Genomic DNA, 55508 nt, shown 5'->3' with positions numbered 1-55508 from the left:
GCGGGTTGGCGATTTCAAGGAAAAAATTGTGCAGCGCACAAAAATATTCGAAGCGCCGCCCCGAAGCTTGTGTAAAGCTCCGATATTACCGTTGTTTGACGTAGCGGCCGGGGGCGTCCTCGATCGCCTTTCTGCCGCCTTTTCCGGGAATGCGCGCGCCCTTCGCCGGGGTTTTTGCGCCGTCCTGCTCCGCGACCCAGCCGATCCAGTGCGGCCACCAGCTTCCCCTGGTCTCGGTCGCGCTCGCGACGAACTCGTCGAGCGTCGCGGCGTCATTGTCGCCGGTCCAATACTGATATTTGCCCGCTGCAGGCGGATTGACCACGCCCGCGATATGGCCCGAGCCCGCGAGCAGGAAGGTCTTCGGCCCCGCCAGATGGTCCATCAGCCGCCAGACGCTGGCGAGCGGCGCGATATGATCCTCGCGCCCGGCCTGGATATAGGCGGGGGTCTTGATCTTCTTGAGGTCGATCGGGGTGCCCATCACCGACAGGCTGTTCGGGATCACCAGGCGGTTATCGCGATAGAGATCGATCAGATACTGCCGGTGCCATTTCGCAGGCAGGTTGGTGACGTCGCCGTTCCAGTAGAGCAGATCGAAGGGCGGATAGTCTTTTCCGAGCAGATAATTGCCGACGACATAATTCCAGATGAGGTCGCGCCCGCGCAGGCTGTTGAAGGTCGCGGCCATATAGCGCCCGTCGAGGAAGCCGCCCGCTGAAAGCTGCTGGAGCAGCGCGAGATACTGGTCATCGACGAACATCTTGAGGTCGCCCGCCAGTTCGAAATCGACCTGTGCGGTGAAGAAGGTCACTGACTTCACCTTGTCCGCCTCGCCGCGCGCCGCGAGCATCGCGAGCGTCGCGGCCAGCGTCGTTCCCGCGACGCAATAGCCGATCGTGTGGACCGCGGGGACGTCCAGCAGCTCGCGCACCGTGTCGATCGCGTCGACCTGCGCCGCGATATAATCGTCCCAGACGATTTCGCTCATCGAGGCGTCGGCCGACTTCCACGACACCATGAACACGGTCAGCCCCTGTTCGACCGCCCAGGCGACGAAGCTCTTCGCGGGGTTGAGGTCGAGGATGTAGAAGCGGTTGATCCACGGCGGGAAGATGAGGAGCGGGACGGTGAAGACGTCCTTCGTCGTCGGTGCGTACTGGATGAGCTGGTAGAGATCGGTCTCGTGGATTACCTTGCCCGGCGTCGTCGCGATATTGCGCCCGACCTCGAACGCATCGGGATCGACATGGCTGAGCTGTCCGCGCGCGAGGTCGGTCAGCATATGCTTCAGACCCTTGAGCAGGCTTTCGCCGCGCGTTTCGACCGCGCGCTTGATCACCTCGGGATTGGTGATCGCGAGATTCGAGGGCGACAGCGCTTCGGTCATGCTCTTTGCCGCGAACTCCATCTTCGCGCGCGCTTGCTCGTCGAGCCCGGTCATCTGGCGCGTCGTCGTCAGTAACTGGTCGGCGAGCAGGCCGTAGGTCTGGCGGATCAGGGCGAAGACGGGATTCGCGGTCCAGTCGGGGTCGGCAAAGCGCTTGTCCTTCGGCGCGTCGTCTTCGGCAGCGGGCGCGAACGGCGGCTTCAATGCGGTGAGCGAGGTCCAGAAGGCGGCGCCCTGTTCCCACATCTTCGCCGATTGTTCGGCCCACGCCTGCGTCGTCGGGTTCTGCAGCCAGCTTGCGGGGTCGAACAGGCTGGCAGCGGCGGTGTTGCCGGGGTTCGCCTGCGCCATCGCATAATCAAGCATCATCTGCTGCGCACGGCCCGCGACGCTGGTCCAATGCTGCAGATCTTCGGGCGACGGCATGAAGGAATTTGGCGTGTGGGCCGTGTCGTCCGTGCCGGTGTCGCTCATGCTCGTTCCTGCTGGTCAGTGCGGATATAATGCCTATAACAGGCCGCGGCGCGGCTCGCGTCAACCGGTAATTACGAAAAGGAGTTGTTCTAGTTTCCCATGTCCGAGGATGAATTCTACCGCATCAAGCGCCTGCCGCCCTATGTCATCGCCGAAGTGAATGCGATGCGAGCGGCCGCGCGTGCCGCGGGCGAGGACATCATCGATCTGGGGATGGGCAATCCCGACCTGCCGCCGCCCGCGCATGTGATCGAAAAGCTCTGCGAAGTGGCGATGAAGCCCGATGCGCACGGCTATTCGCAGTCGAAGGGCATTCCGGGACTCCGCCGCGCGCAGGCCAATTATTACGGCCGCCGCTTCAACGTCGAACTCGACCCCGAGACCGAGGTCGTCGTGACGATGGGGTCGAAGGAAGGGCTCGCCAGCCTCGCGACCGCGATCACCGGCCCCGGCGATGTCGTGCTCGCGCCGAACCCCAGCTATCCGATCCACACCTTCGGCTTCATCATCGCCGGTGCGACGATCCGCAGCGTGCCGACGACACCCGACGAGAATTACTGGCGCGCGCTCGACCGCGCGATGGCTTTCACCGTGCCGCGCCCGTCGATCCTGGTCGTCAATTACCCGTCGAACCCGACCGCCGAGGCGGTCGATCTCGCCTTCTACGAACGGCTCGTCGCGTGGGCGAAGGAAAACAAGGTCTGGGTCCTCAGCGACCTTGCCTATTCGGAGCTTTATTACGACGGCAATCCGACCCCTTCGATCCTGCAGGTGCCGGGCGCGAAGGATGTCGCGATCGAATTCACCTCGATGTCGAAGACCTATTCGATGGCGGGCTGGCGCATGGGCTTCGCGGTCGGCAACAAACGGCTGATCGCGGCGATGACGCGCGTCAAATCCTATCTCGATTATGGCGCCTTCACGCCGATTCAGGCCGCGGCCTGCGCCGCGCTCAACGGCCCGCAGGACATCGTCGCGAAGAACCGCGAGCTTTATCAGAAGCGCCGCGACGTGATGGTCGAAAGCTTCGGCCGCGCCGGCTGGGACATTCCGAGCCCGCCCGCGTCGATGTTCGCCTGGGCGCCGCTGCCTCCGGCGCTCAAGGAGATGGGTAGCCTCGAATTCTCGAAGCAGCTCCTGACCCATGCCAAGGTCGCCGTCGCGCCGGGCGTCGGCTATGGCGAAGACGGCGAGGGCTATGTCCGCATCGCGATGGTCGAGAATGAGCAGCGCATCCGCCAGGCCGCGCGCAACATCCGCAAATTCCTGGCGATGCACGGCGTGAACACCCCGTCGGTCGCCGCCGGCGGCTGACGGCGCGCGGCCGGCGATGCCGATGGCCGTGCGCCGCATCGGACTGATCCTCGCCGCGCATCTGTCGGCAGCGGCGGGGACGGTGGCGGCTGCCGAGGCCGCGCCGACCGTCGTTATCACCTCGGTGGCGCCGGGCGAGGAAGCGATTGATCGCGATGCGTTCGGCGGCAATCCGCTGGCGTCGGCCTTGGTCGCCGTCGCCGGCGACCGCCGGACCGCATTTCGCGATGCGCTCCCGCGATTGCTCGACCTCACCACGGCCTATGGCAACGAACACCACCATCCGGTTGCCGGCGCGCTCGCCGATGACAGCTGGCGGCTGGGAACGGCCGCGCCCGGCGAACGCCGCGTCGCGCTGGTCGCGGTCTTTGCCGAATATCGGCTGGATAGCCAGTTGCCCTCATTGCCGGGCGCCGCGTTCGATGCGGTGCGGATTTCGCGGGCGCTGCGCTCGGCCGGCTTCGCCACCGAGATGGTGGTGGCGCTCGACGCCGCCGAACTGCGCGCCGCGCTGGCTCGCCACTCCCGGCAGGCCGCCGATGCCGACACCTCGCTGATCTACGTGACCGGGCACGGCGTCGAGCATGACGGCCGCATTGCCCTGCTGCCCGGCGATTACCCCGCTCGCAGCGGCGCTGCGGCGCTGCCGACGCGTGCGATCATGCTCGACGAGATCGCGGGCGCGGGCCGCGCGCTGCGGCGCAACCTCTTGTTCTACGGCGGATGCCGCAACGATCCTTTTGCCGCGAAAGCCGGCTCCGCCCCGGCAGGGAAGCACTGATGACCCCCGATGCCGGAGCGATTGCCCAGACGATCCAGCTGTCGGTCACGCCGGTGTTTCTGCTGGTCGCGACCGGCAGCCTGCTTAACGTGATCGCCGGTCGCCTCGCGCGCGTCGTCGACCGGTCGCGCACCCTGATGGCGCGCTGGCCGGAGACCGAGGGGATCGAGCACGACCGCATCGTCGCCGAACTGCGCATCGCCGACCGCAGGATGCGGATTATCAACAATTCGATCCTTTCCGCGGTGGCGTGCGGGATCGTCGTCTGCCTGCTGGTCGCGCTGCTGTTCACGCAGGCCTTTACCGGCATCAACCTCGGGATCGCAGCGTCCTGGGCCTTTGCGGCCGCCATGCTGCTGCTGCTCGTGTCGCTGATCCTGTTTCTCGTCGAGGTCCGGCTCGCGGTCCGCGCGATTCACGTGCCGATGGAATTGCTCGAACTCGAAGAAAAAGAGTCCGGCGCTAGGGCGCGATCGCGGCACGATAGGTCGGCGTGACGCGCTTGCGGCTCGCCTGCTCATAGGGATAGCCCGCAACCGCCGGCAATCTCGGGCAGCGGCGGCAAGGGAAATTTTCGCCCCGGCAGCCGTAGCGGCAATTGCGACCACCCCGTTCCAGAGCAGCGTGCAGGCGTTGACAGGGCAGATGTTCGCCTGCACCCTTGCCGTCCGGGAGAGAAAAAATGACGGATAAACCAGCCCTTGCCGCCGGCATCGGGTCGCCGCCATCGGACAGCGCCGCGGCGCACACGCGGACGATGCTGTGGCTGTTGCTGATCGTCTATATCTTCAATTTCCTCGACCGGCAGATCGTCAATATTCTCGCCGAACCGATCAAGGGTGCCCTCGGGCTCAGCGATACCGAACTCGGCCTGCTCGCGGGTCCGGCCTTCGCGGTCTTCTACGCGCTGCTCGGCATCCCAATCGCGCGCTACGCCGACAAGCCGGGAACGAACCGCGTCCACCTGATTGCCCTCGCGCTGGCGATCTGGTCGGCGATGACCGCGGTGTGCGGGCTTGTGCAGAATTTCGCGCAGATGCTCTTCGCGCGCATCGGCGTCGGCATCGGCGAAGCGGGCTGTACCCCCGCGGCGCATTCGCTGATCTCCGACAGCGTCGCGCCCGAAAAGCGCTCGTCGGCAATCGCTTTCTATGGTCTCGGCGTGCCGATCGGCTCGCTTTTGGGTCTGATCATCGGCGGGATCGTCAACGACCTCTATGGCTGGCGAGTGGCGCTGATGCTCGTTGGCGCACCGGGGCTGTTGCTCGCGCTCGTCGTGCTGTTCGTCATGCGCGAGCCGCGGCATGGCCGCGCCGCCGAAGCCGTAGCTGCCGTGACGCCGCTCTCGACCCGCGAAGCGATGCGCGAAATCTTCGCCTCGCGCGCCTTCGTCTATATTCTCATCGCCGCGTCGGTGACCGCCTTCCTCGGCTATGGCAAGAGCCTGTGGACGATCAGCTTCTTTATCCGCAGCCACGGGCTTTCGACGACCGAAGCGGGGCTGTCGATGGCGGTGGTGCTGGGGCTGGCGGCGGCATTCGGCACATGGCTCGGCGGCCGGATCGCCGACACATACGGCACGCGCGACAAGCGGCATATCCTGACCTTTCCCGCCTATGGCATGGCGATCGTCGCGCCGATCCTGTTCCTCGGCTATCATATGGAGCATTGGCTGGTCGCGATGGCGCTGCTGGTCGTGCCGAGCGTCGTCAACAATGCCTATTACGGCCCTGCTTATGGATGCGTGCAGGGGCTCGTGCGGCCACAGGCGCGCGCGGTGGCGGCGTCGATCATGCTGTTCGGCCAGAATCTGATCGGTCTCGGGCTCGGCCCTTTCCTGTTCGGTGTGCTGTCCGACCAGCTCGCGCCGACCTATGGTCAGGAAAGCGTGCGCTACGTCCTCTATGGCGCGGCATGGCTCGGGCTTGTCCCGGCCTTCTTCTTCTGGCGGGCAAGCCTGCGGCTGAAGGCCGAGCTCAAGTCGGGCTAGAAGGGCGGCGCCTGCTCTTCGCGCTGCTTGCGCGCGGCGTCGATCCACCAGCAAAGATCGTCGGCGAAGCGCGGAAAGGCCTTTTCGAGCCGCCCGCCGTCCTCGCCCGCCGGTCGGCCGTCAGCGTCGAAGGCGCCACCGATCCGTGCGAGGCTGAGCGGGGTCGAGGTCACAACCATGCCCATCGCGCCGAGCGTGGTCCGCCATGCGGTCGCCGACCGGATGCCGGCGAACGGACCCGCCGAATAGGAGGCGATCGCGGCCGGGCGCCAATAATATTGCGCGAGGAAGTGATCGACGAGATTCTTGAGCCCCGGCTGCAGCCCGCCATTATATTCGCCGGTCACGAAGACGAAGCCGTCGGCGGCTGCGATCCGCTCGGCGAGTTCGGTCATCGCGGGCGGGGCTTCGCCTGCCGCATAGTCGCTGAACCGGCGGTCGAGCATCGGCAGATCGACGACCTTGGCGTCGATCAACTCGGCTTCGTCGCCGCGCGCTTGCAACGCCTCGACGATCCAGCGCGCAAGCTCGATGCCCTGCCGGTCGCGGCGATAGCTGCCATAGAAGACGAGGATGTCGCGGGCCATATTTGCTCCTTCAGGGACGGATGGTGATCGGAGTGCCGTCGGGAACCACGTCCCACAGCTGCTTTATCTCGGCATTCGACAGCGCGATGCAGCCGTCGGTCCAGTCGCGCGCGATTGGCGGACCCGCCCAGGCGTTCGGCTGGCCGTGGATGAAGATGTCGCCTCCCGCCTGGCGCCCGCGCGCCTTGGCATAGGCGCGGTCGGCGGCGTTCGGATAGGAGATGCGGAGCGAGAGGTGATAGCGGCTGCCGGGGTTGCGGCCGCTGATGCGATAATCGCCCTCGGGCGTCTTCTCGTCGCCTTCGAACCTTTTGTGCCCCACGGGTGCGTCGCCGAGGCGAATATTCTTATAGCGAATGACCTCGCGGCCCTTCGCATAGCCGATCAGCACGCGCTCGCTCTTGTCGACGAGCAACCGGTCGATCGTCGTCCCGGAGGGTAGCGGCTGCGCGTCCGCGCTTCCGCAGCCAGTGAGCAGCAACAGGAAGGGAAGGGCGGCGCCTCGCATCCTCGCACCTTACCCCATCGTCGCGCATGGACAAGCGGGGCTTGCGCGCTAATCTGCCCGCGGGAAGAGGGGGGGGGCAGGATGCGGATTTATCGCACGCCGGACGCGCGTTTCGCGGGGCTGCCCGGCTGGCCCTATGCGCCGAATTATGTCGAGGTCGAGGGCGGCCTCCGCGTCCATTATATCGACGAGGGCGCGGCCGATGCGCAGCCGGTGCTGATGCTGCACGGCGAGCCGACCTGGTCCTATCTCTATCGCCACATGATCGGCCCCGCGACGGACGCCGGTTTTCGCGTCGTCGCACCCGACCTCATCGGCTTCGGACGCTCGGACAAGCCGCTCGATCGCGCCGACTACAGCTATGCCGCGCAGGTTGGCTGGATGCGGCAATGGATCGAGGCGCTCGATCTTCGGAACATGATCCTCGCCTGTCAGGATTGGGGGTCGCTGATCGGTCTGCGGCTCGTTGCCGAAATGCCGGAGCGCTTCGCCGGCGTCGCCCTCTCGAACGGCGGGCTTCCCGAAGGTCAGCCGGCGCCGCGCGCCTTTGCGATCTGGCGCGCCTTCTCGCGTTACAGCCCGGTCTTTCCAATCGGCAAAATCGTCAAGGCGGGCACGAAGCGCGAACTGGGCGCGGCCGAAATCGCCGCCTATGACGCGCCTTTTCCGACAAAGGCCTCGAAAGTCGCGGCGCGCGTCTATCCTTCGTTCGTCCCGCTCGGCGACGATGTCGCGATACCCGACCAGAAGCGCGCCTGGGCAGCGCTCGAACGCTTCGACAAGCCGTTCCTCTGCTGCTTCTCCGATGGCGATCCGATCACGCGTGGCGGCGATGCGCTGTTCCTCGACCGCGTGCCCGGAACCGCGGGCATGGAGCATCGCACGCTGAACGGCGGGCATTTCGTCCAGGAGGACGACCCCGAAGGGTTCGTCGCTGCGATCCGCGCGGTCGCGGCGGGCAGGCGCTAGGCAGGGAGCCGCCGCCGCGCCGCGGCGAAGCGCAGCGTGGCGGAGCCAACGAGCAGAAGCGCTGGCGGCAGGTAAAAAGCGTCGTTTGCCGCCCGCCCGCCATAGCTGACCATGAAGATCAGCCAGATATACCAGACTCCCATCCAATGGAGCCGATGCCAATTCTGCGTGCCGAGCGCCCGGACCGCACCGTTCCATGACGTCGCCGCCAGCAGCAGGATGAAGACATAGGCGATGCCGCCGCCGATGATCGTCCGCATCGGCGGTGCGGGCGTCTGACCGCCATAAGCGCCGAACAGCCACAGGATCGCGATCAGATGGAGCAAGTGCGAAAAGGCGAAGCCGAGGCCGAGCCAGCGCCGGTTGCGGATCATCCAGCGCGTCGTTGGCGCTGGCCGCAGCCGCACGAGCGAACTGGCGGTAAAGGCGGCGAGGAAGAGCAGCAGCGAACTGCGCGCGGTCGCGCGGATCAGCATGCGCGTGCCGTCGATGCCGGTTCCGGCAACCGCGACGATGATCGCGCTCATCGCGAGCAGCGCGGCGATCAGCACGAAGAGCAGGCGTTCGTCTTCGGCCCAGCCGCCGGTTCTTTTGGTCGTCATCGGCCCCTCCCACGAAGCTGCTATAGCGCGGGAAGGGGGGAGCCGCCTAGTCGCTGAACGGATCGCGGATCAGGATCGTGTCCTCGCGCTCGGGACTCGTCGAGACGAGCGCGATCGGGGTCTCGATCAGTTCCTGCACGCGCTGGATATATTTGATCGCCTGCGCGGGCAGGTCGGCATAGCTGCGCGCGCCCGCGGTCGATTCGCTCCAGCCGTCCATCTCCTCGTAGATCGGCTCGACCTCGGCCTGATCGGCGGCGTGGCTCGGGAAATAGTCGAGGATCTTGCCGCGCAGGCGATAGCCCGTACAGATGCGCACCTTCTCGAACCCGTCGAGCACGTCGAGCTTGGTGAGCGCGATCCCGGTGACGCCCGACACCGCGCAGCTCTGGCGGACCAGCACCGCATCGAACCAGCCGCAGCGGCGCTTGCGCCCGGTGACAGTGCCGAACTCGTGTCCGCGTTCGCCGAGGCGCTGGCCGGTCGCGTCCTCGAGCTCGGTCGGGAAGGGGCCGCTGCCGACGCGGGTCGTGTACGCCTTGGCGATACCGAGCACGAAGCCGACCGCCGAGGGGCCAAGGCCCGAACCGCTCGCAGCAGTGCCGCTGACGGTGTTCGAGCTGGTGACGAAGGGATAGGTGCCGTGATCGACGTCGAGCAGCACGCCCTGCGCGCCCTCGAACAGGATGCGGGCGCCAGCCTTGCGGACCTTCTTCAGGCGCTTCCACACGGGCTGGGCATATTCGAGCACGAAATCCGCGATTTCGGCGAGGTCGGCCTTCAGCCGCTCGCGGTCGATCGGCGGTTCGCCGAAACCGGCGCGCAGCGCGTCGTGATGCGCGGTCAGGCGGTCGATCTGCGGATCGAGCTTGTCGAGATGCGCAAGGTCGCAGACGCGGATCGCGCGGCGGCCGACCTTGTCTTCATAAGCCGGGCCGATGCCGCGCCCGGTCGTGCCGATCTTGCCCGCGCCCGCCGCGGTTTCGCGCAGCGCGTCGAGGTCGCGGTGGAACGGCAGGATCAGCGGGCAATTGTCGGCGATCGCGAAATTCTCGGCGTTGATCTCGACCCCTTGGCCGCGCAGCTTCGCCATTTCATCGCGGAGCGCCCACGGGTCGAGCACGACGCCATTGCCGATGATCGACAGCGTGCCGGTGACGATGCCCGAGGGAAGCAGCGACAGCTTGTACACCTGTTCGCCGACGACGAGCGTATGGCCGGCGTTGTGACCGCCCTGGAAGCGGACGACCGCGTCGGCGCGGCTTGCGAGCCAGTCGACGATCTTGCCCTTGCCCTCGTCGCCCCATTGCGACCCGATGACGGTGACATTTGCCATGATGCTGTCCTGCTGAGTGCGGCCGTTCCGGCCCGGCGCGGCCTTAGCGGATTTGTCCGGAGAGGCAACCCAGAGCGGGATGATTTTGCGACATTTGCGGGCAAGACCGGCGAAGCTTGATGCCAGGGAGAGGATCGATGGGAAAAAGACGCTGGATCGGTTTGATGGCGGTGAGCGCGCTGATCGCAGGCGGGGTCGCGCCGGGCAATGCCCGCGAGGCGATGCGCGACCGGCTGCGTGAGCGCCTTGCCGAACGCGAAGCGAGGCCGAAGGCGCCGGGCGGCGAGACGATTTCCTATGGCAGCGATGCGTTGCAGACGCTCGACATCTGGCGCGCGCAGAACGCAAAGGGGCCAGCGCCGCTGATCGTCTTCGTCCACGGCGGCGGATGGAAGCGGGGCAGCAAGGACAATGCGTCCGGCTCGTTCAAGCCGCGGCATTATCCGGCCGAGGGCTATGCCTTCGCGTCGATCGACTATCGCCTCGTTCCGGGCGCGACCGTCGAGCAGCAGGCGGCCGATGTCGCCGCGGCGGTGAAGGCGCTGGTCGATCGCGCGTCCGGCCTCGGTATCGACCGGCGGCGGATCGTGCTGATGGGGCATAGCGCGGGCGCGCATCTCGTCGCGCTGGTCGGGACCGACGAGCGCTATCTGCGCGGTGCCGGGCTGTCCTTCGCCGATATCGCGGGGGTGATTCCTATTGATGGTGCCGCCTATGACGTGCCGGCGCAGATGAAGGACGGGCCGGCGATCATGCAGGCGACCTATGCGCAGGCGTTTGGGACGGACCCGGTGCGGCAGAAGGCGTTGTCGCCGACCTTGCAGGCCGCGGCGCCCAACGCACCGCAGTTCCTGCTCCTCCACGTCCAGCGGCCCGATGGCGTGCGTCAGGCCGAAGCGCTGGGCAAGGCGCTACAGGCGGCCGGGGCCAAGGCCGAGATCGAGAGCTTCCCGGGCACGGGCCTGCAGGGTCATGCCGAGATCAACCGGCGGCTCGGCGACCCGGCCTATGCCGCGACAGCGACCGTCGATGCTTGGCTGAAGCGCGTCCTTGGGTGAAGACGGTGGTGGCTATGAAGTATGGAACGGCCATTTTTTCTCCTCTCCCGCTTGCGGAAGGGGGAATCAGGCCCACTCCCGTCGTCAGCGGACGATCGCGCCGCCCTTCATCACATGGTCGATCGCTTCGAGCGCCCTGATGTCCGTTAGCGGGTCGGCTTTCACCGCGACCATATCCGCATAGCGCCCCGGCACGATCGCGCCGATGTCGCTGCGGCCCATTTCTTCGGACGCGCGGCCGGTGGCCGCCTGGATGGCCTGCATCGCCGTCATGCCGTAGCGGACCATATAGGCGAATTGCCGCGCATTGAGACCGTGCGGATAGACGCCCGCGTCGGTCGCGAAGCCGATCCTCACGCCGAGTTCGACCGCGCGCTTGAAGGCCGCGCGCTGCGTCGCGGTCGTTTCGCGATTCTTGCGGAGATATTCCTCGGGCCAGCCTTCCTTCGTCCCGATATCGTCGATGTAATCGCCGTTGTAGATGTCCATCGCGAGCCAGGTGCCGTGCGCCTTCGCCATCTGCAGCGCTTCCTCGTCGGCGAGGCTCGCATGTTCGATGCTGTCGATCCCGGCGCGGATCGCATTCTTGATGCCGACCGCGCCATGGGCATGCGCGGTTACGCGCTTGCCCCGGGCGTGGGCGACCGTCACGATCGCGCGAAGCTGATCCTCGGTGAGTTCGGGCGCGCCGGGTTCGGTGCCGATCGCGAGCACCGCGCCGGTCGCGATCGTCTTGATGAAATCGGCGCCATGGTCGAGCAGGAAGGTGGTCTTTTGCGCCGCCTCTTCGGGGGTCGCGGCGACGCCGAGGCGCATGTCGGGCGGGAGCTGGTCGTTCGGGACGACGCCGTTCACTTCGCCGCCGCCGCCCGGAATCGTCAGATAGGCTCCTGCGACCCACATGCGCGGCCCCGGCACATCGCCGCGATCGATCGCATTGCGCAGCGCAACGTCGGTCAGCCCGCGATAGGTGCCGACGTCGCGGACGCTGGTGAAGCCGGCGTTCAGCGTCACCCGCGCGTTGCGCGCGCCGACGAGCGCGGTCTCGGCGGGCGAGGCCTTGATCGGCGCCGCGACGTCGGCGCTCTGCCCGACGTCGGCGAGATGGGTGTGCAAATCGATCAGCCCCGGCAGCACCGTGTAGGCTGACCAGTCGAGCGTCGTTGCTCCGGCGGGCGCCTTGCCGCACGGCCCGACCGCGGTAATATGCTCCTTCTCGATCGTCACGCACTGGCCGGTGCGTACCTCGTTCGAGACGCCGTCGATCAGCCGCCCGGTCTGGACGTAAAGCGTTTCGGCGGCAGCGGGGGCGGCGGCGAGCGCCGCCGCCGCGATCAGAGCGACGTATTGAAAGTGTCGCACTGCTTCGGATCCCCCGTTTCGAGGCCGCGGCGCAGCCAGGTCATGCGTTGCTCGCTCGTCCCGTGCGTAAAGCTTTCGGGGACCGGGCGCTGGCCCGCCGAGCGCATCAGCGTGTCGTCGCCGATCGCATTGGCTGCGCGCATCGCCTCTTCCATGTCGCCGGGCTCCATCACCGGCTGGCCGTCCTTGTTGCGCGCGCGGTTCGCCCAGACGCCGGCATAGCAGTCGGCCTGCAACTCCATGCGGACCTGATAGGCATTCCCCTCGGCCTGCGACGAGCGCTGCTGTGCGCGACGGACCTGATCTGAGATTCCGGTGATCGTCTGGATGTGGTGGCCGACCTCGTGCGCGACGACATAGGCCTGCGCGGCGTCGCCCGCTGCGCCGAACCGGCTCGCGAGTTCGCCGAAGAATTCGGTGTCGAGATAGATGCGCTGGTCGGCGGGGCAATAGAAGGGCCCCATTGCCGATTGCGCGGCGCCGCAACCTGAGGTGTTCTCCTTGGTGAAGAAGCGCAGGCCGGGTTCGCGATAGCCGTTGATCTGGCTGCTCCAGAAGCGATTGGTCGAGCTGAACACCTGGCAAGCGAAGCGTTCGGCCTGCGTGTCACACGCCGCCGCGCCAGCCTGCGCGCCGCGGCTGTCGGCGGCGGGATCGGCGGTGCTGCTGCCGGTATCGAACATGCTCATCCCCGGTCCGAGCAGGAAGAAAGCGGCGACGCCGAGCAGCAGGATCGTCCCGCAGCCCATCTTGCGGCCGAGCAGCATTGGCAGCAGCCCGAAGAGCAGGCCGCCCATGCCGCCGCCTCCGCCGCCCCCGAACCCGCCGCCTCCGCGTCCGAGGTCCTGAATATCGTCGCCGGGATCGTAATCGTCGAGGCGCATGGGGTCCCTCCCGCCGCTAAGTGTTTGCCCAGAGCCAATAGTGGCAGCAGCGCGGGGCAATTGGAAGGGGCCTTCGCGTCACCGGCATGGTCTTGCAATCGCGCCTGTTGCGGTGCACAAAAGGCACAGGGTGCCGAACGCTTGAGAAGGATCGTTTCGAGTCCATGCCCCGCCGTGCCGTCCGCGCTGCCCTTCCGCTTCCCGATCTCGTCGTCCTCGTCCTGCAGGGCGGCGGTGCGCTCGGGGCGTTTCAGGCCGGCATTTACGAGGCGCTGATCGAACTCGGGATCGAGCTCGATTGGGTGGCGGGCATTTCGATCGGCGCGGTCAATGCCGCGATCATCGCGGGCAATCCGCGCGACGAGGCCGTGGCGAAGATGCGCGAATTCTGGGAAGGCGTCTCATCGGCGCTGCCGCCGCTGCCGATCGCCGACAATGACCTGCTGCGCGAATGGACGCATCTCGGCGCGGCCGCGCAGGTCGCCGCTTTCGGCGTACCCGGCTTTTTTGTTCCGCGTATCCCGCCGCCGATATTCGCGGAGCGGCAGACGCCCGCGGCGGTCAGTTTCTACGACACCGCGCCGCTCGCGGCGACGCTCGACCGGCTCGTCGACTGGGATCGGCTGAACAACGGCAAGGTGCGGCTGTCGGTCGGCGCGGTCGCGGTCGAGACCGGCAATTTCCGCTATTTCGACACGACCACCGACATGATCGATGCGCGCCACATCATGGCGTCGGGCGCGCTGCCGCCGGGCCTGCCGCCGATCGAGATCGACGGCAACTGGTATTGGGACGGCGGACTGGTGTCGAACACCCCGCTCGAGCATGTGGTCGAAAGTGCGAACGAGGATATGCTCGTCTTTCAGGTCGATCTCTTCCCCGCGCGCGGCGAGCGCCCGCACGATCTGGAAGAGGCCTGGTCGCGCGAGAAGGACATACGCTTTTCAAGCCGCACGCGGCGCATTTCCGACGGGCTGGTGCGGCGGCGCAAGGAGCATCGGCTGATCGACAGGTTGCTCGCCAAGCTGCCGGCCGAAGTGCGCGATCTGCCGGAAGTGAAAGCGGTCGAGAAAATGGTCGATTGCAAGCCGCTCAACGTCGTCCAGCTGATCCATCAACCACCCGCGTGGCAGACCGGCGCGCGCGATTTCGAATTTTCGCGTTCGACGATGGAGGTCAATTGGGCACTCGGCCGCGCGGCGGTCGAGGCGGCGATGAAGGAGGGGCAATTGCTCGCCGAAAGCATCGCCGAGGGCCGCTCCGACAGCTTCGCCGTCCAGTCGGACATGCTGCGGCCGAAAGACGGCTGACTGCTTCCTGTTTCTCCCCTGATCCCCACCTGAAAGGACACATCATGCGACTCCAAGGAAAGACCGCTCTCGTCACCGGATCGACCTCCGGCATCGGGCTCGGCATCGCGAAGGCCTTTGCCGCCGAAGGTGCGAACATCATCATCAACGGGTTCGGCGAAGCCGACGCGATCGAGGCCGAGCGCGCGGCGCTGACCGTGCTCAACGGTGGCAAGGCCGTCTATGACGGCGCCGACCTCACCAAGCCCGACGAGATCGAGGCGATGTTCAAGCGCGCCGACAAGGATATGGGCGGGGTCGATATCCTCGTGAACAATGCCGGCATGCAGTTTGTCTCGCCGATCGAGGATTTCCCGGTCGAGAAATGGGACATGATCATCGCGCTCAACCTGACCGCGGCGTTTCATACGATCCGCCACGCCGTGCCGGGAATGCGCAAGAAGAAATGGGGCCGGATCATCGGCACCGCGTCGGCACACTCGCTCGTCGCCTCGCCGTTCAAGTCGGCGTATGTGACTGCCAAGCACGGGCTCGCGGGGCTGACCAAGACCGTCGCGCTCGAGGTTGCCGATGCTGGGATCACAGTCAATTGCATCAGCCCCGGCTATGTCTGGACGCCGCTCGTCGAGAACCAGATTCCCGACACGATGAAGGCGCGGCACATGACGCGCGAACAGGTGATCAACGACGTCCTGCTCGCGGGTCAGCCGACCAAGCAGTTCGTGACCGTCGAGCAGGTCGCGGCGCTCGCGAGCTTCCTGACGCGCGACGAAGCAGCGAACATCACCGGCGCGAACCTCAGCGTCGATGGCGGCTGGACCGCCGCCTGACGGAGGTTTTGCCGTCACGCGGTCTTGAGCATTGTCGTTTCGGCTCCTAAGGTTAACCAAAACAGGGGGTCAGGAGACAATGACAATGCGGGGTCGCATCCCAAGGATTTCGGCGCTGGGGCTGGGGCTTGCCCTCGGCGCCTGCCAGACGGTGCCGTCGATGCCGCCGTCGGCCGCCGATCCGCCGCCGGCCGCTGCGGAGGCCGCGGGAAGCTGGCGCGCGACGGCGACCGATCAGGACAAGCAGCGCATCCGCAACTGGTATTCGAGCTGGACCGCCGCGCTCGCCGACGCGCAGGCGAAAGGCTATGGCGCGAATATCGACCGCGAGGGTGTGCTGTTGCAGCCGAACGCCGCGCTTCCCAATCCGCACCTGCCGCCGGGCGACTATCGCTGCCGCACGGTCAAGGTCGGGACGCAGGGGCGCGGGACGATCGGCTATATCGCCTATGACTGGTTCCGCTGCCGCGTGGCGGCCGAGCAGGGGCTGACGAGTCTGACCAAGATCAGCGGATCGCAGCGGCCGGTCGGGCTGATCTTTCCCGACAATCTGACGCGGCAGGTGTTTCTCGGCACGCTCGTCCTCGGCGATGAGTCGATCGCGGTCAGCTATGGCAGCGACAGGATGCGCGACATGGCGGGGGTGGTCGAACGGATCGGACCCAATCGCTGGCGGCTGGCGCTGCCGGCGCCCGCCTATGAATCGCTGCTCGATGTGATCGAGCTTGTTCCGGCGAAGTGACAACAGGGGAAAGATGATGCGAAGCTTGTGGATGGGAGTGGCGGCTCTCGCGTTCGCCGCGCCGGTGGCGGCGCAGGATCTGGGCGGCGAGGTCCAGAAGCAGATGCCTTCGCTGATGACCATCTACAAGGACCTCCACGCCAATCCCGAACTCAGCTTCATGGAGGTCCGCTCCGCGGGCATTCTCGCCGCCGAGGCGCGCAAGCTGGGGTTCACGGTGACCGAGAAGGTCGGCGGCACCGGCGTCGTCGCGGTGATGAAGAATGGGCCGGGGCCGGTCGTGCTGATCCGCGCCGACATGGACGGGCTGCCGGTGACCGAGCAGACCGGATGGCCCGGCGCGTCGAAGGTGCGCGTGACCACCAAGGAAGGCGTCGAGACCGGCGTCATGCACGCCTGCGGCCACGACACCCATATGACCGCGTGGATCGGCACCGCGCGGCTGATGGCGGCGAACAAGGATAAATGGTCGGGCACGCTGGTGATGATCGGCCAGCCCGCCGAGGAGCGCGGGGCGGGGGCGCGGATGATGCTGGCGGACGGGCTCTATACGCGCTTTCCCAAGCCCGAATATGCGATCGCCTTTCACGATGCCGCGGGCTTTCCGGCCGGAATGATCGGCTACACGCCGGGCTATGCGCTCGCCAACGTCGACAGCGTCGATATTCTCGTGAAGGGGCTCGGCGGGCACGGCGCCTATCCGCAGGCGACGAAGGACCCGATCGTCCTCGCGAGCCGGATCGTGACCTCGCTTCAGACGCTGGTCTCGCGCGAGACCAGCCCGCTCGACAGCGCGGTGGTGACCGTCGGCAGCTTCCACGCCGGCGCCAAGCACAATATCATCCCCGACGAGGCGAAGCTGCAACTGACCGTGCGCAGCTATACCGACGAGGTGCGAACGAGGCTGCTCGATGGCATTGCGCGCATCGCGAAGGGCGAGGCGATCGCGGCGGGAATGCCCGAGGACAAGATGCCGGTGGTGAGCGTCGAAAAGGACGAATATACCCCGGCAACCTTCAATACGCCCGAATTCACCGGTGAGATGGCAGCCTATCTCAAGACCCGCTTTGGCGAGCGCGTCGTCCAGCTCCCCCCGGTGATGGGCGGCGAGGATTTCGGCCGCTTTTCCCGTGACGAAAACAAGGATGTGAAGAGCCTGATCATCTGGGTCGGCGGGGTGCCGCAGGCCGAGTTCGATGCTGCGAAGAAGGAAGGCCGGACGCTGCCGAGCCTTCACTCGCCCTTCTGGGCGCCAGATGCCCCGGCGGTTATTTCGACCGCGACCGAGGCACTGACGTCGATGGCGATGAAGCTGATGGCGAAGGGGTAGGGGCGGCTGACGAGGGGGTGCGGCCATCCCGATCCTCCCTGTGGCGAAGCCATGGGGAGGGGGAGTGCAGGGTTGAATTTCCCCCGGCAATTCAAGTCCAGTCCTGGGGACTGGACGACCCAGCACTCTCGCGAAGCGAGTGGTGGAGGGGCCGCGATGTCGCGCCATCGCCGCCCCTCCGTCCGCCCTGCGGGCTGCCACCTCCCCATGGCTGCGCCACAGGAAGGATCGGTTGCGTCTGCTTCCCGCCCTAAACCGCCACCAGCCAACCCAAAAAATCGCTGTCCTACACGATCATGCCATGTCAGTTTTGGCGCCGCTCTTTGAAATTCGCCGGCTTTCGCGAACCACTTCTAAAGCGACAAAAGAGACAGTTTCGGTGCTCGTATCGGTATCCTTTGTCGCTTTAAGCGCCAGCCCCAGGCAGCTCGTCTCGACGTTTCCACTCCCGAAGCCATGTTATCGCTTCAAGCGGCGGGCTTCAGCGTTGCCAGCCAGTTCAGAATCTCGCTTTCCAGCCGAATCCGCGCATCGGACCAGCTATGGTCGGTCGCGACATGGAGCGTCTTGAGTTTCGTGCCGCCACCCGCCGTGATCGCCTTCGTCAGCCCGTCGCTCATCCCGGCAAGCCCATCGTCAGAGGTCAGGACGAAAAGGTCGGTCTGCATCAGTTCGGGCGCGGCCTTCACGAAGTCGAAGCGGTCCTTGTTGGCGATGATCTCGTCGGCCATGATCTCGGGCGTCGTTCCGGCGAGCGCTTCCATGCCGTTGTCGCCCAGCACGGTCACGGCCTGATCGCGCGGCAAGCCGCCGATCAGGCCCATATTGCCCGCCGAGATCATCGCGGCGCCGAGCAGGGCCTTGTCATGTGCGGCGGTGAGGGCGGAGACCCAGCCGCCCATGCTGTGGCCGATGATGACGAGTCGCTTCGGATCGATCCGTAGCTTCGCTGCGTTGGCGGGATCGCGCGCGAAGGCGAGGACGGCGTCGGCATCCTCCAGATTCTGCGCGAAGCGATAATTGCCGGGGCTTCCCCACGAGCCGCGATAGTTGAAAGTGATCACCGTCCATCCGGCGCGGCGCATCGCCTGCGCGAGGTCGAGATTCTTCTCAAGCCCTGGCAGGCCGTGGCAGAGGACGACCGTTGGATGCGGGCCGGCGCCCGCGGCGACATAGACGACGCCGTTGATCCGGACCCCGCCGCTCGGAATATGGACGACCTCCATCGCGGCGGGATGTGCCTTGTCGGGCGTGGGGTCGGTGTAGATCGCTGCCGGAATGGCCGGCGCTTGCGCGGTGGCGGCCGAGGGCAGGGCGAGCAGCGCCGCGGCGATCCAGGTCTTCATCGTCATTCTTCTCCCTTGAAAGCGGCAAAGCTGCCGCCGCGCCCGGCCCCGTCGGTAAAGCGTTTTGCGCCGTCGGCCGCGCCTTCGCGCAGCGGCGCAACGCCAGCGTGCGCTTCATGCACCAGCGCGCCCTCGATGTCGAAATCCCATTGGCGATAGGCGCTGAGCCGGTCGCTGTTCAGGCAGATTTGCGGGAAGGCGGCGATCTGTTTCGCCAGATCGATCGCGACTGGCAGCGCATTGCCGTCCGGAACGACACAGTCGGCGAGGCCGATATAGTGCGCCTCGTCGGCCGCGACGGGCCGGCCGGTCAGGATCATGTCCATCGCGCGGCCCTGTCCGACGATCCGCGGCAGCCGTACCGTGCCGCCGTCGATCAGCGGCACGCCCCAGCGGCGGCAATAGACACCGAACACTGCGCTTTCGGCCGCGACGCGCATGTCGCACCAGAGCGCGAGCTCGAGACCGCCCGCGACGGCATGACCTTCGACCGCGGCGATGACCGGCTTTTCGAGCAGCATTCGTGTCGGTCCCATCGGGCCGGGGCCATCGGGGTTGTAGCGCGAGGAGCCGACGGCGCCGAGATCGAAGCCCGCACAGAAATGGCCCGCGCTGCCCGTGAGAATCGCAACGCGGGCATCTGCATCGTTCGCGAAAGCGGCGAACGCTTCGCGGAGCGCGAGCGCGGTGAGGGGATCGACCGCATTGCGCTTCGCGGGCCGGTCGATGGTGACGATCGTCACCGGGCCATCACGGTCGATCAGGACTGTCATGTTCGCTCCCCCATCGGCTAGTCCGGCCTCTTTTCGGGCTAGCACGATGGGCGGAATGGGGCAAAGCCTTGCAACCGCCCCGCAGCGACCTTAGATAAGTCTCGTGCGGGCCGGGCCCCTCTGGCGTCGGCGGAAGATTCTTCCGCCACGTGATGTCGGACCGCATCGGGTGACACCGATGCCTGGGCCTACCTCCCCCCTCAATCCCGGGCCCGGTATCGGCGTCACCTGCTTGATTTCATCGATCAGGAGGCCCTTATGAACTTCAAATCGCGCTTTTACCGGCTTACCGAGTTGCACCGCCGGCTCGACGACGCGCTGCGCCGCGAAAATCGCCGCCGCGGCGCCGATCCGTTCCGGCTGTTGCGGCTCCAGTCGCTGAAGCTCGCGGTGCGGAACCGGCTGGCGACCTTGTCGCGTCAGCCCGCGCTGGCGCTCTAATCCACCATAAGACAAAGCCAGGGACGCTGCTCGCAAGAGCGGCGCCCTTGAGCGCATGCCAGGGATAATCATCATGGAATTTCTCTTTGCCGACTGGCTGGGCACCCCGGCCTGGTTCTGGCTGGCCTTCCTCGCCCTCGTCGCCGCGCTGACCGCGTTCGACCTCGGTATCCTCAACAAGGAGAACAGGGAGATGGGGATCGGCGAGAGTCTGAAGCTCTCGCTTCTCTACATCAGTATCGCGCTGGCTTTCGGCGCGTGGATCTGGATCGAAAAAGGCGGCGAGGCGGGCCTGCAATATTATACCGGCTTCTTCATCGAGAAGGCGCTGTCGATCGACAATATCTTCGTCATCTCGCTGATCTTTGCGACCTTCGCGATTCCGCCGCGTTACCAGTACCGCGCTTTGCTGTGGGGCATCGTCGCGGTGATCGTGCTGCGCGGCGTCATGATCGCGGGCGGTGCGGCGCTCGTCACCGAATATGGCTGGCTGCTCTATATTTTCGCGGCCTTTCTGATCTTCACCGGGGTGAAGATGCTGTTCGCGGGCGAGAAACCGATGGACGTCGCGGGCAATCCGGTCGTCCGATGGCTGTCGCGCCGCATTCCGATCACGTCCGACCTGCACGGCGAGAAATTCTTCGTGAAGGTGCCGGACGGGAAGACCGGCAGGCTGGCGCTGGCTGCGACCCCGCTGTTCCTTGCGCTCGTCGTGATCAACCTCGCCGACCTGGTGTTCGCGGTCGACAGCGTGCCGGCGATCTTCGCGATCACGACCGACACCTTCATCGTCTATACGTCGAACATCATGGCGATTCTCGGCCTGCGCGCGCTCTACTTTGCGCTCGCGGCGATGGTGCATCGCTTCCATTATCTCAAATATGCGCTCGCGCTGGTGCTCGTCTTCATCGGGTCGAAGATATTCGTCGCCGATTTCCTGTTCGGCGGCGGCAAGTTCCCGCCGCTTATCAGCCTGGGCGTGACCGTGGCGCTGATCGCGGGCGGGGTGATCTGGTCGCTGGTGAAGACGAAGGCGGAGGAAGGCAGCGCGGCGGTATAAACCTTGCTCAGACCGCCATCAGCAGCACGTCGTCTTCCCGCGGCGCTGCTGCCTCGAACGAGGGGATCGGTTCGAACGACGTCCCCTCGAGTTCGGGGGCGCCGAGCCCGTCGAGCTTGAACTGGCCGAGGCGGGGTTCCTCGTCCTCGCGCCAGCTCTTGCCGAGATTGAGCGCGCTGACGAACAGATCGCCGTGGCGCTCGAAAAGCTGATGCGGGGCGAGCGTCATGCGGTTGCCGTTATAATCGGCGGTGACGATCATGCGGCGCGCGATGGCTTCCATCATTTTCAGGCGGGTGTCGCTCATCGGGCCTGTCCGGGGAGGGGGAGGTTATTGTGCATCGCAACAAGATGCCTCTGAGTCGGCTGGACGGCAAGGGGAAACGTTATCATTTCGCCGAAACGCCAAGAAAATGCCCGCCGGAAGCCCGAAAGACTTCCGGCGGGCAGGCTTTCCTCCCCAGGAAAGCTCGGGGGGCGCGGGGCGATTCGTGCAAGGCGTCCCGCGCCGAGAAGGTTGGCGCGAGGGGGTGCAACGGGTCCCCTCGCGCCGAACTCGTTACGCGGCGAATTGATTCATCGTATTGTCCTTGCCTGCGGCCTTGAGCGCCGCTTCGCCGGCGAAATATTCCTTGTGGTCGTCGCCGATGTCGCTGCCCGACATATTCTGGTGCTTCACGCAGGCGATACCCTGGCGGATTTCCTGACGCTGGACGCCCTTGACGTAGCCGAGCATCGCTTCATCGCCGAAATATTCCTTGGCGAGGTTGTCGGTCGACAGCGCGGCGGTGTGATAGGTCGGCAGCGTGATCAGGTGGTGGAAAATGCCCGCCCGCTTCGCGGCGTCCCGCTGGAAGGTGCGAATGCGGTTGTCGGCCTCCTCGCCCAATTCCGTCGCATCGTAATCGGCGCTCATCAGCTTGGCGCGGTCATAGGCGCTGACATCCTTGCCGTCCTTCTCCCAGCCGTCGAACACCTGCTGACGGAAGTTGAGCGTCCAGTTGAAGCTCGGCGAGTTGTTATAGGCGAGCTTCGCGTTGGGAACGACTTCGCGGATGCGGTCCACCATGCCGGCGATCTGCTCGATGTGCGGCTTTTCGGTCTCGATCCACAGCAGGTCGGCACCGTTTTGCAAGGATGCGATGCAGTCCATGACGCAGCGATCCTCGCCGGTTCCAGCGCGGAACTGATAGAGGTTCGAGGGCAGGCGCTTCGGGCGCATCAGCTTGCCGTCGCGGTTGATCAGGACGTCGCCGGGGTTGCCCGCGCCGGTGACCTCTTCGCAGTCGAGGAAGCTGTTGTAGCGGTCGCCGAGATCGCCGGGTTCCTTCGAGAAGGCGATCTGCTTGGTCAGGCCCGCGCCGAGGCTGTCGGTGCGCGTGACGATGATGCCGTCCTCGACGCCGAGTTCCATGAAGGCGTAGCGGCAGGCGCGGATCTTCGCGATGAAATCCTCGTGCGGCACGGTGACCTTGCCGTCCTGATGGCCGCACTGCTTTTCGTCCGAGACCTGATTTTCGATCTGGAGCGCGCAGGCGCCGGCCTCGATCATCTTCTTGGCGAGCAGATAGGTCGCCTCGGCATTGCCGAAGCCGGCGTCGATGTCGGCGATGATCGGCACGACGTGCGTTTCATGATTGTCGATCGCGGCCTGCACCTGCTTGGCCTTGAGCTCGTCACCCTCGGCGCGCGCGGCGTCGAGGTCGCGGAACAGCATGCCGAGTTCGCGGGCGTCGGCCTGACGCAGGAAGGTATAGATTTCCTCGATCAGCGCCGGCACGCTGGTCTTTTCGTGCATCGACTGGTCGGGCAGCGGACCGAATTCGCTGCGCAGCGCGGCGATCATCCAGCCCGAGAGATAGATGTAGCGGCCCTTGACGGTGCCGAAATGCTTCTTGATCGAGATCATCTTCTGCTGCGCGATGAAGCCGTGCCAGCAGCCGAGCGACTGGGTGTAGTTGGCGGGATCGGCGTCATAGGCGGCCATGTCGGCGCGCATGATCCGCGCGGTGTAGCGCGCGATGTCGAGGCCGGTGCGGAACTTGTTCTGGGCGCGCATGCGGGCGACGCTTTCGCCGCTGATGCCGTCCCACGTGCCGTCATAATCGCGGATGAGGCGGCCTGCCTGCGCCATGTCTTCCTGATAGCCCATCGTCTTGATCCTTGTGCGGAGGTGATGGGTGGAAGTTGGCGAAAGTGCCGCGGAAAGGGAAAAGATTTGTCAATAAAATTTGTGAAATATGCCGCATAGGTGTAAATAGGCATGTAAATTAGTAAAGAAAGTTACAGATGATGGCGGAGCGGCGGGTGTTTGCGGGGCCAGCGGTGCGCAAGGTGCGGCGCGAAGCGGCGATGACGCAGGCGGCGATGGCCGAGGCGCTCGACATTTCACCAAGCTATCTCAACCTCATCGAGCATGGACAGCGGCCGCTCAGCGCGACGGTGATCGTGCGGCTGGCCGAGCGGTTCGGGTTCGACGCGGCGAAGCTGGGGGCGGAAGAATTGCCGGGCGGGCTCGCGGGCCTCCGGCGGCGGCTTGCCGACCCGCGCTTCGCCGACCTCGGCATCGGCGCGCAGGAGGTCGAGGAATGGCTGCAGGCTGCGCCGGCGACCGCGGCGGCCTTCGCGCGGCTGTTCGATGCGGCGCCCGAAGCGCGCAGCGAAGGCGAGGGCGATGCGCCCGAAGTTGCCGCGGTGCGCCGCGCGATCGAGAAATGGCGCAACCATTTCCCCGACCTCGATGTGCGCGCCGAGGAGCTGGCGGACGAATTGCGGCTTGCGGGCGGCGATCTCTACGGTACGATTTCGGAGCGTCTGCGCGCGCGGCACCAACTCGGCATCCGCATCCTCCCCGCCGACGTTATGCCCGACCGGCTGCGCTGGCTCGACTGGCACGCGCGGCAACTGATGCTGAACGAACTGCTGCGCCCCGCATCGCGGACCTTTCAGGCGGCGGCGACGCTCGCGCAGGTCGAGGCGAAGGGCGAGATCGATGCCCTCGTCGCCGGCGCGGAGTTCGCCGAACCCGCCGCGGCGCGGCTGTTCGAGCGGCATCTGGTGCATTATTTCGCCGCCGCGCTGATGATGCCCTATGGCCGCTTTCTGCGCGCCTGCGACGCGACGGGATATGATCTGCTGCTGCTCCAGCGGCGTTTCGGCGCGGGCTATGAGCAGGTCGCGCACCGGCTGACGACGCTGCAGCGCGTCGGCGCGCGCGGCCTTCCCTTCTTCATGCTGCGCATTGACCGTGCCGGGCAGGGGAGCAAGCGCTACGCCGGGGCCAGCCAGTCGCCGCTCGTCGATGGCGATGCGCGCTGTCCGCTATGGGGCGTCCACGAAGCTTTCGCCCGCCCCGGCGAGGTGATCGCCGACCTCGTCGAGCTCGAGGACGGCTCACGCTGGTTCACCCAGTCGCGCTCGGTCGCGGCGCCCGGCGCGACGGGCAGCGGCACGCCCGCGCGCTTCGCGGTTTGCGTCGGCGTCGATGCCAAGGTCGCCGCGCCGCTGATCGCCGCGCGCGGGATCGACCTGATGCGATCGCCCGCGACGCCGATCGGGCTCGGCTGCCGCCGCTGCACGCGCAGCGGCTGCGTCCAGCGCTCGATGCCGCCGCGCGGTCGCCCGTTGCGCTTCCGCGAGGGCGAGCGCGGGGTCAGCGCCTTCGATTTCGCGGGGGATTGAACGGCACATCAGTCTCTGGCAGGCGCGCGTGAAAGCTGGCATCAGGGCAGCGCAAGCCAATGTTGGGGGCCATGTTGAACGGCATCAGTGCAGACGGTTTTCGCGCGCTCCTCGCGAATGTTCCCGATGGTTTCTTCATTCATGACGAAACGGGGCATATTCTCGACCTCAGCGAGCGCTGCTCCGCCGACCTTGGCTATACGCGCGAAGAACTGCTCCAGATGTCGATCCTCGACATTTCGGACGGCCTTGCGGGCAAGGAAAGCCCGGGCGTCTGGCGCGGCGCGTCGGCGGGTTTCACGGCGACCTATCGCGACGTCACCATCCACCGCGACGGTACGCGCCTCCCTGTCGAAGTCCGGCTGGCGTGCCAGACCGTCGATGGCTGCAAATTGTTTCTCGGCGTGGCGCTCGACATCGTCGAGCGCGAGGATATGGCGATGGATGGGGCGGACACCCTGCGCGAGGCATATGAACGGCTGTCGCTCGCGGCGGCGGGCGGCGGGCTCGGCATATGGGATTATGACATCGTTCGCGATGAAATGCGGTGCGATCCGCAATGGTATCGGATCATGGGGCTCGATCCGGCGCGGGCGATCCGGTCGATCGCAGAGTTTCGGGCGCTTATCCACCCGGAGGACGCCGAGCGCGCGACCGAGGTGTATGAGGCGGCGCGGCGAGCGGCCGACAGCGACGAAAACTATGGCCCGGTCTTCCGGATCGTGCGGCCCGATGGCGAGGTTCGCTGGATACGCTCGGCCGCATCGGTTGTGCGCGACCGGGAGGGAGCGCCGATCCGCGCGGCTGGGTTCGTCGTCGATATAACCGATGCCCATCATGCTACGGCCAGCCTGAGGCGTCAGACGCTGGAAGATCCGCTGACCGGCCTCGCCAACCGCCGTCATTTCGACGACGAGCTGCGCCGCGCCTGCCTTCATGCGACGCGGACCGGCGAGCCGCTGACGCTGGCGATGATCGATGTCGATCATTTCAAGCTCTATAATGACGAACAGGGTCATGTCCGCGGCGACGAGGCGCTGAGGTCGGTTGCGGACATCCTGAAGGCGGCGGCGCGTCGCCCCTATGATCTTGCCGCGCGCTATGGCGGCGAGGAATTTCTGCTGCTGCTCCCCGGGGCCGAGCAGCCCGCGGAGCTGGTTGGCCGGATCGTCGAGGCCGTACTGGCGCTGGGCATCCCGCACCGCGGATCGCCGGTGGTGCCGCATCTGACCGTCAGCTGTGGCTGCGTGACAGCGCTCGAACTTGCCGATCTTGATCCTCTCGACCTGATTGCCGCGTGCGACAGCGCGCTTTACCGCGCCAAGGCGGACGGGCGGAATCGGATTCACCTAACGCAGCTTTGATGTCGCGCTGGTTGCGAGGGACAGCCGCTTTGGGGTGGAAAGCGGACTCCCCCATCTTCGTCATTCCCGCGAAAGCGGGAACCCAGTGCTTGCGTCGATTGACCCCGCACTGGGTTCCCGCTTTCGCGGGAATGACGATGTTATGAGATGCGGAATGTCGCTTTTGGTCGAACGTCGTCATTGCGTCTGGATCGGTGCCGAAAGGCCGGAACGGAGTGGGGAGCGGACATAGATAATCCTCCCTGTGGCGAAGCCATGGGGAGGTGGCAGCCCGCAGGGCTGACGGAGGGGCGATGGCGCGGCGACGCGGCCCCTCCACCAACCGCTTCGCAAGCGGTCCCCCTCCCCATGGCTTCGCCACAGGGAGGATCGGGTTGGCCGCTTCCGGCCGTTGGCCGCCATCGCCTCCCCACGGCTTGACTGTCATCTGTTGCCCGATAGGAACGAAACGAGTGTAAAATTAACCGACAGTTGACGCCTCGGCGCTAGATTAGCGACCGGAAAGGGCCAGACTTTTCGATGTTCCGATTGTTCAAACATTATGTGCCGCATGCCGTGATCTGGCTGGCGCTGATCGAGTTTCTCGCGCTGCTCGGCTCGGCCGAGGCTGCTTGGCATATCTATGCGCATTTTGCGGGGTTCGATTCGGGTGATCTCTCGACGCGCTGGGCGCGGCTCGCGACCTTCGCGCTAGCCAATTCGCTCGCGATGATGGCGACCGGCATGTACAGCAGCGAGGCGCTGCGATCGATGAAATTCGCGACGGCGCGCCTGCTCGCGGCCGTCTCGCTCGGCGTGATTTTCGTGTCGGTGGTCGGCTTTCTTTTGCCCGCCGCGACCCTGTGGCGCGTGAACAGCCTCTACGCCATGACGCTCGCCATCGCCGCGCTGTTTCTGATCCGGCTCTTTTTGACGCAATCTGCGGGGGCCGAGGCGTTCAAGCGCCGCATATTGGTGCTGGGGGCGGGTAAGCGCGCGGCGCGGTTGAAGACGCTCGCCGAGGCGCCGGGCAGCGGCCTGGCCGTTGCCGGCTTCGTTGCGATGTCGGGGAGCGAGCGTGCGGTTCCAGGCGCCATACCGCGCGAGGACATCGCCAGCCTTGCCGATCATGTCGTGGCGCTCGGCGCGGGCGAGGTCGTGCTGGCGATGGAGGAACGGCGCGGTTCCTTGCCGCTGTCCGATCTTCTGCGCGTCAAGACGACGGGGGTGCATGTCAACGATATCGCGAGCTTCATCGAACGCGAGACGGGACGGGTCGATCTGGCGACGACAAATCCGAGCGCGCTGATCTTTTCGGACGGTTTTTCGGCGGGGCAACGCATCTCGCGCGTCGGCAAGCGATTGTTCGACATCGTCGCGAGCCTGCTGGTGCTGGTGATCGGCCTGCCGCTGATCCTGATCGCCGGGCTGGCGGTCAAGTGCGACAGCCGCGGTCCGGTCTTTTATCGCCAGTCGCGCATCGGCCTTTATGGCGAAGCCTATGACGTCCTGAAGATCCGCTCGATGCGCACCGATGCCGAGGCGGCGGGCAAGGCGGTGTGGGCGAGCGAGAACGATCCCCGGATCACGCGTGTCGGCCATATCATCCGCAAACTCAGGATCGACGAATTGCCGCAGCTCTGGTGCGTGCTGAAGGGTGAGATGAGCATCGTCGGTCCGCGACCCGAACGCCCGAGCTTCGTCGAGGAACTGACGCACGAACTTCCCTATTATGCCGAACGGCACATGGTGAAGCCGGGCCTCACCGGCTGGGCGCAGATCAACTATCCTTATGGCGCCTCGGTCGAGGATGCCCGGATCAAGCTCGAATATGATCTCTACTACGCCAAGAATTACTCGCCTTTCCTCGACCTGTTGATCCTGCTTCAGACCGTGCGCGTCGTGCTGTGGCCCGAGGGCGCGCGCTGAGGTGTCGCTGCTCGCGGTCCTGTCCGAAACCCTTTCGGCGCTGGCTGTCGCCGGTTTCGGCGGCGCCGCGCTGTGGCTGCTGTCGCGGCCGAGGGCGCGGATCGCCGCGCTGATGCCCGCGCCGCGCTGGCTGGTGGCCGCCGCCATCGGGTGTGCGATCTGGTGCGCCGCGCTCTATCGCTTCGGCCCCGGATCGTCGCAGGCGCTGGCGGCACAGTCGCTGCGCGACCTGACGATGCTCGGCTGGCTCGGTGCGACCTTCTGGTCCGCGCGCGCGCCGATGCCGGGGCCGGTTCGGCTGATCTTTCATATGCTCGTCGCGATCAGCACGGTGACGCTTGTCGGCGGTATCGTCGCGCATTGGGGTGGCGCGGGGGCGGATATGGTTCCGGTCCGTGCATTGGTGACGTCGGCGATGCTCGTCGCCGCGGGCGGCCTGCTCCTCATAGATGGCGCGGTCCGACGCGCGAGCGCGGGCCTCCGGATGCCGGTAACGGCGGTCGCCGGCGGCTTTGCGATGCTCTGGGCCTATGAACTCAATGTCCAGCTGATCGGTGCGCTGACCGGCAAACCTGCATCGACGCTGATCCACCTGCTGCCCGCGGTCGCGCTGCTGCTGCTGCCGACCTTCGTGCTGGCGGCGATGGACGTTGGGCGCGAGCGGATGCGCCTGTCGCGCACCGCGGCGACGCGGACGATGATCCTCATAGGTGCCGCGATCTATCTGATCCTGATCAGCCTGGCCGGTGCGGTGGCGCGGCTGGTGGGCGGTGACTACGGCGATCTCGCGCAGGGCCTGTTCCTGATCGGCGCGCTCGGCACCGGCGGCGTGCTGCTGTTGTCGGGGCGCATGCGGGCCTGGCTGTCGGTCATGGTGTCGAAGCATGTCTTCGAGCATCGCTATGATTATCGCGCCGAATGGATGCGCTTTACGGCGACTCTAGGCCAGGGTGGGGGGCAGGGCGAGGGACGGGGCGGAGCGCTGGACGACAGCGACGACCGCAATCTCCATCGCCGGGTCGCCAGGGCACTCGCCGAGCTGACGGGAAGTTCCGGCGCCTTGCTGATGCTCCCCGACGTACAGGGCATGTTTCGGGTCGCCGAGCGCTGGCATTGGCCGGCGGGAGTCGAGCAGGGCGCAGCGTTGCCGCTGCGCTCCTCTTTCATGCTTCAGGAAACGCGGCACATCGTCGATCTCGACGCCGAGCGGCGCGGGCAAGGGCAAGCCGGCGAAGACCTGGCAATTCCGGATTGGCTGCTCGCCGATCCGCGCGCCTGGGTCGTCGTGCCGGTGCTGTATTTCCAGCGCATGATCGCGGTTGCGGTGTTGCAGCGTCCGCCGGTGTCGCGTCCGCTCGACTGGGAGGATCTCGACGTGCTGCGCATCGCGGGACAGCAGGCGGCGAGCTATCTCGCCGAATCGCAGAGTCAGGCGGCACTGTCCGAAGCGAAGCGCTTTGACGAGTTCAATCGCCGTTTCGCCTTCATCATGCACGACATCAAGAATCTGGCGAGCCAGTTGTCGCTGCTGGCGCGCAACGCCGAACGCCACGCCGACAAGCCCGAATTCCGCACCGACATGGTGCAGACGCTCAAGATTTCGGCGGGCCGCCTGTCCGACCTGCTCGTCCGCCTGTCGCCGCGCGAGCGCCGTGCGGCGGATGCGGCGCGGACGCTGGTCGAGCCGCTGCTCAAGGATGTCGCGGCCGAGGTGCGGACGCGGCGCGCGCTGTTCGTCGGCTGCCAGGCCGGCCTCGCCGCGTGGGGCGATCCGGCGTCGATCCGCCAGATCGTCCAGCATCTCGTCGCCAATGCGATCGATGCGTCGCCGGCCGATACGCCGGTGCAGCTGATCGCGGTCGCCGAGCACGAGCGGGTACGGATCGACGTCATCGACCAGGGTGCGGGAATGAGCCGCGCCTTCATCCGCGAAGACCTGTTCAAACCCTTTGTTTCGACCAAGGAGGGCGGGTTCGGATTGGGCGCTTTCGAGGCGTTGCAGCTCGCGCAGGCGATGGGCGGTGCGATCGACGTCGCAAGCGAGCCGGGTCAGGGCAGCGCTTTCACGCTCTGGCTGCCGCTCGCCGACGCGCGGGTCGACGCGGGCACGGGGGAGCCGATAGGGAAAGTGGCATGAGCGAGGCGGGGACCGAACCACGGACATTGCTGGTCGTCGAGGATGACCCGGGGCTGCAGGCGCAGCTCAAATGGGCCTATGACGATTATCGCGTGCTGATCGCGGGCGACCATGACGGCGCGATCGAGTTGCTGCGCGCCGAGGAGCCGGCGGTGGTGACGCTCGACCTCGGCCTGCCGCCCGACCCCGACGGGACGCGCGAGGGGTTCCGGGTGCTGAAGGCGATCCTCGAGCACAAGCCCGATACCAAGGTGATCGTCGTGTCGGGGCACGGCGAGCGCGCGAGCGCGCTCGCCGCGATCGGACATGGCGCGTGGGATTTCTATCAGAAGCCGATCGACATCGAAGAGCTCGGCCTGATCGTTCGCCGCGCCTTTCACGTCCACGATCTCGAGGTCGAGAATGCACGGCTCGCGGGGCAGGGGGCGAGCGACAATCGCGTGCTCGGCGGGATGATCACCGGCGCGCCCGAGATGCTGAAGGTCGCGCGGACGATCGAGCGGGTCGCGAACCTCGACGTGTCGGTGATGCTGCTCGGTGCGAGCGGCACCGGCAAGGAATTGCTCGCGCGCGGGCTGCACGAGGCGAGCGGGCGGCGCGACGGCGCCTTCGTGGCGATCAATTGCGCGGCGATCCCGGAGAATCTGCTCGAAAGCGAGCTGTTCGGGCATGAGAAGGGCGCCTTCACCGGCGCGGTGAAGACGACCGAGGGCAAGATCGAGCTCGCGCACGGCGGCACGCTATTTCTCGACGAGGTCGGCGACATTCCGCTGCCGCTGCAGGTCAAGCTGCTGCGCTTTCTGCAGGAGCGGACGATCGAGCGGATCGGCGGGCGCAAGGCGATCGCGGTCGATACGCGGATCGTCTGCGCGACGCACCGCGACCTCGACGCGATGATCGCCGCGGGCAGCTTCCGTGACGATCTTTATTACCGGCTTGCCGAGATGGTGGTGAAGATTCCCGCACTCGCCGAACGGCCGGGCGATGCGGTGCTGCTCGCGCGGCATTTCCTCCATCACTATGCGCCGACGATGAACCCGGCGGTGCGCGGCTTCGCGCCCGATGCGCTGCAGGCGATCGACGAGGGACGCTGGCCGGGTAATGTCCGCGAGCTGGAAAACCGGATCAAGCGCGCGGTGATCATGGCCGACGGCAAGCTGGTGATGCGCGCCGACCTCGACCTTGCCGCCGCGGGTGACGCGGGCGGCGAGGATTATCTGAACCTGCGCGCCGCGCGCGAGGCGGCCGACCGCGTCGCGATCCGCCGCGCGATGACGCAGAGCGAGGGCAATATTTCCTCGGCGGCCAAGTTGCTCGGGATCAGCCGGCCGACGCTCTATGACCTCCTCAAGCAGTACCGGATGCAGGCCTGAATGCGGCAGGCCCGGTCCCTGCTGGCCGCGCTGATCGCGGTTACGGCCTTGGCCGGTTGCGACGGCGGCAGCCCGGCGGCGTCGCGCCAGAGTTGGCAGCAGCAGCGCGCCGCGTTGCAGCGCGCCGTCGCCGCCGACCCAACCGCCATCAGGCCGCGTGTCGAGTTGGCGCGCGCGCAGCTGCGGCTCGGCGACGGAGTTGGGGCCGAAGCCTCGGTGAAGGCGGCGCTCGCGGTGGGCGCCAACGACGATTATCTCCGCCCGCTGCTTGCGCGCGCCTATGCCTTGCAGGGCGACGGCAACCGTGCGCTCCAGACTCTCGACGCTGGACCGATTGCGCCTGCGATGATCGGCGAAGCGGCGTGGGTCGCGGCCGATGTGCATATGGAGAATGGTGACCTCGACGCGGCGCGCGATGCCTATGACCGCGCGGTGCGCGAGCGGCCGCGCGATTCGCGGCTATGGGTCGATGTCGCGCGTTTCCGCGATGCCAACGCCGACACGCTCGGCGCGCGCGATGCGGTCGATTATGCAATCGAGCTCGACGGTGCGAACGGCGCGGCGCTGGCCTACAAGGCGAACCTCGTTCGCACGCAGCAGGGGCTTTCGGCATCGCTGGCCTGGTACGACAAGGCGCTTGCCGCCGATCCTGATAATGCCGATGCGCTGATCGATCAGGCGGCCACGCTTGGCGACTTGGGCCGTTACAAGGATATGCTCGCGGCGCTGCGCCGCGCCGCCGCGCTCGCCCCGCGCGATCCGCGCCCCTATTATCTCCAGGCGGTGCTCGCGGCGCGCGCCGGCAACCATGCCCTTGCACGCAGCCTGCTCCAGCGCACGCGCGGCGAGCTCGACGATCAGCCGGGTTTCATGCTGCTGAGCGCGGTGGTCGAACTCGAACTCGGCGGTGAAGCGGTCGCGGCGAGCTGGGCCGAGCGCCTGCTTGCCGAGCAGCCGCACAATTTTACCGCGCGCCGTATTCTCGCGGCCGCGAACTGGGCCGATGGCGATGCCGATGGCGCTGCCGAGGCGCTCGCGCCGGTGGTCGATCGTCCCGATGCCGACAGCTGGTCGCTGCTGCTCGCCGCGCGGGTCGCGGCCGAACTCGGTCACCGCGGCGAGTCGGCAGATTATCTTGCCCGCGCGGCGGCATTGGCGCCCGGCGAGGCCACGCCTTTCGCGACGGACAACAGCTTCGGTCTGGTGGCCGGCGGCGCCGATGCCGATCCGCTCAATCCGGCCAAGGCCGTCCCCGCGATCTCGGCCGATATGGCCAGTCATAGCTATGCCAGCGCGATCGCGCGGGCGATGCGGCTTCGCGACGCGAACCGCGGCGTCGCCGACGCGCATATCCTGCTTGGCGATGCGGCGCTCGCCGGGGGGCGGTACGATCTGGCGGTTCAATCCTATCGCGCCGCGCGCGATCTCGACGCGGGCGAGCGGACGACGTTGCGGCTTGCCAATGCGCTGTTCCGCGCCGGCGACGCGGCGGGATCGGGGGCGGCGATCCTGACGCTGCGCGACAGTCAGCCGTCGAGCATCGCCGCCGATCGGGTCGCGGGGTATCTGGCGATGGATATCGAGCATTGGGATCAGGCGATCGCGCATTTCGAGCGCGTGCGCCGGCGGATCGGCAATCGCGACGTGGCGATCCTGCGCGACCTCGCGCGCGCCTATGCGGCGAAGGGGGAGGACGATCGGGCTCTGCCGTTCATAGCGGCCGCCTATCGGTTGCAGCCGCTGAATGCCGAGATCATGCGGCTTTATGCCGATCTTCTCGAAAAGCGCGGAGACCGGCAGGCGGCGAGCGATTTGCGCGACAAGGCCGAGCAGATCGGGCGGTAAGCCGCTATCATGGTCATCCCGGCCTTGCTCCGGGATGACGAGGAAAGGAGCGGTGGTTGTCCCTAAGGCGAACGGCCCGTCAGGCCTCGGTCAAATCCAGCAATGTCCGCGCATCGAGCCCGATGCGGCGCATCTGTTGTGCGATCGGCGGCCAGACGTTCGACAGGAAATCCTCGCGCATCAGGTCGCGCAGCCGGTCGGTCGCGCCCTCGGCGACGAACATGCCGACCCCGCGCTTGACCGTGACCAGCCCCTCGTCCTGAAAGGTCTGATAGGCCTTGGCGACGGTGAGGGGGTTGGCGCCTTCCTCGGCCGCGAGCGACCGGACCGACGGGAGCATGTCGCCGTCGCGATAGGTGCCGTCGAGGATGGCGTTCGCGATCACGTCGCGCAGCCGCTGGTACACGGGTTTGGTCTGGTCAAGCATGCCGCTTTAATGCCATAAGACAGCAGCACAGTCAAATCAGGAAATTAGCAAAAATGCCGCGTATGTTGTAATTAAATGTCCCAAGCGCGGACGACGTCGTCATATTCAGGCCGCGGCCGCTCGGACAGGTCCGCGGCCGCAGTGCCGAGGAAGAAATAGCCGACGATCGTATCGCCTTCGCCCGCCCCAAACGCCTTTGCCACGGCGGGGCTATAGGCGGCCCAGCCGGTGAGCCAGCTGCCGACGAAGCCATGCGCGTGCGCGGCATGGAGCAGGTTCATGCCGACCGCACCCGCCGACATCTGCTGTTCCCATAGCGGGATCTTGCTGTCCTTGACGGGCGTCGAGATCAGCACGAGCAGGGTGGGTGCCTGATGCGCGAACTGGTCGAGCGCCGACAGGTCCATGCCCGCGGCGCCAGGATTATCGGCGATCCAGGCGTCCTTGAGCAGCTTTGCCAGTATGTCGCGCTGATCGCCTGCGACGGTGACGATCCGCCATGGCGCAAGCTTGCCGTGATCGGGAGTCCGTAACGCGAGCGCAATGATGTCGTGAAGCTGATCGGCGTCGGGGCCGGGGGTGATCATGTCGCGCGCCTTCCCCGAACGGCGGGTGGCGAGGTGCGTGCGGAGCGAGCTTGTGTCGTTGAACATGTTGCCCATGTGGCGGCCTTGGCGGGTTGACGCAAGTGTTGCGAGCGATTCGCAATAAAAAATCCGCCGCCCCCGACTTGGTTTCACGCGCAATTAGATTCTTCCCTTGCGCAATTTTCGCGCTAGGTTGCGCGATCATGTCAAAAAGGGGGACGGGACGGCCGCGCTGCGGACCGGCGCCCCCGCACACAATATATACCGGGGAGCCCGACGAATGACGAATGAAGTGGACCAGAATGCGTCGCTGGAGCCAGGGGCGCCGCCGGCTGACGTCCGCATGATCCATCCCGGCGACCATAATGGCTGGTTCGGACATCCGCGCCAGTTGAAGCGCCTGTTCACCACCGAAATGTGGGAACGCTTCGGCTATTATGGGATGCGCGCCATCCTGACGCTGTATCTCGCCAAGCATTTTCTGTTCAGCGATACGACGACGGCGGGGATCTATGGCGGCTTCACCGCGCTCGTCTACCTCACGCCGCTGATCGGCGGGCTGATCGCCGACCGTTATCTGGGATCGAAGCGATCGGTGAAGTTCGGCGCGATCCTGATGGCGCTCGGCTATTTCACCCTCTGCTTCGGGGGCGAGACCGCCAAGCCCTTCGCGACGATCGACGCGCAGCGCTATGACGTCGCGATCGAGGCGAAGGCCGACGGCGGCGAGGCGCGCTTCGTCACCATCGACGGGCAGAAGCTCGAAATTCGCGGCAACGAGGACAAGTCGGTGTCGCTGCTCGGCGCCGACGGCCAGGAAGCGCGGCATGTCGAGCCCGCCAACTTCAAGTCCGACGCCGAGCGGTCGCCGATGTTCGTCGCGATCCTGCTCGTCGGGCTGGGGCTCGTCACGATCGGCAACGGCTTCTTCAAGCCCAATATCTCGACGATCGTCGGCACGCTCTATGCCGAAGGCGACCGCCGCCGCGATGCGGGTTTCACCATCTTCTACATGGGGATCAACCTCGGCTCGCTGATCTCGCAATTCTTCTGCCCGATCCTTGCCGAAGCGGTCGGCTGGTGGGCAGGCTTCGGCCTTGCGGCGATCGGCATGACCTGTTCGTGGCTGCTCTTCCAGTTCGATGGCGGGCGTCTTGCCGGCTATGGCGAGCGTCCCGATGGGGCCGACGCCAGCAAGGACTGGTGGATTTACGGCGGCGCGCTGCTCGCGATCCCGCTCGTCTATTTTCTCTTTTCGAACCTGATGGGCTATGTGAAACCCGAGGCCGGCACCGGGCTGATCGGTTATCTCTCGACGCTGCCGATCATGGGCAAGGTGATGTTCGGCACCTTCATTCTCGCGATCCCCGGCATCCTCGCTTGGGCGTGGTTCGCGGGCAGCCGCACCGAATTTCAGATGATGCTCGCCGCGATGGTGCTGATCGTCTTCAATGTGGTCTTCTGGACGCTGTTCGAGCAGGCGGGCTCGTCGCTGACGCTGTTCGCCGAGCGCAACACGGTGCTTGAAATCGGTTGGACCGCGCCGCTGTTCGCGATGTTCCGCGCCGCGCCCTTTACCTATTATCTGTTCTTCGCGGCCCTGTTCGGCGGGGTCGCCTGGCTCGCCTGGTGGTTCTTCTCGCGTGGAGAAGACGCCGCGGCGAAGCGCACGATGGCGATCGCCTGGGTCGTCGTTGCGGTCGCGGCGATGATCGGCATGCACATCGCACGGATGAATGGCTTCGGCAGCGAGCGCGTCTATGTCATGCCCGCGGGACAGACGCAGATCTTCAACGCGCTGTTCATCGTGCTGCTCGCGCCGTTGTTCAGCGCCTTGTGGAACGCGCTCGCGGCGCGCGGGCTCGAACCCAATATCCCGGTCAAGTTCGGCCTCGCGCTGATGGGCGTCGGCGCGGGCTTCCTGTTCCTCGTCTGGGGCGCGCAGTTCGCGAACAGCCAGTTCCAGGTCGGGCTCGTCTGGCTTGCCGGGCTCTATCTGATCCACTCGATCGCCGAGCTTTGCATCTCGCCGGTCGGCTTGTCGATGATCACCAAATTGTCGATCGCGCGCGTGGTCGGGCTGATGATGGGCGTGTGGTTCCTGTCGATCGCGACCGCGCAATATGTCGCGGGGATCGTCGCGCAATTCGCGAGTGTCGAGACGGTTGGCGGGCAGGTCACCAACCTGCGCGTCAGCCTGGAAACCTATGTCGGCGTGTTCAATACGATCGGGCTGGTGTCGATCGTCATCGGCGTCATCCTGCTGGCGCTGGCATGGCCGCTCAAATATCTGATGCACGGCGTGAAATAAGGGGTGATCGATATGCGTCTCACGATCGCGGCGCTGCCGCTGCTCGCGCTCGCGGCCTGTGCTTCCAGCGACGGGGGGGCAGCGCAGTCGGCGGGCGACAAACCCGCCGCGATGGCGGCCGCCGACAAGCCCGCGAAGTTCGACAAGGACCCCTATCCCTCGACCTACAAGCCCTATCCGTCACAGGTGACGGCGGTGCGGAACGTCACCATCTTCGACGGCGAGGGCGGGCGCATCGACAATGGCACGATCCTGCTCGCGAACGGCAAGGTCGAGGCAGTCGGTGGCGCCGATCTGCCGATTCCGGCAGACATTGCGGTCTACGACGGGACGGGCAAATATCTCACCCCCGGCGTTATCGATATCCACAGCCATCTCGGCGACTATCCTTCACCCAGCGTCGATGCCCATTCGGACGGCAACGAGGCGACGGGGCCGGTTACCGCCGAAGTGTGGAGCGAGCATAGCGTCTGGCCGCAGGACCCGGGCTTCACCCGCGCGCTCGCCAATGGCGGGATCACGACGCTCGAGATCCTGCCGGGCAGCGCGAATTTGATGGGCGGCCGCTCGGTCGTGCTCAAGAATGTGCCCGCGCGCACCGTGCAGGGGATGAAATTCCCCGGCGCGCCCTATGGCCTCAAGATGGCGTGCGGCGAGAATCCGAAGCGCGTCTATGGCAGCAAGGGCCGGATGCCCTCGACCCGCATGGGCAATATGGCGGTCGATCGTCAGACCTGGGCGAAGGCGGCGGCGTACAAGAAGAAGCTCGACGAGGGCAAGCCGGTTGACCGCGACCTTGCGATGGAAACGCTCGCGGGGGTGCTGTCGGGCGAAATCCTCGTCCAGAACCATTGCTACCGCGCCGACGAGATGGCGCAGGTCATCGATATGAGCCACGAGTTCGGTTACAAGGTCTCGGCCTTCCACCACGCGGTCGAGGCCTACAAGATTGCTGATATCTTGAAGCGCGAAGGCATTTGCGCGGCGATGTGGGCGGACTGGTGGGGCTTCAAGATGGAAGCCTATGACAGCGTGCCCGAGAATATCGCGCTGATGTACAAGGAAGGCGCTTGCACGATCGTCCATTCGGACGACGCGAACCAGATCCAGCGCCTCAACCAGGAAGCTGCCAAGGCGCTCGCGGCGGGCCGCCGGATGGGGATGCAGATCAGCGACGAGCAGGCGTGGACCTGGCTCGGGATCAATCCTGCGAAGGCGATCGGCCTCGCCGACAAGATCGGTAGCCTCAAGCCCGGCAAGATGGCCGACGTCGTGCTGTGGAACGGCAATCCGTTCAGCGTCTATACGCGGCCGGAGAAGGTCTGGATCGACGGTGCGCTGATGTTCGATGCGAACGATCCGAAACGGCGGCCGGTGACCGACTTCGAGCTGGGGCAGCCGGGTGAAGGGGATGTGAAATGATCCGCGCACTTCTTCTGTCCGCCGCTGCATTGGTCGCACTGCCCGCTGCGGCGCAGGATATCGCGATCACCAACGCAAAGCTCGTCATCGGCGACGGCAGCGCGCCGATCGAAGGCGGCACCGTCGTCGTGCGCGGCGGCAAGGTCGTCGCGGCGGGGCGCGGGATTGCGGTCCCGACCGGCGTCGACAGTGTCGACGCGCAGGGCCGGTACGTCACCCCCGGGATCGTTGCCGCATTCAGCCGCGTCGGTCTGGTCGAGGTCGACGCCGTCGATGGCACCAATGACCGTTCGGCGAACCGCTCGCGCTTTTCGGCGGGGCTCGACATCGCGCCGGCGCTCAATCCGATGGGCTCGCCGATTGCCGTCAATCGCGCCGCGGGCGTTACCCGCGCGATCGTCGCGCCGGGATCGAGCAGCAATTTGTTCGCGGGCCAGGGTGCGGTCGTCGATCTGGCCGACGACATGGATATGGTAACCAGGCCGCGCGCGCTGCAATTCGTGGCGTTCGGCGAGGACGGTTCGGCAAAGGCGGGCGGTAGCCGCGCCGCGACTTTCCTGCTGTTCCGTGAGCAATTGCTGGCGGCGCGCAGCTATGCGCGGAATCCTGCGACGCTCGCTGAATGGGGCAATGACGCGATGATCCAGCGTGCCGACGCCGAGGCGCTGGTGCGCGTCATCAACGGCACCACGCCGCTGTTCGTGCGCGTCGATCGCGCCGCCGACATACTGAACGTGCTGAAGCTGCGCGGCGAGTTTCCGGCGCTGAAACTCGTGCTCGTCGGGGCGACCGAGGGCTGGCTCGTCGCGCGCGACATCGCCGCGGCAAAAGTGCCGGTGCTCGTCTCGCCGCTCAGCGACCTGCCCGACAGTTTCGAGCGGTTGGGGGCGACGCAGTCGAACGCCGGGCGGATGAAGGCGGCGGGGATCGATGTGTCGGTCGGGGTATTCGACGACGACGATGCGCACAAGATGGGCTATACGGCGCAATATGCGGGCAACCTCGTCGGCCTGACGAAGCTTCCCGGCGCGAGCGGGCTGACCTGGGATCAGGCCTTCGCCTCGATCACCAGTGCGCCGGCGCGCGCGATCGGGATGGAGGGCGCGATCGGTTCGCTGAAACCGGGCCGCGCCGGTGACGTCGTGATCTGGGACCATGATCCGCTCGAACTCGGCAGCCGTCCGACCGCCGTTTGGATCGATGGCAAGCGCCAGTCGCTGGTGACCCGGCAGGACCGCCTGCGCGATCGCTATCTGACGCCTGAGGATGGCGCGCTGCCGAAGGCTTATGTGAGGTAAGGTCGCGCCGGATCGAAGGCGACCGACGGGGAAGAAGGCAAGGAGAAAGCTTTCATGCAACCCATGTCGCTGCTGATCGCGACGGGCGTCCTGTTCGTCGGCACCCATTTCGCGCTGTCGCATCCGTTGCGGGGCGGGCTGGTCGCGCGGCTCGGCGAGCGCGGGTTCCAGATCGTCTATTCGATCGTCGCGATCGCGACCTTCGCGATGATGGTGCAGGCGTTCCGCGGTCTGCCGCCCGAACCGCCGCTGTGGGCGGTCGACGACCCCTTGTGGATATTGGCGTCGCTGCTCGTCCTGTTCGCGAGCATCCTGTTCATGGGGTCGCTGATCGGCAATCCTGCCTTGCCCGCGCCAGGCGCGGCAGCGGCGGCGCAATCGGCCCCGCGCGGCGTCTTCGCGATCACACGCCATCCGATGATGTGGGGCTTCGCGCTCTGGGCGCTTGCGCATGTGCTGGTGATGCCGACCCCGGCGCAGATCGTGCTGTCCGCGATCATCGCCTTTCTCGCGCTCGTCGGATCGGCGGGGCAGGACGCCAAGAAAGCGCGGCTGATGGGCGATGCGTGGCGGCATTGGGCGGCGCGGACGAGTTTCGTTCCGTTCGGCAGGCAGGTTGCGGGCGTCACGCCCTGGGGCGATACCATCCCGCGCGGGCACGCCTTGTTCGGTGGCATCGTACTGTGGCTTGTCGCGACATGGGCGCATGGTGCGATCGGTTATATGGGCGCCGGCATCTGGCGCTGGGTGGGATAGCTATTCGATGAATCATGCGGAAAAGGTTTCGGACCTGTCGCTGCGCCTGCTCGGTCGCGCCTATGACCAGCTCGACGAAGGCGAACAGCGCGTTATCCGCGCGATCGCCGAACATTCTCCGACCAGTCGCGCAGCCGGCGGCGGCGGCGATGACGACGACGATGATCCGTCGCAGATGAGTTTCGGCGAACGGCTGGCGGACCGGGTTGCCGCGGTCGGTGGGTCGTGGGGGTTCATCATCGGCTTCGCGATCGTGCTGTTCGCGTGGATGCTGATCAATTCCAAAGCGTTCGAGGGTCTGGGGCTTGCCTTTGATCCCTTTCCCTTCATCTTTCTCAACCTGATGCTGTCGATGCTTGCGGCGATCCAGGCGCCGGTGATCATGATGAGCCAGAACCGGCAGGCGGCGAAGGACCGCCTGACCGAAAAGCTCGATTACGAGATCAACCTGCGGGCGGAGCTGGAGATCATGCGGTTACACGAGAAGCTCGACCAGATGCGGTTTCACGAGCTGCGCGAGAAGGTGGAGGAGTTGTGCGAGCGGTTGGATATGAGGGGGTAGCGGGGCAGCGGTTTTTGGGTGGGGAGCGGACACTCACCACTTTCGTCATTCCCGCGAAAGCGGGAACCCAGTGTGGGGTTAGCCGACGCACGCTCTGGGTTCCCGCTTTCGCGGGAATGACGAAGATAAGAGATGCTGAGCGCGATTTTCAGACTCTCGTCATCCCGACTTGATCCGGGATGACGATGCAAGTTAGGCCCGCTCCCGGTCGAAAACCGCCCTAAAGCCGCACCATCCGCATCCCCATCTCGCCGTAACGTGGGCCGCTCGTCCCGCCGACCGGCGCCGCGGCTTCGATTGCGGCGAGGTCGTCCGCGGTCAGCGTGACGTCGGCGGCGGCAACGCTGTCTTCCATCGTCGCGCGGCGCTTGGTGCCGGGAATGGGCACGATGTCGTCGCCCTGCGCGAGCAGCCAGGCGAGCGCAACCTGCGCGTTCGAGACGCCGTGCTTTGCCGCGATCCCGGCAATCGTATCGACGATCGCGAGGTTGGCGGGAAAATTCTCCTCCGAATAGCGCGGGTCGTTCCGGCGCCAGTCGTGCTCGGGCAAGTCGTCACGGCTGCGCACTGTGCCCGTCAGGAAGCCGCGGCCGAGCGGCGAATAAGGGACGAAGGCGATTCCGAGCTCGCGGCAGGCGGGCAGTATCTCGGCTTCGACCTCGCGTTCCCAGATCGAATATTCGCTCTGCAGCGCTGCGATCGGCGCAGCCCTGGCGGCGCGGCGCAGCGTCTCGGGGCCGGCTTCGGACAGCGCGATGTGGCGGACCTTGCCCTCCTTCACCAGCTCCATCATTCCGCCGACGGTTTCCTCGATCGGCACCGAGGGATCGACGCGGTGCTGATAAAAGAGGTCGATCGTGTCGATCCCCAGCCGCCGGAGCGAGCCTTCGCAGGCGCGGCGCGCATTTTCGGGCGTGCCATCGACGCCGGTGATCTGGTTGCCGTCGAATTTGAGCCCGAATTTGGTCGCGATGACGAGCCCGTCGCGCCTGCCCCTGATCGCTTCGCCGAGCAGCTCCTCATTGGCGAAGGGGCCATAGATTTCGGCGGTGTCGAAGAAGGTGACGCCCAGGTCGATCGCGCGGTGGATCGTGCGCGTCGCCTCGTCCATGTCGGCGGCCTCGCCATAAAGGATATTGCCGCCCTTGATCATGGGCATGCAGCCGATGCCAATGGCGGAGACGGTGAGACCCTGGCCGAGGGTGCGATATTTCATGGCGCTTCTCCTGCTATGTCGTCGCCCACTCCATCGGCGGCGAATTTGGTGGCGGCGACGTCGGCTATAACATTGCCGATCGTGCGGAAGAGGTCGGGAAAGGTTTCGACCGCGACGAGCAGCCCCAGCGGCGCGACGGGCACGCCCATGGCGCTCGCGATCGGGGCGATCGAGGTTACGAAGCTGATCGATCCGGGCAGGCTGACCGAACTCAGCGCCGCCGCGAGCGCGACGCCGAGGCCGACCGCCATCTCCCATGGCGTGAGCTCGACCTTGAACAGCCAGGCGACATAGACGACGACCGCGAGGTTCATCGCGGTGCTGGTGAAGCGGAACAGCGCGACCGCGAGCGGCAGGACGATATCGGCCTTCTTCGGATCGACGCCGAGTTCGGCGGTGGTGCGCAGCATCGCGGGAAGGCTGGCGAGCGAACTTTGCGTGCTGAGCGCGACCGCGAAGGTCGGCACCATCGCGCGGAAGAAGCGCATCGCGGGAATGCGGACGATGAGGATCGCGAGGAGCAGCGCGAGAAGGACCGTGCAGCTGCCGATCGCCGACAGCATCAGCACATAGTGCAGCAGCCCGCCGAACGCCGAGACACCGGCCTTCACCGCGAGCGCATAGCCGAGGGCGAAGACCCCGATCGGCGCGAGCGCGAGGACCCAGCCGATCACGACGAGCATCGCGTCGGCGAGCGCCTTGAAAAAGCCCGACAGCGTCGCGCGCTCGGCGGTGCCGATGCGCGTGATCGCGAAGGCGAAGATGGTGGTGAAGACGATCAGCGGCAGGATCGTGGTCTCGGCCGCGGCGGCGATCGGATTGGTCGGGACGAGCGACAGCATGAAATCCGCGAAACTCGGCGAGGCGGGCGCTTCGCTGCTGCCGCCGAGGCCATGGCGCAGCGCCTCTGCCGCGGCCGTAGAAAGCGGGAAGAGGTTCAGGAACAGCGGCAGGAGCAGCAAGGTCATCAGGCCGGAGAGAAGGTTGGCGCCGATGAAGGTCGCGACCGCGCGCCCCGCGAGCTTGCCTGCGCGCGCCGCGTCGGCCGTTGCGGTGATGCCGGTGATGAGCAGCGCGACGACCAGCGGCACGATCGTCATTTTAAGAGCGTTCAGCCACAAGGTGCCGATCGGCTCGACATAGCGCAGCGACGCGGCGCCGGCATCGGGCGAGATCATTTCGATCCCGATCCCGAGCAGCATGCCGGCAACGAGCGCCGAAAGAATGATCCATGCCGATTTCAAGTTCAAATCCCCCTGTGGCCGCGCAGGTCAGCTTGCCAAGCAAATATCCGTGACCTAGGGCCGTCCCGGTGACCGGGGTGGGCTCTTGTCCTGTCTGACGGATTAGGTAGCAGAGGTGCCATGCGCAAGTTTTTCGGAACCGACGGTATTCGCGGACTGACCAACAAGGTCCCGATGACCGCCGAAGTCGCGATGCGCGTCGGCATGGCCGCGGGGGCGCATTTCCTGCGCGGCGATCACAAGCATCGCGTCGTCATCGGCAAGGACACGCGCCTGTCGGGCTATATGCTCGAAAATGCGCTCGTCGCGGGGTTTACCAGTGTCGGGATGGATGTGGTGCAGGTCGGGCCGATGCCGACGCCCGCGGTCGCGATGCTGACGCGCTCGATGCGCGCCGATCTGGGCGTGATGATCTCGGCGAGCCACAATCCCTTTCTCGACAATGGTATCAAGCTGTTCGGGCCCGACGGCTACAAGCTGTCGGACGCGGATGAATTGCAGATCGAGCAGCTTCTCGATCAGGCGCCCCGGCTTGCCGATCCGGCGTTGATCGGGCGCGCCAAGCGGATCGAGGATGCGCGCGGCCGCTATATCCACGCGGTCAAGCAGAGCCTGCCCGAATCGGTGCGGCTCGACGGACTCAAGATCGTGCTCGATTGCGCCAATGGCGCGGCGTACAACAGCGCGCCGACCGTATTCTGGGAACTCGGCGCCGATGTCGTCGCGGTCGGCGTCACGCCGAACGGCACCAATATCAACGACAAATGCGGTTCGACCGCGCCGGGCCTGCTGCAGGAGACGGTCGTTGCGAGCGGCGCCGATATCGGGATCGCGCTCGACGGCGACGCCGACCGGCTGATCGTCGTCGATGAGAAAGGCGCCATCGTCGATGGCGACCAGATCATGGGGCTGATCGGCGCGAGCTGGGCGCGGCAGGGGCGGCTGAAGGGCGGCGGTGTCGTCGCGACGGTGATGTCGAACCTCGGCCTCGAACGCTTCCTCGAAGGCGAGGGGCTGCGGCTCGAGCGGACGAAGGTCGGCGACCGCTATGTACTCGAACGGATGCGGAGCGGCGGCTTTAACGTCGGCGGTGAGCAGTCGGGGCATATGATCCTGTCGGACCATGCGACGACCGGTGACGGTACGCTCGCCGCGCTGCAGGTGCTCGCCGAGTTGGTGACCGCGGGCAAGCCCGCGAGCGAATTGCTGCATCAGTTCGACCCCGTGCCGCAGCTTTTGAAGAATGTCCGCTTCGCGGGCGGCAAGCCGCTCGACGACGCGAAGGTGCAGGCGGTGATCGCCGAGGGCGAGGGCGCGCTGAACGGGCGCGGCCGTCTCGTCATCCGCGCGTCGGGCACCGAACCCGTGATCCGCGTGATGGCCGAGGGCGACGATGCGCGCCAGGTCGAACAGGTGGTCGATATGATTTGCGACGCAGTGCGCGTCGCGGCTGGAGGATAGAATAATGCTCGAAATGCGACCCGATTGCGAACGCTGCGGACGCGATTTGCCCGCCGACATCCACGGTGCCTTCATCTGCTCGTTCGAATGCACGTTCTGCGCGACCTGCGCCGACAAGCTCGACGAACGCTGCCCCAATTGCGGCGGCGACCTGCTCGACCGCCCGCTGCGCGAAGGCGCGGCGCTGCACAAATTCCCGGCCTCGACGGAGCGGAAGTATAAGGGGTGACCGCGCGCGTATTGATTATCGCCGGTTCCGACAGCGGCGGCGGTGCGGGCATCCAGGCCGACATCAAGGCGGTGACGATGCTCGGCGGTCATGCGATGACCGCGGTCACCGCGATCACCGCGCAGAATACGCTGGGCGTGCAGGGCGTCCACGCGATCCCCGCCGAGATGGTGCTGGCGCAGATCGACAGCGTCGCCTCCGACATCGGCGTCGATGCGGTGAAGATCGGGATGATCGGCAGTGCCGGGACGGCAGCGGCGGTTGCGGAGCGGCTGAGCCGGTCCGATCTCGCGCAGGCGGCGGTGGTGTTCGACCCGGTGATGATCGCGACGAGCGGATCGGTGCTTGCCGATGCGGCGACGATCGCGGCGTTTCGCGCGCTGCTCGATCGCGCGATGGTCGCGACCCCGAACCTGCCGGAGCTCGAAGCGCTCGGCGGCGAGGAGGCGGTGCTCGCGCACGGCTGCTCGCTGCTCGTCAAGGGCGGCCATGCCGAGGGCGAAACCGTAATCGACCGGCTTTTCGAGACGGGCGAGGGCGAGGTCGCGCGCTGGGAAGCGCCGCGGATCGACACGCCGCACAGCCACGGCACCGGCTGCACGCTGGCGAGCGCGATCGCGACCGGACTGGCACAGGGCATGCCGCTCGAACCCGCAATCGCGCGCGCGCGCGATTTCGTGCGGCTGTCGCTGCTCGATGCGCCGGGGCTGGGGAGCGGCCATGGCCCGATGGGGCAGCAGGCGGTGCGGAACGACGGGTTGTTCACTGGCCCCGCGCTGAACCAGATCACCCTGCCGGCGAAGGATTATGCGGTGTCGGTCGCTTTCTACAAGCAACTCGGCCTGACGCAGATCGTCGACAGTCCGGGCAATGGTTATGCGCGTTTTGAAGCCGCGAATGGCGTCACCCTGTCGATCCATGTCGGCGATGGAGTCGCGGGCGGTGCGACCGCGTATCTGGAAAGCGGCGCGCTCGACGCATGGGTCGCCTATCTCGCGCGGCGAGGGGTGCAGTTCGAGCAGATGCCGAAGGACGAGGATTGGGGTTGGCGCGAGGCGCGGCTGACCGATCCCGCCGGCAATCGCCTGTGCCTCTATCAGGCGGGCGAATACCGGAGATACCCGCCGTGGCGTATATGATCGTCGGTGTCGACGAGGCCGGTCGCGGGCCGCTCGCGGGGCCCGTTGTCGCGGCGGCGGTGCTGCTTTGCGAGGGCGGCATCGACGGGCTCGACGATTCGAAGAAGCTGACCGCCAAACGCCGCGGCGAGCTGGAGATCGAGATCAAGGCGCGCTGCCGCTGGAGCGTCGGCGAGGCGAGCGTCGCGGAAATCGACCGCATCAATATCTTGCAGGCGACCTTCCTCGCGATGACGCGCGCGGTCGAAGCGCTGGGGTTCGAGCCCGGCGAAGTGCTCGTCGACGGCAACCGCCTGCCCAAATGGCGCTACGCCGCGCGTGCGATTATCGGCGGCGACGCGCTTCACCCGTGCATTTCGGCGGCGAGCATCCTCGCCAAAGAGCATCGCGACCGCTTCATGGCCAGCGCCGCGCGCGATTATCCCGGTTTTGGCTGGGAAACCAATATGGGCTATGGCACGCGCGAGCATCTGGCGGCGCTGCGCAAGCATGGGCCGACGCCGCACCACCGGACGAGTTTCGCGCCGGTCGCGCAGTTGATGCTGATCTAGGGAGAGCGCGATGCGCAGCGGGTTCACGGCCGACGATGTCGAAACGCAGGCCGGGCGGCGCTTCCTCGTCACCGGGGCCAATGCCGGCCTCGGCTTCGAGGTCGCGAAGGTGCTGGCGGCGCGCGGCGCGCATGTCGTGCTCGCCTGCCGCGATGCCGATCGGGCAGGCGCGGCGATGCAGCGGATCGTCGATGAATTTCCCGCCGCCGACCTGTCGTTCCAGCCGCTCGACCTCGCCGATCTCGATCAGGTGCGCGATGCCGCCGATGCGGTGCTCGCGGGGCCGCGCGTCGATGTCCTCGTCAACAATGCCGGGGTGATGATCCCGCCGAAGACGCTGACGGAGCAGGGCTATGAATTGCAATTCGGGGTCAATCACCTCGGCACCTTCGCCTTCACCGGACTGGTTCACCGCCATGTCGATGACCGCATCGTCGTGACCGGCAGCATCGCCCACAAGGGCGGAACCATGGATTACAGCGACCTCGGCGCGAACCGCAGTTACCATAATTGGCAGCGCTACCAGATGAGCAAGCTCGCAAATCTGCTCTTCATGTTCGAGCTCGACCGGCGACTGAGCGCCGCAGGCCGCGCGACGCAGGCGATCGGGTGCCATCCGGGCGTCGCGCTCACCGAACTCACGCGTCACCTGCCGTTTCCGCTGCGCAGCATGACGCCGCTCGCGACCCCCTTTTTCAACAGCGCGGCGCAGGGCGCGTGGCCGACGCTGCAGGCAGCGGTGGGCGCCAATGTGCAGGGCGGCGACTATCTGGGGCCGCAGGGGCTCGGCGAAATATCCGGGCGTTCGGGCCCCGCGCGTGCGACCGGGACGGCGCGCGATCCGCAGCTCGGCCGCGAGTTGTGGCGCCGGTCGATCGAACTGACCGGGGTCGATCCGGGATTATAGGGGCGGGCGATGACGCAGCATGTGATGAGCGAGGGGCCGCTCCACGACGCGGCGGGGCATCTGATCGACCCCGGCTATGCGACGCGCGAGGTTCGGCGATACGACCGCGCGGCGATCGGCGCCGATCCGGTCCGCATCAAGGAATGGGATTATTATTGTGTGCTCGACGCTGATTTCGGGCTCGCGCTCACCGTTGCGGACAATGGCTATGTCGGCTTCCTCGGCGTGTCATGGATGGATTTGCGCAGGCGCAGCTTCGTCAATCACGGCGCGCTGGTCCCCGATCCGATGGGGCGGATGGCGCTGCCGCCGAGCGCCGACAGCGGCGACGTCGTCCAGACGCAGGACGGGCTCGAACTCGCCTTCCGGCACGAGTCCGGCGGACGGCGGCTGACCGTTCATGCGCCCGGCTTCGACGAGGGGCGCGGGCTGTCGGGTGAAATCTGGCTCGACCAGCCGCCCATGGACCGGATGGTGATCGCGACGCCCTTCGCCGATGATCCGCACGCCTTCTACTACAACCAGAAGATCAACTGCATGCCGGCGCAGGGGCGTGTAAAGATTGGGCTAGAAGCTTATGACTTCGAACCTGAAAATGCCTTTGCCGTGCTCGACTGGGGGCGTGGAGTCTGGACTTACGACAATGTCTGGTACTGGGGATCGGCATCGGGGCTGGTCGATGGGCGGCGGTTCGGCTTCAACATCGGTTATGGATTCGGCGACACCTCGGCGGCGAGCGAGAATATGCTGTTCGTCGGTGGCCGCGCGCATAAGCTCGATCAGGTGATCTTTTATATGCCCGAGGGGGCGTCTGACAGCGGTCCGTGGCGCTTTACCAGCAACGACGGGCGCTTCGAGATGGACTTCGCGCCTGCAGTCAATCGCTGGGCGAAAGTCGATGCGGGGATGGTCAAGACCGAGCAGGATCAGGTTTTCGGTTATTTCTCGGGCCGGGCGATTCTCGACGACGGCACCGCGCTCACCGTCCATGACCTGCCGGGCTTTGCCGAGAAGGTCTGGAACCGCTGGTAGGCGACTCGCCCGAAATTTTTTCGAATGTGAGTCCGCTTCGCCACACCACCAGTGGTTGAGTCCCCGAGTCGCGACGGACTCCATATGTCGTGGCAGACTCGTTTCGTTCTCATGCCGTTAACCATTTGGAGAGGCGGATTCCCTAGAATCCCGGGCTTGACGGCGGGTGTCGCCGGACTCATCAGGGCCTTCTTTCGATCAGGAACGGGGTGCAGACATGGGTGTGATGGAACGGGTCAAGGCCCCGGCGACGAAGCAGCGCGCGCCGAAAACGGCGCCGCTCGACCTGCCGCTCGACAGCATCCTGCAGGGCGATTGCGTCGAGATGATGCGCAGCCTGCCCGCGGCGTCGGTCGATATGATCTTCGCCGATCCGCCCTATAATCTCCAACTCGGCGGGGACCTTCACCGCCCCGACGGCAGCCAGGTCGATGCGGTCAACGACGAATGGGACAAGTTCGACAGCCTCGGCACCTATGACCGCTTCACCCATGCCTGGCTCAAGGAGGCGAAGCGCATCCTGAAGCCCGGCGGCAGCATCTGGGTCATCGGCAGCTATCACAATATCTTCCGCGTCGGTACTGCCTTGCAGGATCAGGGGTACTGGATCCTCAACGACATCGTGTGGCGCAAGGCGAACCCGATGCCCAATTTCAAGGGCACGCGCTTCACCAACGCGCACGAGACGCTGATCTGGGCGTCGATGGGCGAGAAGGCGAAATATACCTTCAACTATCGCGCGATGAAGACGCTCAACGACGAGCTTCAGATGCGCAGCGACTGGCTGATCCCGATCTGCGGCGGGCAGGAACGGCTCAAGAAGGGCGGGCACAAGGTCCACCCGACGCAAAAGCCGGAAGCCTTGCTCTATCGCATCCTGCTCGCCTGCTCGAACCCCGGCGACGTCATTCTCGATCCCTTCTTCGGCACCGGCACGACGGGAGCGGTCGCCAAGCGCCTCGGCCGTCACTTCATCGGCATCGAGCGCGAGGATGATTATATCGCGGCGGCACTGGAGCGCATCGAAATGGCGCTGCCGCTCGACGAAAGCGCGGTGAAGACGATGATGGCGCCGAAAGCCGCGACGCGCGTCGCCTTCGGGACGCTTGTCGAGTGCGGCATGATCGCGCCGGGAACGGTGCTCACCGACACGAAGCGCCGCTGGAAAGCGAAGGTGCGCGTCGATGGCAGCCTTGAATGCGAAGGTCAGCCCGCAGGCTCGATCCACAAGGTTGGCGCAGGCGTGCAGGGGGCGCCGAGCTGTAACGGCTGGACCTTCTGGCATGTCGATACGGGTAAGGAATTGCGCGTGATCGATGCGGTGCGGCAGGACTGGCTGCTCGCGAACGAGGCCTAATAGACCGCGTCATTATAGATAGACCGCATAGATAGACCGCGTCATTGCGAGCGAAGCGAAGCAATCCAGGGCTCGCGTAAACCGCTCTGGATTGCTTTGCTTCGCTCGCAATGACAGAAAAAGGTAGGGATATGTTCGCTCCACTGACCAAGCCCGACCTCGGCACAATGCGAGAGGGCGCGCGCATCTATCTCCGCCCGACCTGCTTCGTCGACCGGCCGCACGAACTCGACGATGCCTGCCTGCGCCTTGCCGATACCATGCTCTGGTTCGCGGCGTGGCAGATTAGCTTGCGCGGCGATGGCAGCGTTAAATCGGCGATCGTCCCCGTTCCCGAACTGGCCGACTGGATCGCAGCGATGCCCGACCGGCTTGCGGAGGCAGCGACGGCGCAATGCGCGGCGGTCACGCGACCGCGCGGCAATCTCCAGCTCGGCGAACGCATCGTGCGGCTGGGCGAGCCGCAGCTCATGGGTATCCTCAACGTCACCCCCGACAGCTTCTCGGACGGCGGCAAGCATGTCGATACGGCGGCAGCGATCGACGCGGGCTTCGCCATGGCATCGGCGGGAGCCGCGATCGTCGATGTCGGCGGCGAGTCGACGCGCCCCGGGGCGCCGCCGGTATGGGAGGGCGACGAGATTCAGCGCGTCGAGGGCGTCGTCTCGGCGCTTGCGAAGGGCGGCGTCGCAGTGTCGATCGACACGCGCAAGGCGGCGGTAATGGAGGCGGCGCTCGCCGCGGGGGCAACGATCGTCAACGACATCTCTGCGCTGCGGTATGACGAGCGCGCGCTGGAGGTGGTCGCGGGTGCCGGCTGCCCGGTGGTGCTGATGCACGCGCCGTCAGCGAAGAGCGATCCGCACGAGGGCGGCACTTACGCGCATCCGCTCTTCGACGTTTACGACCTGCTCGCCGATCGCGTCGCGGCATGCAAGGCGGCGGGGATCGACCCCGCGAAGATCATCGTCGATCCGGGCATCGGCTTCGGCAAGGGGGTCGCCGACAATCTCGCGCTGGTGAACGGTCTCGCGCTCTTTCACACGCTCGGCTGTCCGATCCTGTTCGGCGCCAGCCGCAAGCGGATGATCGGCGCGCTCGATAACGAGGCGGCCGCCGACCAGCGGCTCGGCGGCAGCGTGGCGCTGCACTATCAAGCGGCAACGCAGGGCGCGCAATTGCTGCGGGTACACGATGTGCCAGAGACACGGCAGGCCCTGCGCGTCTGGCGCGGGCTGAGGGATGCGGCGCTGACCGCCTAAAATCAAAAGCGCGTCATTGCGAGCGCAGCGAAGCAATCCAGAGCGGCGTAAACCGCCCTAGATTGCTTCGCTGCGCTCGCAATGACGCAGATTTATCGTGGGCGCATTACGCCGCCGTATCGATCCCCAGATCGCTGAGCTTGCGATAGAGCGTCGATCGCCCGATCCCCAGCCGCCGCGCGACTTCGCTCATCCGGCCGCGGTAGTGGCCGATCGCGAGGCGGATGACGTCGGCCTCGATTTCCTCGAGCGGGCGCAAATTGCCGTCGGGCAGGTAGAGCGTCACGCCGATCGCTTCGCCGTTTATCGCGACATCGCCCTCGCCGCCGGGTGTGCCGCCGCCGAGCGCGGCTTCGATCGCCCTGAAGTCGGCGCCGGTGAGGACATCGGTCTTGCTCGACGTCGCGGCGCGGAACAGCACGTCCTGAAGCTGGCGGACATTGCCCGGCCAGGCATAGGCGGCGAGCAGGCGCAGCGCGTCGTCGGTGATGCCGATCGGCCCCATGCCGGGCAGCCCGCCGATCCGCGCGAGCAGATGGCGCGCCAGCGGGCCGACGTCGCCGCGGCGCTCCGAAAGCGAGGGAAGGGTGAATTGCGCGGTCGAGAGCGCGTAGAACAGGTCCTCGCGGAAATGGCCGGCCTCGATCAGCTTGTCGAGCGGGCTTGCGCTTGTCGCGATGATGCGGACATCGACGCTCTGGCGGATCGAACCGCCGATCATCTGGACTTCGCCGCTGTTCAGGAATTCGACGAGCTTCGCCTGCGTTTCCAGCGGAATGCATTCGACATGGTCGATGATGATGCTGCCGCCGTCGGCCTGCACGAGGCGGCCGACCTGGCGGTCGAAAGCGCCCGGGAAGGCACCGCGTTCATGACCGAACAGCCCCGATCCGATCAGCCCCGGCGAGACCGCCGAGCAATCGACCATGACGAGTTGCCCCCGCGCGCGGGGGCTTGCGCCATGGATCGCGCGGGCAAAGACTTCCTTGCCGGTGCCAGGCTTGCCGTTGATCATCACCGGCACGCGCGCGCGCGCGGCCTTGGCGGCGATTGCCAGCGCGCTGCGGAAATTGGGGCTCGATCCGATGATCTCCTCGAACGCGAGCGGCGCGCGCAATTTCTCGGTGAGCGGGCGGAGCTCGCCTTGCGGGCCGTTCGGCGCGACAATGCGGTCGAGCGCGCCGAGCAGCCGGTCGGGGGCGATCGGTTTTTGCACGAAATCGCTCGCGCCCGCGCGCATCGATGCGACCGCGACCTCCACCCCGTTGCGCATCGTGATGACGATCAGCGGCAGCGCGGGGCGCCAGCGGCGAAGCTCGGCGACGAATTCGGCGATCGGCATCCCCGGCGTGCCCTGATCGACGAGGACGGCATCGAGCGCCATCCCCTCCTGCGTGCCGAGCTTGGCGAGTGCGGTGTCGGTGTCGCCGGCGGCGATGCTGCGCCAGCCGCCGCGCGCGACCAGAGCCGACAGAAAGCGCTGCTGGGCAGGCTCGCTATCGACGATCATCACCATCCGCGTGTCGCGCGCATTCGCCATCGTTCTGATTCTGCCCCCTTTTGCCGGCATTTGCCATGCCGCATATCGCGAGTGGCCGAAGATGTAGCCCCAAGGGGTAAAAGGGCCATTAAGGCCATTCGGCTTTTCCCGCATCGCGGGATTTCGCCAAAGCGCCCTTGAGCATCGGGGGCAGCGTGGCTAAGACCGGCGCGATATCCCGATTCTGGGCGCGCGGGCGCGCGCTTTTCGGGCGAGAGAGGCAAAAGGGGACAGGTGATGGCAGAACAGGAAATGAAAGCGGCGAACGAAACCTATGCGGGTTTCCTGAACCTGCTGAAGGTCGGAACGATCGCCTCGGTGATCGCGGCGATCGTCGTCGTTCTTCTGATCTCCTGACCGGCCTTTCGGCATGCGCATCGCTGTCCTGAAGGAACTCGCCCCCGGCGAGACCCGTGTCGCCGCGACTCCCGAAACGGTGAAGAAATTCATTGGGCTGGGCGCCGAACTTGCCGTCGAAACGGGCGCGGGCGAAGCCGCCTCGATCGCCGACGCCGACTATGCCGCCGCGGGTGCATCGGTCGGCAGCCGTGCCGAGGTGCTGAAGGGTGCGAACATCATCCTCGCCATTCAGGGCCCCGATCCCAAAGACCTCAAGGGCTTCGCCGACGGCGCATGGCTCGCGGCGGGGCTCAACCCCTTTGGTGAGCGGGCGCGGGTCGATGACTACGCGAAGCTCGGCATCGAAGCGCTGGCGATGGAATTCATGCCGCGCATCACGCGTGCGCAATCGATGGACATCCTCTCCAGCCAGGCGAATCTCGCCGGCTACAAGGCGGTGCTGATGGCCGCGAACGCCTATGGTCGCGCCTTTCCGATGATGATGACCGCCGCGGGCACGGTGAGCGCTGCCAAGGCCTTCGTGATGGGCGTCGGCGTCGCCGGCTTGCAGGCGATCGCGACCGCGCGGCGTCTCGGCGCGCAGGTCAGTGCGACCGACGTGCGCTCGGCGACCAAGGAGCAGATCCTCTCGCTCGGCGCGAAGCCGATCTTCGTCGAAAGCGTCGCGGGGATCGAGGGCGAGGGTGCGGGCGGCTATGCTACCGAAATGTCCGAAGACTATCAGAAGGCGCAGGCCGAACTGGTATCGGGGCACATTGCCAAGCAGGACATCGTCATCACCACCGCGCTGATCCCTGGCCGCCCCGCGCCGCGGCTGATTTCGGACGCGCAGCTTGCGACGATGCGCGCCGGTAGCGTGATCGTCGACATGGCGGCCGAGAGCGGCGGCAATGTCGAGGGCTCGGTGTCGGGCGAAGCGAAGAAGATCCACGGTGTGACCGTGATCGGCGCGAAGAATATCGCGGCGCTAATGCCCGCCGACACGAGCGCATTGTTCAGCCGCAACCTGTTCAATTTCCTCTCGGCCTTCTGGGACAAGGAAGCGGGCAAGCCCGTGCTCGACGAGGAAATCGGCAATGCCGTGCGTCTGACGCAGGGCGGCAAGGTCGTGAACGAGCGGCTGCTCGGCTAACGGCCGATACTGTCTTTCTTCTGAAACCTTCGCGCCGCAGGGCGCGTTCCGATGCGGGTGCGCCGCGGATTCACCAGAGTCCGCGGTCGTTCCTTATGGTTTGAAGAGGAGAACGCAGGTGACGAAACAAATGCTGCTCGCGGCCGTGCTGGCCGGCGGTATGGCCCTTGCGGGGTGCAACAAGACCCCCGAACCGCCGAAGACCGAAACCGAATCGGGCGCGAACGGCGACGTCGTCACCGCGAGCAGCAATCCGAGTGTCGGCGGTGCCGAAATGCTGCCCACCAAGACGATCGTCGAAAATGCCTCGGCCTCGCCGATCCACAAGCAGCTTGTCGCGGCGATCAAGCAGGCCGGGCTCGCCGAAACGCTGTCCGGCCCCGGCCCCTTCACGGTCTTTGCGCCGACCGACGAAGCCTTCGCACAGCTTCCCGCGGTCCAACGCGACGGCTGGATGCGTCCGGCGCAGAAAACGGTGCTTGCGGGCATCCTTCAATATCATGTCGTTCCGGGCAAGCTGACCGCCGCCGACATCGAAGCGAAGATCGCCGAGGGTAAGGGGACCGCGACATTCAAGACCGCCGACGGGCAGGACCTGACCGCGACCATGAGCGACGGCCATATCCTGCTCACCAGCGCTAGCGGCAACAAGGCGATCGTCACCCAGGGCGACGTCAACCAGTCGAATGGGATCATTCACGTCGTCGATGCGGTGCTTTTGCCCAAGATGTAGGTCCCGGCGACATTTTATGTCGCGAAGGGCGCGCATTTCCGGCTTTCGGGAAATGTGCGCCCTTCTTTTTGGCAGCTTTGGAGTCGACACGCCCTCTTGTGCGCGGCAATAGGAGCGCCAAGCGGAATCAGCAGGGGAGCCGGCCGTGGACTTTATTTCGATTTTCTCGATTTTCCTTCTGGCGTGCTTCGTCGGCTATTTCGTCGTCTGGTCGGTGACCCCGGCGCTGCATACGCCGCTGATGAGCGTGACCAACGCGATTTCGTCGGTGATCATCGTCGGCGCGCTGATCGCCAGCGCCGCTGCGGGCTCGGCCTCGTCGAAATGGCTCGGCCTCGCCGCCGTGGTGATGGCGAGCATCAACATCTTCGGCGGCTTTGCGGTGACCGAGCGCATGCTCGCGATGTACAAGAAGAAGGAGCGCTAAGGCGCTGCGATCCATGGATTTGACGGGCCGTGGACGGACGGCCCGACGGGGGAATTAGCATGCACGAAGTAGCACCGATCAATCCCTGGGTGGCGCTGGCGTATCTCGCCTCGGGCATCCTCTTCATCCTCGCGCTGCGCGGGCTTTCGAGTCCGGCCTC

The 55508-nt window shown here is 66.1% G+C and carries 52 protein-coding genes (1 of these 52 only partly in view); 36 read left to right on the top strand and 16 right to left on the bottom strand.

What is annotated here, in order from left to right:
• Positions 1 to 85: 85 nt before the first annotated feature.
• Positions 86 to 1864: a PHA/PHB synthase family protein gene (locus ACE3SL_RS07505; RefSeq protein ID WP_374525124.1), complete on the bottom strand. Its 1779-nt coding sequence runs from the start codon at positions 1862 to 1864 to the stop codon at positions 86 to 88.
• Between the two features lie 99 nt (positions 1865 to 1963).
• Between ACE3SL_RS07505 and ACE3SL_RS07500 the strand changes: the two genes are divergently transcribed.
• From ACE3SL_RS07500 to ACE3SL_RS07485, 4 genes are all read left to right on the top strand, one after another.
• Positions 1964 to 3178 (top strand): LL-diaminopimelate aminotransferase, encoded by a 1215-nt coding sequence (locus ACE3SL_RS07500; protein ID WP_374525123.1) that lies wholly within the window; start codon positions 1964 to 1966, stop codon positions 3176 to 3178.
• Positions 3179 to 3200: 22 nt separating this feature from the next.
• Entirely contained in the window at positions 3201 to 3959 is a 759-nt protein-coding gene (locus ACE3SL_RS07495; RefSeq protein ID WP_374525122.1) for a caspase family protein, read from the top strand.
• Positions 3959 to 4456 (top strand): DUF2721 domain-containing protein, encoded by a 498-nt coding sequence (locus ACE3SL_RS07490; protein ID WP_374525121.1) that lies wholly within the window; start codon positions 3959 to 3961, stop codon positions 4454 to 4456. The genes ACE3SL_RS07495 and ACE3SL_RS07490 overlap by 1 nt, the downstream gene beginning before the upstream one ends.
• A 185-nt stretch (positions 4457 to 4641) precedes the next feature.
• Positions 4642 to 5949 carry a spinster family MFS transporter gene (locus ACE3SL_RS07485; RefSeq protein ID WP_374525120.1) on the top strand — a complete coding sequence of 436 codons (1308 nt, stop codon included), beginning with the start codon at positions 4642 to 4644 and terminating at the stop codon, positions 5947 to 5949.
• Here the strand turns inward: ACE3SL_RS07485 and ACE3SL_RS07480 are convergent.
• Both ACE3SL_RS07480 and ACE3SL_RS07475 read right to left on the bottom strand, forming a co-directional pair.
• Positions 5946 to 6536, bottom strand: a complete 591-nt coding sequence (locus ACE3SL_RS07480) for an NADPH-dependent FMN reductase (RefSeq protein WP_374525119.1) — start codon at positions 6534 to 6536, stop codon at positions 5946 to 5948. The genes ACE3SL_RS07485 and ACE3SL_RS07480 overlap by 4 nt on opposite strands.
• Before the next feature lie 10 nt (positions 6537 to 6546).
• Complete coding sequence (locus tag ACE3SL_RS07475; RefSeq protein WP_374525118.1) at positions 6547 to 7044, bottom strand: murein L,D-transpeptidase family protein; 498 nt, start codon at positions 7042 to 7044, stop codon at positions 6547 to 6549.
• A gap of 81 nt (positions 7045 to 7125) precedes the next feature.
• On the opposite strand from ACE3SL_RS07475, the gene ACE3SL_RS07470 reads away from it, so the two are divergent.
• The gene (locus tag ACE3SL_RS07470; protein WP_374525117.1) at positions 7126 to 8013 is read left to right on the top strand and encodes a haloalkane dehalogenase; all 888 of its coding nucleotides are present in this window, start codon (positions 7126 to 7128) and stop codon (positions 8011 to 8013) included.
• Here ACE3SL_RS07470 and ACE3SL_RS07465 read toward each other — a convergent pair.
• Both ACE3SL_RS07465 and ACE3SL_RS07460 read right to left on the bottom strand, forming a co-directional pair.
• The gene (locus ACE3SL_RS07465; RefSeq protein ID WP_374525116.1) at positions 8010 to 8615 is read right to left on the bottom strand and encodes a hypothetical protein; all 606 of its coding nucleotides are present in this window, start codon (positions 8613 to 8615) and stop codon (positions 8010 to 8012) included. The genes ACE3SL_RS07470 and ACE3SL_RS07465 overlap by 4 nt on opposite strands.
• 46 nt (positions 8616 to 8661) lie before the next feature.
• Positions 8662 to 9951, bottom strand: a complete 1290-nt coding sequence (locus tag ACE3SL_RS07460; protein ID WP_374525115.1) for an adenylosuccinate synthase — start codon at positions 9949 to 9951, stop codon at positions 8662 to 8664.
• A gap of 137 nt (positions 9952 to 10088) precedes the next feature.
• On the opposite strand from ACE3SL_RS07460, the gene ACE3SL_RS07455 reads away from it, so the two are divergent.
• On the top strand, positions 10089 to 11009 hold the full coding sequence (locus tag ACE3SL_RS07455; protein WP_374525114.1) for an alpha/beta hydrolase: 921 nt from the start codon (positions 10089 to 10091) through the stop codon (positions 11007 to 11009).
• 84 nt (positions 11010 to 11093) lie between these two features.
• On the opposite strand, the gene ACE3SL_RS07450 is transcribed toward ACE3SL_RS07455, so the two are convergent.
• Positions 11094 to 12371 (bottom strand): amidohydrolase family protein, encoded by a 1278-nt coding sequence (locus ACE3SL_RS07450; protein WP_374525113.1) that lies wholly within the window; start codon positions 12369 to 12371, stop codon positions 11094 to 11096.
• Positions 12344 to 13255 carry a neutral zinc metallopeptidase gene (locus ACE3SL_RS07445; RefSeq protein ID WP_374525112.1) on the bottom strand — a complete coding sequence of 304 codons (912 nt, stop codon included), beginning with the start codon at positions 13253 to 13255 and terminating at the stop codon, positions 12344 to 12346. Before ACE3SL_RS07445 ends, ACE3SL_RS07450 begins: the two co-directional genes overlap by 28 nt.
• Before the next feature lie 164 nt (positions 13256 to 13419).
• Here ACE3SL_RS07445 and ACE3SL_RS07440 point away from each other — a divergent pair, with 164 nt between their 5' ends.
• From ACE3SL_RS07440 to ACE3SL_RS07425, 4 genes are all read left to right on the top strand, one after another.
• Positions 13420 to 14565, top strand: coding sequence for a patatin-like phospholipase family protein (locus ACE3SL_RS07440; RefSeq protein ID WP_374525111.1), 1146 nt, complete (start codon positions 13420 to 13422; stop codon positions 14563 to 14565).
• A gap of 44 nt (positions 14566 to 14609) precedes the next feature.
• Entirely contained in the window at positions 14610 to 15395 is a 786-nt protein-coding gene (locus ACE3SL_RS07435) for a 3-hydroxybutyrate dehydrogenase (RefSeq protein ID WP_374525110.1), read from the top strand.
• 85 nt (positions 15396 to 15480) lie between these two features.
• Positions 15481 to 16137, top strand: a complete 657-nt coding sequence (locus ACE3SL_RS07430; protein ID WP_374525109.1) for a DUF4893 domain-containing protein — start codon at positions 15481 to 15483, stop codon at positions 16135 to 16137.
• A gap of 16 nt (positions 16138 to 16153) precedes the next feature.
• On the top strand, positions 16154 to 17467 hold the full coding sequence (locus ACE3SL_RS07425; protein WP_374525177.1) for an amidohydrolase: 1314 nt from the start codon (positions 16154 to 16156) through the stop codon (positions 17465 to 17467).
• A 467-nt stretch (positions 17468 to 17934) separates the two neighbouring features.
• On the opposite strand, the gene ACE3SL_RS07420 is transcribed toward ACE3SL_RS07425, so the two are convergent.
• On the bottom strand, positions 17935 to 18819 hold the full coding sequence (locus tag ACE3SL_RS07420) for an alpha/beta hydrolase family protein (protein ID WP_374525108.1): 885 nt from the start codon (positions 18817 to 18819) through the stop codon (positions 17935 to 17937).
• On the bottom strand, positions 18816 to 19586 hold the full coding sequence (locus ACE3SL_RS07415; protein ID WP_374525107.1) for a crotonase/enoyl-CoA hydratase family protein: 771 nt from the start codon (positions 19584 to 19586) through the stop codon (positions 18816 to 18818). Before ACE3SL_RS07415 ends, ACE3SL_RS07420 begins: the two co-directional genes overlap by 4 nt.
• Before the next feature lie 258 nt (positions 19587 to 19844).
• On the opposite strand from ACE3SL_RS07415, the gene ACE3SL_RS07410 reads away from it, so the two are divergent.
• Both ACE3SL_RS07410 and ACE3SL_RS07405 read left to right on the top strand, forming a co-directional pair.
• A complete protein-coding gene (locus ACE3SL_RS07410; RefSeq protein ID WP_374525106.1) occupies positions 19845 to 20027 on the top strand; it encodes a DUF465 domain-containing protein in 183 nt (60 codons plus the stop codon).
• A 73-nt stretch (positions 20028 to 20100) separates the two neighbouring features.
• On the top strand, positions 20101 to 21087 hold the full coding sequence (locus tag ACE3SL_RS07405; protein ID WP_374525105.1) for a TerC family protein: 987 nt from the start codon (positions 20101 to 20103) through the stop codon (positions 21085 to 21087).
• Positions 21088 to 21094: 7 nt separating this feature from the next.
• On the opposite strand, the gene ACE3SL_RS07400 is transcribed toward ACE3SL_RS07405, so the two are convergent.
• Both ACE3SL_RS07400 and ACE3SL_RS07395 read right to left on the bottom strand, forming a co-directional pair.
• Positions 21095 to 21394, bottom strand: coding sequence for a hypothetical protein (locus ACE3SL_RS07400; protein WP_374525104.1), 300 nt, complete (start codon positions 21392 to 21394; stop codon positions 21095 to 21097).
• A gap of 252 nt (positions 21395 to 21646) precedes the next feature.
• Positions 21647 to 23239 carry an isocitrate lyase gene (locus ACE3SL_RS07395; protein WP_374525103.1) on the bottom strand — a complete coding sequence of 531 codons (1593 nt, stop codon included), beginning with the start codon at positions 23237 to 23239 and terminating at the stop codon, positions 21647 to 21649.
• Positions 23240 to 23379: 140 nt separating this feature from the next.
• Between ACE3SL_RS07395 and ACE3SL_RS07390 the strand changes: the two genes are divergently transcribed.
• From ACE3SL_RS07390 to ACE3SL_RS07365, 6 genes are all read left to right on the top strand, one after another.
• Positions 23380 to 24768, top strand: a complete 1389-nt coding sequence (locus ACE3SL_RS07390; protein ID WP_374525176.1) for a short-chain fatty acyl-CoA regulator family protein — start codon at positions 23380 to 23382, stop codon at positions 24766 to 24768.
• A 71-nt stretch (positions 24769 to 24839) separates the two neighbouring features.
• Positions 24840 to 26132, top strand: coding sequence for a diguanylate cyclase domain-containing protein (locus ACE3SL_RS07385; RefSeq protein WP_374525102.1), 1293 nt, complete (start codon positions 24840 to 24842; stop codon positions 26130 to 26132).
• A 519-nt stretch (positions 26133 to 26651) separates the two neighbouring features.
• Complete coding sequence (locus tag ACE3SL_RS07380) at positions 26652 to 28040, top strand: TIGR03013 family XrtA/PEP-CTERM system glycosyltransferase (protein ID WP_374525101.1); 1389 nt, start codon at positions 26652 to 26654, stop codon at positions 28038 to 28040.
• Between the two features lies 1 nt (position 28041).
• Positions 28042 to 30177, top strand: a complete 2136-nt coding sequence (gene prsK, locus ACE3SL_RS07375; protein ID WP_374525100.1) for an XrtA/PEP-CTERM system histidine kinase PrsK — start codon at positions 28042 to 28044, stop codon at positions 30175 to 30177.
• Positions 30174 to 31550 carry a PEP-CTERM-box response regulator transcription factor gene (gene prsR / locus ACE3SL_RS07370; RefSeq protein ID WP_374525099.1) on the top strand — a complete coding sequence of 459 codons (1377 nt, stop codon included), beginning with the start codon at positions 30174 to 30176 and terminating at the stop codon, positions 31548 to 31550. Before prsK ends, prsR begins: the two co-directional genes overlap by 4 nt.
• The gene (locus ACE3SL_RS07365) at positions 31551 to 33395 is read left to right on the top strand and encodes a tetratricopeptide repeat protein (RefSeq protein ID WP_374525098.1); all 1845 of its coding nucleotides are present in this window, start codon (positions 31551 to 31553) and stop codon (positions 33393 to 33395) included.
• Positions 33396 to 33474: 79 nt separating this feature from the next.
• On the opposite strand, the gene ACE3SL_RS07360 is transcribed toward ACE3SL_RS07365, so the two are convergent.
• Together ACE3SL_RS07360 and ACE3SL_RS07355 are read right to left on the bottom strand one after the other, a co-directional pair.
• Complete coding sequence (locus tag ACE3SL_RS07360) at positions 33475 to 33822, bottom strand: GntR family transcriptional regulator (RefSeq protein ID WP_374525097.1); 348 nt, start codon at positions 33820 to 33822, stop codon at positions 33475 to 33477.
• A gap of 71 nt (positions 33823 to 33893) precedes the next feature.
• Entirely contained in the window at positions 33894 to 34475 is a 582-nt protein-coding gene (locus ACE3SL_RS07355) for a nitroreductase (protein WP_374525096.1), read from the bottom strand.
• A gap of 214 nt (positions 34476 to 34689) precedes the next feature.
• On the opposite strand from ACE3SL_RS07355, the gene ACE3SL_RS07350 reads away from it, so the two are divergent.
• The 5 genes from ACE3SL_RS07350 to ACE3SL_RS07330 are packed head-to-tail and all read left to right on the top strand — an operon-like array spanning position 34690 to position 40758.
• On the top strand, positions 34690 to 36720 hold the full coding sequence (locus tag ACE3SL_RS07350) for a peptide MFS transporter (RefSeq protein ID WP_374525095.1): 2031 nt from the start codon (positions 34690 to 34692) through the stop codon (positions 36718 to 36720).
• A 12-nt stretch (positions 36721 to 36732) separates the two neighbouring features.
• The gene (locus ACE3SL_RS07345) at positions 36733 to 38142 is read left to right on the top strand and encodes an amidohydrolase (RefSeq protein ID WP_374525094.1); all 1410 of its coding nucleotides are present in this window, start codon (positions 36733 to 36735) and stop codon (positions 38140 to 38142) included.
• A complete protein-coding gene (locus ACE3SL_RS07340) occupies positions 38139 to 39440 on the top strand; it encodes an amidohydrolase family protein (RefSeq protein WP_374525093.1) in 1302 nt (433 codons plus the stop codon). Before ACE3SL_RS07345 ends, ACE3SL_RS07340 begins: the two co-directional genes overlap by 4 nt.
• A gap of 54 nt (positions 39441 to 39494) precedes the next feature.
• Positions 39495 to 40196: an NnrU family protein gene (locus tag ACE3SL_RS07335; protein WP_374525092.1), complete on the top strand. Its 702-nt coding sequence runs from the start codon at positions 39495 to 39497 to the stop codon at positions 40194 to 40196.
• A 7-nt stretch (positions 40197 to 40203) separates the two neighbouring features.
• Entirely contained in the window at positions 40204 to 40758 is a 555-nt protein-coding gene (locus ACE3SL_RS07330; RefSeq protein WP_374525091.1) for a DUF1003 domain-containing protein, read from the top strand.
• A gap of 220 nt (positions 40759 to 40978) precedes the next feature.
• Here the strand turns inward: ACE3SL_RS07330 and ACE3SL_RS07325 are convergent, their stop codons facing one another.
• Complete coding sequence (locus ACE3SL_RS07325) at positions 40979 to 41974, bottom strand: aldo/keto reductase (RefSeq protein WP_374525090.1); 996 nt, start codon at positions 41972 to 41974, stop codon at positions 40979 to 40981.
• Positions 41971 to 43218 (bottom strand): dicarboxylate/amino acid:cation symporter, encoded by a 1248-nt coding sequence (locus ACE3SL_RS07320; protein WP_374525089.1) that lies wholly within the window; start codon positions 43216 to 43218, stop codon positions 41971 to 41973. Before ACE3SL_RS07320 ends, ACE3SL_RS07325 begins: the two co-directional genes overlap by 4 nt.
• A 120-nt stretch (positions 43219 to 43338) precedes the next feature.
• Here ACE3SL_RS07320 and glmM point away from each other — a divergent pair, with 120 nt between their 5' ends.
• From glmM to folP, 8 genes are all read left to right on the top strand, one after another.
• Positions 43339 to 44679 (top strand): phosphoglucosamine mutase, encoded by a 1341-nt coding sequence (gene glmM, locus ACE3SL_RS07315; protein ID WP_374525088.1) that lies wholly within the window; start codon positions 43339 to 43341, stop codon positions 44677 to 44679.
• Between the two features lie 4 nt (positions 44680 to 44683).
• Positions 44684 to 44908, top strand: coding sequence for a DUF1272 domain-containing protein (locus ACE3SL_RS07310; RefSeq protein WP_374525087.1), 225 nt, complete (start codon positions 44684 to 44686; stop codon positions 44906 to 44908).
• A complete protein-coding gene (thiD, locus tag ACE3SL_RS07305) occupies positions 44905 to 46047 on the top strand; it encodes a bifunctional hydroxymethylpyrimidine kinase/phosphomethylpyrimidine kinase (protein WP_374525086.1) in 1143 nt (380 codons plus the stop codon). The genes ACE3SL_RS07310 and thiD overlap by 4 nt, the downstream gene beginning before the upstream one ends.
• The gene (locus ACE3SL_RS07300; protein ID WP_374525175.1) at positions 46044 to 46598 is read left to right on the top strand and encodes a ribonuclease HII; all 555 of its coding nucleotides are present in this window, start codon (positions 46044 to 46046) and stop codon (positions 46596 to 46598) included. The genes thiD and ACE3SL_RS07300 overlap by 4 nt, the downstream gene beginning before the upstream one ends.
• 10 nt (positions 46599 to 46608) lie before the next feature.
• Entirely contained in the window at positions 46609 to 47505 is an 897-nt protein-coding gene (locus ACE3SL_RS07295) for an oxidoreductase (protein ID WP_374525085.1), read from the top strand.
• A 9-nt stretch (positions 47506 to 47514) separates the two neighbouring features.
• On the top strand, positions 47515 to 48537 hold the full coding sequence (locus ACE3SL_RS07290; RefSeq protein ID WP_374525084.1) for a DUF2804 domain-containing protein: 1023 nt from the start codon (positions 47515 to 47517) through the stop codon (positions 48535 to 48537).
• Between the two features lie 217 nt (positions 48538 to 48754).
• Entirely contained in the window at positions 48755 to 49894 is a 1140-nt protein-coding gene (locus tag ACE3SL_RS07285) for a site-specific DNA-methyltransferase (RefSeq protein ID WP_374525083.1), read from the top strand.
• Between the two features lie 131 nt (positions 49895 to 50025).
• The gene (gene folP, locus ACE3SL_RS07280; protein ID WP_374525082.1) at positions 50026 to 51156 is read left to right on the top strand and encodes a dihydropteroate synthase; all 1131 of its coding nucleotides are present in this window, start codon (positions 50026 to 50028) and stop codon (positions 51154 to 51156) included.
• A gap of 106 nt (positions 51157 to 51262) precedes the next feature.
• Here folP and ACE3SL_RS07275 read toward each other — a convergent pair whose 3' ends face one another.
• Positions 51263 to 52696 (bottom strand): sigma-54-dependent transcriptional regulator, encoded by a 1434-nt coding sequence (locus ACE3SL_RS07275; RefSeq protein WP_374525081.1) that lies wholly within the window; start codon positions 52694 to 52696, stop codon positions 51263 to 51265.
• Between the two features lie 237 nt (positions 52697 to 52933).
• On the opposite strand from ACE3SL_RS07275, the gene ACE3SL_RS07270 reads away from it, so the two are divergent.
• From ACE3SL_RS07270 to ACE3SL_RS07250, 5 genes are all read left to right on the top strand, one after another.
• Positions 52934 to 53053: an aa3-type cytochrome c oxidase subunit IV gene (locus ACE3SL_RS07270; RefSeq protein ID WP_374525080.1), complete on the top strand. Its 120-nt coding sequence runs from the start codon at positions 52934 to 52936 to the stop codon at positions 53051 to 53053.
• 13 nt (positions 53054 to 53066) lie between these two features.
• Complete coding sequence (locus ACE3SL_RS07265; RefSeq protein ID WP_374525079.1) at positions 53067 to 54188, top strand: NAD(P) transhydrogenase subunit alpha; 1122 nt, start codon at positions 53067 to 53069, stop codon at positions 54186 to 54188.
• A gap of 118 nt (positions 54189 to 54306) precedes the next feature.
• A complete protein-coding gene (locus tag ACE3SL_RS07260) occupies positions 54307 to 54921 on the top strand; it encodes a fasciclin domain-containing protein (RefSeq protein ID WP_374525078.1) in 615 nt (204 codons plus the stop codon).
• Positions 54922 to 55066: 145 nt separating this feature from the next.
• Positions 55067 to 55348, top strand: coding sequence for a proton-translocating transhydrogenase family protein (locus ACE3SL_RS07255; protein ID WP_257550601.1), 282 nt, complete (start codon positions 55067 to 55069; stop codon positions 55346 to 55348).
• 59 nt (positions 55349 to 55407) lie between these two features.
• Positions 55408 to 55508 carry the beginning of an NAD(P)(+) transhydrogenase (Re/Si-specific) subunit beta gene (locus tag ACE3SL_RS07250; protein ID WP_374525077.1) on the top strand. The gene runs 1369 nt beyond the window's last position, so 101 of the gene's 1470 nt are visible here — the first part of the coding sequence; the start codon lies at positions 55408 to 55410; its stop codon lies beyond the right edge, outside the window.

It is taken from the genome of Sphingopyxis sp., assembly GCF_041916015.1.
Taxonomy (GTDB): domain Bacteria; phylum Pseudomonadota; class Alphaproteobacteria; order Sphingomonadales; family Sphingomonadaceae; genus Sphingopyxis.
Note: the sequence above shows the minus strand (reverse complement) of the source record. Positions and strands in the feature narration are given on the sequence as shown.

Bases quoted from the DNA above. Each gene is read 5' to 3' on its own strand.
- ACE3SL_RS07465 (WP_374525116.1), bottom strand. From the start codon at position 8,615: ATGACGACCAAAAGAACCGGCGGCTGGGCCGAAGACGAACGCCTGCTC.
- ACE3SL_RS07290 (WP_374525084.1), top strand. From the start codon at position 47,515: ATGACGCAGCATGTGATGAGCGAGGGGCCGCTCCACGACGCGGCGGGG.
- folP (WP_374525082.1), top strand. From the start codon at position 50,026: ATGTTCGCTCCACTGACCAAGCCCGACCTCGGCACAATGCGAGAGGGC.
- ACE3SL_RS07385 (WP_374525102.1), top strand. From the start codon at position 24,840: ATGTTGAACGGCATCAGTGCAGACGGTTTTCGCGCGCTCCTCGCGAAT.
- ACE3SL_RS07325 (WP_374525090.1), bottom strand. From the start codon at position 41,974: ATGAAATATCGCACCCTCGGCCAGGGTCTCACCGTCTCCGCCATTGGC.
- ACE3SL_RS07460 (WP_374525115.1), bottom strand. From the start codon at position 9,951: ATGGCAAATGTCACCGTCATCGGGTCGCAATGGGGCGACGAGGGCAAG.
- ACE3SL_RS07380 (WP_374525101.1), top strand. From the start codon at position 26,652: ATGTTCCGATTGTTCAAACATTATGTGCCGCATGCCGTGATCTGGCTG.
- ACE3SL_RS07425 (WP_374525177.1), top strand. From the start codon at position 16,154: ATGCGAAGCTTGTGGATGGGAGTGGCGGCTCTCGCGTTCGCCGCGCCG.
- ACE3SL_RS07455 (WP_374525114.1), top strand. From the start codon at position 10,089: ATGGGAAAAAGACGCTGGATCGGTTTGATGGCGGTGAGCGCGCTGATC.
- ACE3SL_RS07330 (WP_374525091.1), top strand. From the start codon at position 40,204: ATGAATCATGCGGAAAAGGTTTCGGACCTGTCGCTGCGCCTGCTCGGT.
- ACE3SL_RS07415 (WP_374525107.1), bottom strand. From the start codon at position 19,586: ATGACAGTCCTGATCGACCGTGATGGCCCGGTGACGATCGTCACCATC.
- ACE3SL_RS07360 (WP_374525097.1), bottom strand. From the start codon at position 33,822: ATGCTTGACCAGACCAAACCCGTGTACCAGCGGCTGCGCGACGTGATC.
- ACE3SL_RS07350 (WP_374525095.1), top strand. From the start codon at position 34,690: ATGACGAATGAAGTGGACCAGAATGCGTCGCTGGAGCCAGGGGCGCCG.
- ACE3SL_RS07345 (WP_374525094.1), top strand. From the start codon at position 36,733: ATGCGTCTCACGATCGCGGCGCTGCCGCTGCTCGCGCTCGCGGCCTGT.
- ACE3SL_RS07300 (WP_374525175.1), top strand. From the start codon at position 46,044: ATGATCGTCGGTGTCGACGAGGCCGGTCGCGGGCCGCTCGCGGGGCCC.
- ACE3SL_RS07440 (WP_374525111.1), top strand. From the start codon at position 13,420: ATGCCCCGCCGTGCCGTCCGCGCTGCCCTTCCGCTTCCCGATCTCGTC.
- prsR (WP_374525099.1), top strand. From the start codon at position 30,174: ATGAGCGAGGCGGGGACCGAACCACGGACATTGCTGGTCGTCGAGGAT.
- ACE3SL_RS07485 (WP_374525120.1), top strand. From the start codon at position 4,642: ATGACGGATAAACCAGCCCTTGCCGCCGGCATCGGGTCGCCGCCATCG.
- ACE3SL_RS07335 (WP_374525092.1), top strand. From the start codon at position 39,495: ATGCAACCCATGTCGCTGCTGATCGCGACGGGCGTCCTGTTCGTCGGC.
- ACE3SL_RS07430 (WP_374525109.1), top strand. From the start codon at position 15,481: ATGCGGGGTCGCATCCCAAGGATTTCGGCGCTGGGGCTGGGGCTTGCC.
- ACE3SL_RS07340 (WP_374525093.1), top strand. From the start codon at position 38,139: ATGATCCGCGCACTTCTTCTGTCCGCCGCTGCATTGGTCGCACTGCCC.
- ACE3SL_RS07395 (WP_374525103.1), bottom strand. From the start codon at position 23,239: ATGGGCTATCAGGAAGACATGGCGCAGGCAGGCCGCCTCATCCGCGAT.
- ACE3SL_RS07445 (WP_374525112.1), bottom strand. From the start codon at position 13,255: ATGCGCCTCGACGATTACGATCCCGGCGACGATATTCAGGACCTCGGA.
- ACE3SL_RS07295 (WP_374525085.1), top strand. From the start codon at position 46,609: ATGCGCAGCGGGTTCACGGCCGACGATGTCGAAACGCAGGCCGGGCGG.
- ACE3SL_RS07505 (WP_374525124.1), bottom strand. From the start codon at position 1,864: ATGAGCGACACCGGCACGGACGACACGGCCCACACGCCAAATTCCTTC.
- ACE3SL_RS07490 (WP_374525121.1), top strand. From the start codon at position 3,959: ATGACCCCCGATGCCGGAGCGATTGCCCAGACGATCCAGCTGTCGGTC.
- ACE3SL_RS07365 (WP_374525098.1), top strand. From the start codon at position 31,551: ATGCGGCAGGCCCGGTCCCTGCTGGCCGCGCTGATCGCGGTTACGGCC.
- ACE3SL_RS07285 (WP_374525083.1), top strand. From the start codon at position 48,755: ATGGGTGTGATGGAACGGGTCAAGGCCCCGGCGACGAAGCAGCGCGCG.
- ACE3SL_RS07470 (WP_374525117.1), top strand. From the start codon at position 7,126: ATGCGGATTTATCGCACGCCGGACGCGCGTTTCGCGGGGCTGCCCGGC.
- ACE3SL_RS07420 (WP_374525108.1), bottom strand. From the start codon at position 18,819: ATGACGATGAAGACCTGGATCGCCGCGGCGCTGCTCGCCCTGCCCTCG.
- ACE3SL_RS07390 (WP_374525176.1), top strand. From the start codon at position 23,380: ATGGCGGAGCGGCGGGTGTTTGCGGGGCCAGCGGTGCGCAAGGTGCGG.
- ACE3SL_RS07355 (WP_374525096.1), bottom strand. From the start codon at position 34,475: ATGTTCAACGACACAAGCTCGCTCCGCACGCACCTCGCCACCCGCCGT.
- ACE3SL_RS07310 (WP_374525087.1), top strand. From the start codon at position 44,684: ATGCTCGAAATGCGACCCGATTGCGAACGCTGCGGACGCGATTTGCCC.
- ACE3SL_RS07265 (WP_374525079.1), top strand. From the start codon at position 53,067: ATGCGCATCGCTGTCCTGAAGGAACTCGCCCCCGGCGAGACCCGTGTC.
- ACE3SL_RS07500 (WP_374525123.1), top strand. From the start codon at position 1,964: ATGTCCGAGGATGAATTCTACCGCATCAAGCGCCTGCCGCCCTATGTC.
- ACE3SL_RS07410 (WP_374525106.1), top strand. From the start codon at position 19,845: ATGAACTTCAAATCGCGCTTTTACCGGCTTACCGAGTTGCACCGCCGG.
- ACE3SL_RS07435 (WP_374525110.1), top strand. From the start codon at position 14,610: ATGCGACTCCAAGGAAAGACCGCTCTCGTCACCGGATCGACCTCCGGC.
- ACE3SL_RS07400 (WP_374525104.1), bottom strand. From the start codon at position 21,394: ATGAGCGACACCCGCCTGAAAATGATGGAAGCCATCGCGCGCCGCATG.
- ACE3SL_RS07495 (WP_374525122.1), top strand. From the start codon at position 3,201: ATGGCCGTGCGCCGCATCGGACTGATCCTCGCCGCGCATCTGTCGGCA.
- glmM (WP_374525088.1), top strand. From the start codon at position 43,339: ATGCGCAAGTTTTTCGGAACCGACGGTATTCGCGGACTGACCAACAAG.
- ACE3SL_RS07475 (WP_374525118.1), bottom strand. From the start codon at position 7,044: ATGCGAGGCGCCGCCCTTCCCTTCCTGTTGCTGCTCACTGGCTGCGGA.
- ACE3SL_RS07270 (WP_374525080.1), top strand. From the start codon at position 52,934: ATGGCAGAACAGGAAATGAAAGCGGCGAACGAAACCTATGCGGGTTTC.
- ACE3SL_RS07405 (WP_374525105.1), top strand. From the start codon at position 20,101: ATGGAATTTCTCTTTGCCGACTGGCTGGGCACCCCGGCCTGGTTCTGG.
- ACE3SL_RS07480 (WP_374525119.1), bottom strand. From the start codon at position 6,536: ATGGCCCGCGACATCCTCGTCTTCTATGGCAGCTATCGCCGCGACCGG.
- ACE3SL_RS07275 (WP_374525081.1), bottom strand. From the start codon at position 52,696: ATGGCGAATGCGCGCGACACGCGGATGGTGATGATCGTCGATAGCGAG.